Origin of the sequence: Pseudoalteromonas sp. 23_GOM-1509m (assembly GCF_000518425.1) — a bacterium.
In the GTDB taxonomy this organism is placed as follows: domain Bacteria; phylum Pseudomonadota; class Gammaproteobacteria; order Enterobacterales; family Alteromonadaceae; genus Pseudoalteromonas; species Pseudoalteromonas tetraodonis.
The window spans coordinates 1-57671 of sequence record NZ_JADO01000016.1; the positions used below are offsets into that span (position 1 = coordinate 1).

General features: G+C 41.2%; 45 protein-coding genes and 1 rRNA gene (1 of these 46 running past the window's edge). 24 read left to right on the top strand and 22 right to left on the bottom strand.

The features are described from left to right. Positions 1-88, top strand: a 5S ribosomal RNA gene (rrf, locus tag N523_RS19725); the annotation flags it as partial. Between the two features lie 824 nt (positions 89-912). Here the strand turns inward: rrf and N523_RS0107195 are convergent. Together N523_RS0107195 and N523_RS0107200 are read right to left on the bottom strand one after the other, a co-directional pair. Beyond that, entirely contained in the window at positions 913-2184 is a 1272-nt protein-coding gene (locus N523_RS0107195; RefSeq protein WP_028834744.1) for a LysM peptidoglycan-binding domain-containing protein, read from the bottom strand. A 66-nt stretch (positions 2185-2250) separates the two neighbouring features. Further along, positions 2251-3114: a LytR/AlgR family response regulator transcription factor gene (locus N523_RS0107200; protein ID WP_028834743.1), complete on the bottom strand. Its 864-nt coding sequence runs from the start codon at positions 3112-3114 to the stop codon at positions 2251-2253. A gap of 181 nt (positions 3115-3295) precedes the next feature. Between N523_RS0107200 and N523_RS0107205 the strand changes: the two genes are divergently transcribed. Continuing rightward, positions 3296-4576 carry an acyltransferase family protein gene (locus N523_RS0107205; protein ID WP_028834742.1) on the top strand — a complete coding sequence of 427 codons (1281 nt, stop codon included), beginning with the start codon at positions 3296-3298 and terminating at the stop codon, positions 4574-4576. Positions 4577-4706: 130 nt separating this feature from the next. Here the strand turns inward: N523_RS0107205 and N523_RS0107210 are convergent, their stop codons facing one another. After that, complete coding sequence (locus N523_RS0107210; protein ID WP_028834741.1) at positions 4707-6023, bottom strand: sensor histidine kinase; 1317 nt, start codon at positions 6021-6023, stop codon at positions 4707-4709. Between the two features lie 2 nt (positions 6024-6025). Further along, a complete protein-coding gene (locus tag N523_RS0107215; protein ID WP_028834740.1) occupies positions 6026-7441 on the bottom strand; it encodes a sigma-54-dependent transcriptional regulator in 1416 nt (471 codons plus the stop codon). A gap of 224 nt (positions 7442-7665) precedes the next feature. Between N523_RS0107215 and N523_RS0107220 the strand changes: the two genes are divergently transcribed. From N523_RS0107220 to N523_RS0107230, 3 genes are read left to right on the top strand one after another with little or no spacing between them, the layout of a single operon-like run. Continuing rightward, on the top strand, positions 7666-8919 hold the full coding sequence (locus N523_RS0107220) for an efflux RND transporter periplasmic adaptor subunit (protein WP_028834739.1): 1254 nt from the start codon (positions 7666-7668) through the stop codon (positions 8917-8919). A gap of 11 nt (positions 8920-8930) precedes the next feature. Further along, positions 8931-9635 carry an ABC transporter ATP-binding protein gene (locus tag N523_RS0107225; protein WP_028834738.1) on the top strand — a complete coding sequence of 235 codons (705 nt, stop codon included), beginning with the start codon at positions 8931-8933 and terminating at the stop codon, positions 9633-9635. Position 9636: 1 nt separating this feature from the next. Further along, positions 9637-12033 carry an ABC transporter permease gene (locus N523_RS0107230; protein ID WP_028834737.1) on the top strand — a complete coding sequence of 799 codons (2397 nt, stop codon included), beginning with the start codon at positions 9637-9639 and terminating at the stop codon, positions 12031-12033. A gap of 52 nt (positions 12034-12085) precedes the next feature. On the opposite strand, the gene N523_RS0107235 is transcribed toward N523_RS0107230, so the two are convergent. Then, positions 12086-12613: a sugar O-acetyltransferase gene (locus N523_RS0107235; RefSeq protein ID WP_028834736.1), complete on the bottom strand. Its 528-nt coding sequence runs from the start codon at positions 12611-12613 to the stop codon at positions 12086-12088. Positions 12614-12774: 161 nt separating this feature from the next. On the opposite strand from N523_RS0107235, the gene N523_RS0107240 reads away from it, so the two are divergent. The 4 genes from N523_RS0107240 (at position 12775) to N523_RS0107260 (ending at position 18154) form a co-directional block, all read left to right on the top strand. Further along, positions 12775-13539: a DeoR/GlpR family DNA-binding transcription regulator gene (locus tag N523_RS0107240; protein ID WP_028834735.1), complete on the top strand. Its 765-nt coding sequence runs from the start codon at positions 12775-12777 to the stop codon at positions 13537-13539. Positions 13540-13585: 46 nt separating this feature from the next. Continuing rightward, positions 13586-15406: a glutamine--fructose-6-phosphate transaminase (isomerizing) gene (gene glmS, locus N523_RS0107245; RefSeq protein ID WP_008112790.1), complete on the top strand. Its 1821-nt coding sequence runs from the start codon at positions 13586-13588 to the stop codon at positions 15404-15406. Between the two features lie 110 nt (positions 15407-15516). Continuing rightward, positions 15517-16707 carry an alpha/beta hydrolase-fold protein gene (locus tag N523_RS0107255; RefSeq protein ID WP_028834734.1) on the top strand — a complete coding sequence of 397 codons (1191 nt, stop codon included), beginning with the start codon at positions 15517-15519 and terminating at the stop codon, positions 16705-16707. Positions 16708-16855: 148 nt separating this feature from the next. Beyond that, positions 16856-18154, top strand: a complete 1299-nt coding sequence (locus N523_RS0107260) for a DEAD/DEAH box helicase (protein ID WP_028834733.1) — start codon at positions 16856-16858, stop codon at positions 18152-18154. A gap of 92 nt (positions 18155-18246) precedes the next feature. Here the strand turns inward: N523_RS0107260 and N523_RS0107265 are convergent, their stop codons facing one another. From N523_RS0107265 to N523_RS0107275, 3 genes are all read right to left on the bottom strand, one after another. Next, a complete protein-coding gene (locus N523_RS0107265) occupies positions 18247-21468 on the bottom strand; it encodes a S41 family peptidase (protein WP_028834732.1) in 3222 nt (1073 codons plus the stop codon). 145 nt (positions 21469-21613) lie between these two features. Beyond that, complete coding sequence (locus N523_RS0107270) at positions 21614-23011, bottom strand: hypothetical protein (RefSeq protein ID WP_028834731.1); 1398 nt, start codon at positions 23009-23011, stop codon at positions 21614-21616. A gap of 32 nt (positions 23012-23043) precedes the next feature. Then, positions 23044-25455, bottom strand: a complete 2412-nt coding sequence (locus N523_RS0107275; RefSeq protein ID WP_028834730.1) for a TonB-dependent receptor — start codon at positions 25453-25455, stop codon at positions 23044-23046. Positions 25456-25786: 331 nt separating this feature from the next. Between N523_RS0107275 and N523_RS0107280 the strand changes: the two genes are divergently transcribed. The 3 genes from N523_RS0107280 (at position 25787) to N523_RS0107290 (ending at position 27604) form a co-directional block, all read left to right on the top strand. After that, positions 25787-26278: a Fur family transcriptional regulator gene (locus tag N523_RS0107280; protein ID WP_028834729.1), complete on the top strand. Its 492-nt coding sequence runs from the start codon at positions 25787-25789 to the stop codon at positions 26276-26278. Then, entirely contained in the window at positions 26278-26694 is a 417-nt protein-coding gene (locus N523_RS0107285) for a MerC domain-containing protein (RefSeq protein ID WP_028834728.1), read from the top strand. The genes N523_RS0107280 and N523_RS0107285 overlap by 1 nt, the downstream gene beginning before the upstream one ends. A gap of 73 nt (positions 26695-26767) precedes the next feature. Beyond that, positions 26768-27604 carry an alpha/beta hydrolase gene (locus N523_RS0107290; protein WP_028834727.1) on the top strand — a complete coding sequence of 279 codons (837 nt, stop codon included), beginning with the start codon at positions 26768-26770 and terminating at the stop codon, positions 27602-27604. A 44-nt stretch (positions 27605-27648) separates the two neighbouring features. Here N523_RS0107290 and N523_RS0107295 read toward each other — a convergent pair whose 3' ends face one another. The 3 genes from N523_RS0107295 to cynR all read right to left on the bottom strand — a co-directional run bounded on the left by N523_RS0107295 (position 27649) and on the right by cynR (position 29969). Continuing rightward, positions 27649-28551, bottom strand: coding sequence for a homocysteine S-methyltransferase family protein (locus N523_RS0107295; protein WP_028834726.1), 903 nt, complete (start codon positions 28549-28551; stop codon positions 27649-27651). Positions 28552-28729: 178 nt separating this feature from the next. Beyond that, entirely contained in the window at positions 28730-28975 is a 246-nt protein-coding gene (locus N523_RS0107300; RefSeq protein ID WP_008112798.1) for a DUF3297 family protein, read from the bottom strand. A 100-nt stretch (positions 28976-29075) separates the two neighbouring features. Further along, complete coding sequence (cynR, locus tag N523_RS0107305; RefSeq protein ID WP_028834725.1) at positions 29076-29969, bottom strand: transcriptional regulator CynR; 894 nt, start codon at positions 29967-29969, stop codon at positions 29076-29078. 105 nt (positions 29970-30074) lie between these two features. Between cynR and N523_RS0107310 the strand changes: the two genes are divergently transcribed. The 6 genes from N523_RS0107310 to N523_RS0107335 all read left to right on the top strand — a co-directional run bounded on the left by N523_RS0107310 (position 30075) and on the right by N523_RS0107335 (position 36949). Next, positions 30075-30734, top strand: coding sequence for a carbonic anhydrase (locus tag N523_RS0107310; RefSeq protein WP_028834724.1), 660 nt, complete (start codon positions 30075-30077; stop codon positions 30732-30734). A 24-nt stretch (positions 30735-30758) separates the two neighbouring features. After that, entirely contained in the window at positions 30759-31229 is a 471-nt protein-coding gene (gene cynS / locus N523_RS0107315) for a cyanase (RefSeq protein WP_028834723.1), read from the top strand. A gap of 78 nt (positions 31230-31307) precedes the next feature. Next, a complete protein-coding gene (locus N523_RS0107320; protein ID WP_028834722.1) occupies positions 31308-32516 on the top strand; it encodes a CynX/NimT family MFS transporter in 1209 nt (402 codons plus the stop codon). A gap of 187 nt (positions 32517-32703) precedes the next feature. Further along, complete coding sequence (locus tag N523_RS0107325) at positions 32704-34293, top strand: alkaline phosphatase (RefSeq protein WP_028834721.1); 1590 nt, start codon at positions 32704-32706, stop codon at positions 34291-34293. 11 nt (positions 34294-34304) lie between these two features. Beyond that, positions 34305-36101, top strand: a complete 1797-nt coding sequence (locus N523_RS0107330) for an alkaline phosphatase (protein ID WP_016899002.1) — start codon at positions 34305-34307, stop codon at positions 36099-36101. A gap of 119 nt (positions 36102-36220) precedes the next feature. After that, positions 36221-36949, top strand: a complete 729-nt coding sequence (locus N523_RS0107335; protein ID WP_028834720.1) for a hypothetical protein — start codon at positions 36221-36223, stop codon at positions 36947-36949. Here N523_RS0107335 and N523_RS0107340 read toward each other — a convergent pair. Then, positions 36924-38819 carry a monovalent cation:proton antiporter-2 (CPA2) family protein gene (locus tag N523_RS0107340; protein WP_013466243.1) on the bottom strand — a complete coding sequence of 632 codons (1896 nt, stop codon included), beginning with the start codon at positions 38817-38819 and terminating at the stop codon, positions 36924-36926. The genes N523_RS0107335 and N523_RS0107340 overlap by 26 nt on opposite strands. A gap of 303 nt (positions 38820-39122) precedes the next feature. Between N523_RS0107340 and N523_RS0107345 the strand changes: the two genes are divergently transcribed. Beyond that, entirely contained in the window at positions 39123-39647 is a 525-nt protein-coding gene (locus N523_RS0107345; protein ID WP_016899006.1) for a hypothetical protein, read from the top strand. A 38-nt stretch (positions 39648-39685) separates the two neighbouring features. On the opposite strand, the gene N523_RS0107350 is transcribed toward N523_RS0107345, so the two are convergent. The 8 genes from N523_RS0107350 to N523_RS0107385 all read right to left on the bottom strand — a co-directional run bounded on the left by N523_RS0107350 (position 39686) and on the right by N523_RS0107385 (position 48115). Further along, a complete protein-coding gene (locus N523_RS0107350) occupies positions 39686-40576 on the bottom strand; it encodes a hypothetical protein (RefSeq protein WP_024602271.1) in 891 nt (296 codons plus the stop codon). Between the two features lie 207 nt (positions 40577-40783). Next, the gene (locus tag N523_RS0107355; RefSeq protein WP_028834719.1) at positions 40784-43318 is read right to left on the bottom strand and encodes a TonB-dependent receptor plug domain-containing protein; all 2535 of its coding nucleotides are present in this window, start codon (positions 43316-43318) and stop codon (positions 40784-40786) included. Between the two features lie 275 nt (positions 43319-43593). Then, the gene (locus tag N523_RS0107360) at positions 43594-44439 is read right to left on the bottom strand and encodes a DUF4198 domain-containing protein (protein WP_028834718.1); all 846 of its coding nucleotides are present in this window, start codon (positions 44437-44439) and stop codon (positions 43594-43596) included. A 34-nt stretch (positions 44440-44473) separates the two neighbouring features. Next, positions 44474-44983 (bottom strand): DUF2271 domain-containing protein, encoded by a 510-nt coding sequence (locus N523_RS0107365; RefSeq protein WP_013466240.1) that lies wholly within the window; start codon positions 44981-44983, stop codon positions 44474-44476. Next, positions 44983-45615, bottom strand: coding sequence for a PepSY-associated TM helix domain-containing protein (locus tag N523_RS0107370; protein WP_028834717.1), 633 nt, complete (start codon positions 45613-45615; stop codon positions 44983-44985). Before N523_RS0107370 ends, N523_RS0107365 begins: the two co-directional genes overlap by 1 nt. An 82-nt stretch (positions 45616-45697) precedes the next feature. Beyond that, on the bottom strand, positions 45698-46093 hold the full coding sequence (locus N523_RS0107375; RefSeq protein WP_028834716.1) for a YbaN family protein: 396 nt from the start codon (positions 46091-46093) through the stop codon (positions 45698-45700). A 138-nt stretch (positions 46094-46231) separates the two neighbouring features. Next, positions 46232-47518, bottom strand: a complete 1287-nt coding sequence (locus N523_RS0107380; RefSeq protein ID WP_028834715.1) for a porin — start codon at positions 47516-47518, stop codon at positions 46232-46234. Positions 47519-47629: 111 nt separating this feature from the next. Further along, complete coding sequence (locus N523_RS0107385) at positions 47630-48115, bottom strand: MarR family winged helix-turn-helix transcriptional regulator (protein WP_008466785.1); 486 nt, start codon at positions 48113-48115, stop codon at positions 47630-47632. A 671-nt stretch (positions 48116-48786) separates the two neighbouring features. Between N523_RS0107385 and N523_RS0107390 the strand changes: the two genes are divergently transcribed. The 4 genes from N523_RS0107390 (at position 48787) to N523_RS0107405 (ending at position 54700) form a co-directional block, all read left to right on the top strand. Beyond that, positions 48787-49641, top strand: a complete 855-nt coding sequence (locus N523_RS0107390; RefSeq protein WP_008466787.1) for a D-hexose-6-phosphate mutarotase — start codon at positions 48787-48789, stop codon at positions 49639-49641. Positions 49642-49657: 16 nt separating this feature from the next. Beyond that, positions 49658-50203 (top strand): PH domain-containing protein, encoded by a 546-nt coding sequence (locus N523_RS0107395; protein ID WP_036950028.1) that lies wholly within the window; start codon positions 49658-49660, stop codon positions 50201-50203. Next, positions 50193-51743 (top strand): PH domain-containing protein, encoded by a 1551-nt coding sequence (locus N523_RS0107400; protein WP_028834713.1) that lies wholly within the window; start codon positions 50193-50195, stop codon positions 51741-51743. Before N523_RS0107395 ends, N523_RS0107400 begins: the two co-directional genes overlap by 11 nt. Positions 51744-51886: 143 nt before the next feature. Then, a complete protein-coding gene (locus N523_RS0107405) occupies positions 51887-54700 on the top strand; it encodes a TolB family protein (protein WP_028834712.1) in 2814 nt (937 codons plus the stop codon). A gap of 18 nt (positions 54701-54718) precedes the next feature. Here the strand turns inward: N523_RS0107405 and N523_RS0107410 are convergent, their stop codons facing one another. Together N523_RS0107410 and N523_RS0107415 are read right to left on the bottom strand one after the other, a co-directional pair. After that, positions 54719-55882 (bottom strand): tetratricopeptide repeat protein, encoded by a 1164-nt coding sequence (locus tag N523_RS0107410; RefSeq protein ID WP_028834711.1) that lies wholly within the window; start codon positions 55880-55882, stop codon positions 54719-54721. 48 nt (positions 55883-55930) lie between these two features. Then, positions 55931-57064 (bottom strand): PepSY-associated TM helix domain-containing protein, encoded by a 1134-nt coding sequence (locus N523_RS0107415; protein WP_028834710.1) that lies wholly within the window; start codon positions 57062-57064, stop codon positions 55931-55933. A 271-nt stretch (positions 57065-57335) separates the two neighbouring features. Here N523_RS0107415 and N523_RS0107425 point away from each other — a divergent pair, with 271 nt between their 5' ends. Further along, a protein-coding gene (locus tag N523_RS0107425) for a PQ-loop domain-containing transporter (protein ID WP_016899022.1) crosses the window boundary here: on the top strand, positions 57336-57671 show its 5' portion. Its footprint extends 279 nt past the window's final position; 336 of the gene's 615 nt are visible here — the first part of the coding sequence; it begins with the start codon at positions 57336-57338; the stop codon falls past the right edge of the window.

Below are 57671 nucleotides of genomic sequence, written 5' to 3' on the forward strand. Positions count from 1 at the left end.
CCTGACCCCATGCCGAACTCAGTAGTGAAACGAAACAGCGCCGATGATAGTGTAGCATTTGCTATGTGAAAGTAGGACATTACCAGGCTCCAAATAAGAGAAACCCGTTACAGCGATGTGACGGGTTTTTTGTTGTCTGCAGGAAAGTAAAACCCCAAAACCAAGACCTCGCACCGAACTCAGTAGTGGCCGCTCTTGCACATCCTGTACTCCACGGCATTCGTATTCCTATACATCAAACAAAACAGCGCGAAGGCGAGCCCCGCACAAGGTCGCCCCGGCTCAAAGATAGTGTCGTATTTGCTATATGGCTCTCTAGCGCTGTGGGCACTACGACATTCTACTGCGTAGCGCACCGACTCTAAATACAAGCAAGCCCGACTCAAAAGAGCCGGGCTTTTTTACGTCTGCAGGAAAGTAAAAATATTAGCTACCAGCCGTCAGCTATCAGCTATCAGTTGCACAGTGTCAACCTGTACTTTGTAGCGTGGGTTGAGTATTACGAAACTCATGGGTAAAAGAACGCACCGACTACCTCAGAGTCCAATTCATCCCATTAAAAAAACATAAGTGTACCTTGCTGTGTGGCTCTAGAGCGCTGTAGGCACTACGATATTCTACTGCGTGGTCACTACGAAGGAACGCGCCGACGCCAAATATGTGCAAGCTCGAATCTAAATTTATACCAATTCGCTTAATTAAGCGGTCTATTTTGAGGTAGTAAAAACGGGTTGATAGCTAGGAAAAAAATTCGCTATTTAGTTGTTCTAAATGAGAATTTTTTAACACAGATAGCGACACGTTTAGCCCCGCAAAATGATTGAGTATTATTGCGGATTGGTATTAGGTCTTTTGAAGGGTATATGGGCTGATAAATTCATCAGTCCATATATTTAATAATCAGCGAGGTCGTTAGCGATTAGATAAGAATACAGTAAGCTTTTTACCTATTTTTAAATGGTCGCTCGAAAGGTTATTCCATTGTTTTAGTTTAGTAATACTGACTTTGTAGTGGCTGGAAATTTTCCATAAGCTATCACCCGATTTAACCTGATATTCAATTTGGGTATCGGCTAATTGAGGGAGCACAAGCTTTTGGCCAATTCTAATGGTGTTACTTTTTAGATCGTTAAACGCTTTGAGTTGGCTAATACCCACTTTGTAGCGTTTCGCTATAACACTTAAGCTATCGCCACGTTTTACTGTGTAGTGTTGCCACTGACTATAATCATTGGAATCAAGATTAGCGAGCATGTCTTTAAATTGTGTTTGTTCAGCAACTGGAACAACAATGTGGGGCGCATCAATAATTGCTGGAAAGCGGATCACACCATGGTTTAAAAATTCAAGTTGCTGCCATTGCTTTTGGTTATCTAAAATAACAGCGTCATCAATAGGCAATACTGCAATTGTTGGGCTGTTTGAAATTGTAGGAAAAGCCATTTTTTGGCTTTTTAATAATTGTGCCGCAGCTAGTAATTTTGGCACGTACTGACTGGTTTGTTTGGGCAGTTTTAAGTTGAAAAAATCAGTGGGTTTGCCTTGTTTTTTATTATTACTAATTGCTCTAAGTACACGACCTTCACCTAAATTATAAGCCGCGATAGCATGGTACCAATCGCCATCAAAACGTTTGTATAAATACTCCATAAAATCCAGCGCAGCTCGGGTACTGTCTACTACGTCTTGGCGTCCGTCATACCAAGGTGAGATTTTTACGTTAAAATATTTAGCAATTGCAGGCGTTAGTTGCCACAGCCCAGAGGCATGTTTATGTGAGTACGCACTGGCATCAAAGTCACTTTCAATTAGCGGCATTAACGCTAATTCTATGGGTAAGTTCCGCTTTTCAACCTCTGTGACTATATAATAAAGATAAGGCTCAGCACGGCGACTAATTTCATCCATGTAATTTGGGTGCGATAAATACCATGCAATACGTTGCTGTACATCTGGGTGGCTAGAATTGGCAAATGTAAGCTGCGTTCGGATGCGTTGCCACACATCATCGAGTTTCTGAGGACTTAAGGGAGCTATTTGCTCAATATTTTCGTTTTGTTCTTTAACAACAATATTCGGGTTAGCTTTAATATCAGGTTGTGAAGATGGCTGTTCGGGTGTGGTTTCACAACCGGATAAAATTAACACTAATGGCAAAATGCGGATAAATCGATTTAAAGGCACGTACTAAACTACTCCGAAAAAATGAATGTGGCTAACCTAAAGCAGGTTAGCTTAACATAGCGTGAGTTAAGAATGACTTGTAGTTGAATTTAACAGTTCCTTAAATTGATCTTTATAGCGACGCGATAAGTTAAGTATTTTTCCTGTTGTAAGTTTTACTTCACTATCTCCACTTGCTAATGGCGTGATTGATTCAACCGCGTCTAACCTAACCGCATGAGAACGGTGAATGCGGCAAAATCCTTGTGGTTCTAACTGAGTTATAAGTTGTGTCATGGTTGCACGAAAAGGGTAAATTCGAGCGCCAATATGTAGATTTACATAATTGCCATTTGATTCAAGCCAATCTACTTCTGCTACGCGAACAATAAATTCTTTTCCCAGCTTTTTTACCAGTAGCCTGTCTAAGTTTACATGTTCAGCAGTATCTTCGCCTTGACTGATCGGGGCTGCTTCACCTGTTAATTGGCTCACGACATATTGATAGGTTTTAATAACAACAATCAAAAATAAGAATCCCCACAAATCTTTGCGGTATTCATAAAGTAACTCAAACCATACTAACCCAAAGTCATATTGCATACCCTGCACGGTGTAAATGAGTTTGCGGATAGCGACCATAATACCAATATGTAATAACGAAAAAGCAATGCTCGCTACTAAGTACAGTAATATTGAATGAGAGATTTTTTGCCAATTAAAGGGCTTAGCTTTTAATAACCAAACTAAAGCCGGAAACAATAATAAAGTGCCAATAGCACTCGAGTATTCCCACACAAAGGGCTCCCAGATCATAAAAGGAAGTGCGCCATCACGTTGGGCTTCCATAATATTTGAGCTGGCATTAATCGTGTTGTTTATAAAAATATAACTAGATAAAAATAATGCCGCATACCATCTCTGGTAGCGCTGAAAGTGCGATAAAGTGATCATTATTATTGTAACTCTTAAAAGACCATCATTAGACTAGCAAGATAGTGATAGATCACCAAACTTATCATCCCTGATATCCACCGCTTATCCCTACTGACTGTTTTATCAGCCTTTTGTGATTGCTTAACGCAGAGTGTTGTTCATAGTTGTTATTAATTAGTCGTAAGCTAAATCTATCATGAAACTTAAAATAGTAATTAAAAACACAACACGTAAGCTATTGCAGCCATGGTTAAATGTATTTAATCAAGGTGAAGAGTTACCATCTCGCCGTTATGATTTAGATTGGCTGAGAGTACTTGCCTTTGGCTTATTAATTTTTTACCACACCGGCATGTTATACAGTGAAAATTGGGGCTTTCATTTTAAAAGTCAGTACTTATCCAGCGGTATTGAAAACGTCATGCTTTTATTGTCGCCATGGCGGATGGGATTAATTTGGTTTATTTCAGGTGTGGCGCTGCGCTTTATTGTTGCGCGCTTTAGTCTAGGTATGTTTTTAACTACGCGAAGTGTAAAAATATTACTGCCTTTATTGTTTGGCATTTGGTTTATAGTGCCTATTCAGCTTTATGCGCAAATGAGCCAAGAGGTTGGTTTAGCTATGAGCTTTTGGCAGTTCTACCAGCAGTTCTTTAATTTAACTAACCCTTTATTTAATCACTATCAAGCAGGGATTTGGCCTCATGTCGATGTAAACCATCTTTGGTACTTGCGTTCGTTATGGCAATTTACTTTATTGCTAGTGCTAGCGATGCCGCTGCTTCATCACGCTACTGTGCATACAATAATCACGCGTTTATGTGGGCGCTCGTTATTTACTATTTTTATTGTATTGCTATTGCCGCTGTGTATTTTAAAACTGAGCTGGCCGAGCGACACATTTAGATACCCCATGGGCGCGCTGTTCTTACTTTATGGTTACTTATTTGCTTGGCAGCCTACATTTTATAGCCAGCTACTTCGCCATTGGCGAGTGCTATTCGTGGTATTTATTTTAGGTTATTTAGTTGTCGTACTGGGTTATCACACGATTTGGCAAAACCCTGCTGCTAGCCAATGGCAAATTACCAGCATGGATATGCTGTATACTGCGCAACGGTTAATGGGCGTGTTGTTAATGCTGGCACTAGCACAACGTTTTTTGAATCACGATCACCCTAAACTGGCTTTATTAAACTGTGCAGTATTCCCTTTTTATCTATTACATCAAAGTGTGATTATTGGCCTTGCCTTTTATTTGTCGAAGCTGCAATTAGGTGGTTTTGTGGAGCCATTACTTATACTCAGCCTCACTTTCATTATTTGTTGGCTGGTGTTTCTTGCTGCGCGCCGTATCGACTTATTAAGCCCGATGTTAGGGATTAAAGTCACAGGTAAATATAAAGCATGGCAAGTTAAAGTGGGCTTTGGTTGCGGACTAATATTGGTAAGCCCGCTGATATTTAGGTTGACTTAATTACCTGTATTGCAAATTAACTATCGCCGTAAACGAAGACCTACGAGATATGCTGTGCAATTTAGTAGGTCGTGCTTTAGCTCGAAAGGGCTAATGCTAATGAGTCGTCACCTTAAATGGTGTTCTACACTCAACCAAATACACACCTAAAACAGGCGCCTTGTGGTTTTTGCACGTAAATTAAATCACCACCGTGGTTGAGCATTATTTGCCGAGAGAGGCTAAGGCCAATGCCGGAGCCTTGTTGCTTGGTGGTAAAAAATGGTACGAAGATCATATCTATCACATGCTCACTGATTCCTGGGCCGTTGTCGTTGATTTCTATATAAAGTTGCTGGCTAGTGTTTTGTGCCAAGCTGATTTCGATCTTTGCTTGAACGACATTCTCAGCGCTGTACTTTTGGCTACTCTTTAGTACTTCAAGAGCATTTTTTATTAAGTTTACTAATACCTGCTCTATTTGGCTGCTATCAAGCATTACTAACTGCTGATTTTTAATCGACAGTTCAATATGGGTGTGTTGAACGCGTGCTTGTTGTTGATGTAAAGCGACAATACGCGTTAGCATATCGGCTAAATTTTCAGGCGCTAAATTGGGTTTAGGTAAGCTGCTAACTTGGCGGAAACGAGCAATAAAGTCGCCTAAATGTGCCGTTCTTGATGCTAAGGTGCTTAGGGCAAGCTGTAAGTCTTGTTTATCTTCAATATCAATAAAACACAGTTCTTGTGGTAGTAAGTTAGTACATGTATTCGCTAACGATGAAAGTGGGGTAATGGAGTTGGCAATTTCGTGCGTAAGTACTTTAGTTAAGCGTTTATAAGCTTGTTGTTCTTTGAGTTGTAACTGGTCGTGAATTGATTGCAAGCTCACTACTCGGCGTACTTTACCTTGTATTTCGGCAATACTCAGTTGAATAGAGAGGGTGTCGTGCTGCTCGCCGTTTTGCCAATAGGTGGTGCTGCGAATATTATTACTGGCGTTCAAAATTAGCTCGCCAACAGCGCCTAACTCTTGCAAATGCTGAAAGCTTTTACCCAGTAATTTGCTAACTGCAGGGTTTGATTCGATCACCTTTCCATTGTCATCACATACCAATACGGCTAAATCAACATGGATGAGCAAAGCTTGTAAAAACTGCGCTTGTTGCTCGGCATTAAAGCGCGCGGTTTGCATTTGTGTTTTTACTTGCTCAAATTGTTTAAGCATTGGGTGTTGTTGACCAAGCCCTAAGGTGCTGTCGCCATTGGCTAAAGCACGTATCACCATTTCAGCTTGTTTTTGTTGGCGTTTAAACAGAGAAAAAATATGCACTATTAACGCCGTCGCCACTAGTATCAGCAATAGTGAGGTTGCTGAAAAGCTGCTATTTTGGAATAAGTAGCTCAGCAATGCACTCGTACTAACAAGCGCTATTATATTAATCATTAATAATAAATTAGCACGCATGTTTATAACCCATACTTTTCAAGACGGCGATACATAGCGCCACGGGTTAAACCAAGCGCTTTGGCGGAATGGCTTACATTTCCCTGATGATGCTTAAGCGCGGCTCTTACAGTGCGTTGTTCGAGTATTTCTAAATCAAAAGTGTCGTACTGTACCTGATTGTTAAAAGTTTCCGTGTTTTGATTATTGCCAGTACTAACTGATGCTGAGTTACCAACCACTGAGCTTATATCGAGTTTATCCCCTTCAGTTAATATAACCGCACGCTCTATAGCGTGAGCCAATTCACGTACATTACCTGGCCACGCGTATTGGCAAAGTGCACTCATATCATCATCGCTAATGGTTAAGCTGCGTTTATATTTTTGCGCAAAGTGTTTTAGGTAGTAATTAGCTAATAATGGAATGTCATCATTGCGCTCCCGTAATGCCGGAAGGCGAATTTCAACGGTGTTTATCCGGTATAGCAAATCTTGGCGAAAGCGCCCGTCAATAACTGCTTGCTCAAGGTTATCGTTAGTGGCGCAAATCAGGCGAATATCTATATCAACGGCTTTGCTGCCGCCAACTGGTGTTATTTGCCTATTTTGTAATGCCGCCAGTAACTTAGCTTGGTGTTCAAGTGGTAAATTACCGAGTTCATCTAAAAATAAGCTGCCGCCTTGGGCAAGTTCAAATTTACCAATGCGATCGCTTTTTGCATCAGTAAACGCGCCCTTTTTATGGCCGAATAATTCACTTTCAAAGAGGCTCTGCGCTACTGCACCCATATCTAAACTCATAAAGGTTTGATTGTGGCGCATACTTGCTTGATGAATGGCATGCGCGGTCAACTCCTTCCCTGTGCCACTTTCACCGGTTATTAATATGTTGGCATCAGTTTGAGCTGCTTTTTCTATGGTGCTAAACACCTGCTGCATCGCATTGCTTTGACCTAAAAACTCAAAGTTAGGCGTGTTTAAGGCTTGGTTTAACCCTTGTCTTTGCCGCGTTAATTTGCTCACTTGCTGTTTGTCTTTGGCGTGTGAAAATGCGGCAGCAACTGCGCCAAGTAATTGCTCGTTTTGCCAAGGCTTAGCAATAAAATCAGAGGCGCCCGCTTTAATTGCATCTACTGCAAGTTGAATATCGCCGTAGGCAGTCATTAGTAATACAACAATATTTGCATCTTGCTCGATGATTTTTTTCAGCCAATAAAAGCCTTCTTTGCCACTGATGGAGTCCTGGGTAAAGTTCATATCGAGTAAGATCACATCAATTGGCTGATCAACTTTGCGTTGCTCGTTAATGATGTCAGCAATATCAAATGGGTTGTCAGTGGTTTTAACGCTTTGGTAATGCTGTTTTAGCAAGAGCCGTGCGGCGATGAGAATATCTGGGTTGTCATCAACAATTAAAAGTGAGCCTGTGTGTTTCATGATTGTTATTTTTATAGAGTTTTATTTAGCCTAAAACAAAAAGGGAACAGTGTCCATAAATGGACGTTTATAAAATAGCAAAGTGTTCTATTAGCGGACACTATAAATATGTTAACAGCTAAATAAACATCTAACTTTTTGAATTTTAAGTTAAATTAAAGTTGGCATAGTGATTGTAATAACTATCGGTAATTAGTTATTAAACCTGTATCAAGGTAGCCGACATGGACAAAAAAATAGAACGCTCATTTACTCAAAAATATTTAAAAAAATTCACTTTAGCTGCGCTTGCTTTAGGTGTTGCAGCGGCTGCATATGGTTTTACACAAAGCAGCGATACAGGCCGTAGCCAGCATATTGATCGTAGCAGCCTGACGGTTAGCACGGTTAAACAAGGTGCATTTAAAGATGCCTTAAGCTTACGTGGTCAAGTAGTGCCAAAAACCAGCATTTACCTTGATACCATCGCCGGTGGTCAAGTAGAAGAGCGATTAGTTGAGCAAGGCGAATATGTTGAGAAAGGCCAACCGCTAGTGCGCTTAAGCAACACTAACTTACAACTTGATGTAATGAGTCGAGAAGCTCAAGTTACCGAGCAGCTTAACTTTTTACGTAATACGCAAATGACGATGGAAACCAGTCGTTTGAATTTACGCCGCGACTTATTAGAAATCGAATTAAAAATTACCCACTTAACTCGTCGATTAAAACAAACTAAACCTTTGGTTAAAAGTGGCGTATTAGCGCAGGAGCAACTTGCTGAGCTGGAAGAAGATTTAAATTATTACCAAGCCCGTAAAGAGCTTACCCTTGAGCGCCAAAAGCAAGAAAACTCAATCCGTGAGGTGCAAGTGGCACAGCTTTCTGATAGCGCTAAAATGCTTGAAAAGAACCTGCAGTTTGCGCGTAGAAACCTCGATAACTTATTAATCAAAGCACCGGTATCGGGTTATTTAAGCGAGCTTGATGTAGAAATTGGTGAATCTAAAAACAGTGGTGCGCGATTAGGCCAAATAGATATTCCCAATGAATATAAATTGGTGGTCCGCCTTGATGAATTTTATTTAAACCAAGTGCAGCGTGACATGGCGGTAATGATTGAGCTTGAAAGCGGCACGGTGAATGCAAAAGTGAGCAAAATCGATAGCCGCGTACAGCAGTCACAATTTCAAGTAGAAGTGGACCTACCCAGTAACACTAAAAGCATTAAGCGCGGCCAAAGCATTGATATTGAGTTAATGCTAGGGGATGACAATAACAATGCCTTACTGCTTAAACGCGGGGCTTTTTTTACTAACTCGGGCGGTAACTGGGTTTATGTAATCGAGCAAGGCGGTGATAAAGCAGTGCGCCGTGATATTCGCCTAGGCAAAAAGAATCAACACTATTTTGAAGTGCTTGAAGGGCTAAACGCTGGGGATAAAGTGATTACCTCTAGCTACAGTAACTTTGACAAAGCACAGCAACTACAATTTTAAGGATAATAACAATGATCAAACTAACTAATTTAAGCCGCGTATTTCGTACTCAAGATGTTGAAACAACAGCGCTGAGTAATATTAACTTAACTGTAAACGAAGGCGATTTCTTAGCGATAATGGGGCCATCTGGCTGTGGTAAGTCAACGCTGCTTTCTATTTTGGGTATGCTTGATTCACCGACCTCAGGCAACTTTGATTTTGCGGGAACTGACATTGCAGGCTATAGCGAAAAGCAACTAGCAGAGCTACGTAAAGAATCAATTGGCTTTGTATTTCAAAGCTTTAACCTGATTGATGAGCTAACAGTTTATGAAAACGTAGAGTTGCCGTTACAGTATCAAAAAATATCAAAAAATGAGCGTAAAGAGCGTGTAGAAGCTATTTTAAAACGCGTAGGTATTGATCACCGCGGTGAGCATTTACCTCAGCAGTTATCAGGTGGTCAGCAACAGCGGGTAGCCGTTGCGCGTGCATTAGTGATTAATCCCAAACTAATTTTAGCCGATGAGCCAACCGGTAACCTCGATTCTAAAAACGGTGATGAAGTGATGGCGATGCTACGCGAATTAAACCGTGAAGGCACCACGGTAATTATGGTGACTCACTCAGAAAAAGAGGGGGCCTATGCTGATCGCTTAGTGCGCCTATTGGATGGCCAAGTGATGCTTGATAAAGCAAATGTTGCGCAGCAAGCCGTTGTTGAGGTTGCTTAATATGTTTATTAATTATTTAGTCACTGCTTTAAGATCATTCAAGCAACAAAAACAGCACTTTATCCTAAACCTTTTAGGATTAAGTATTGGCTTAGCTGCGGCTATTTTAGTGGCACTATTTGCACAAAACGAGCTATCGTACGATAGTCAGCAGCCTCACGCTGAACGTGTTTACCGTGTAGGCCAAGATTTCTCAAAGTTGGGCTTATCAGTCATTCCTATTTTTAATTATTCTCAAGCGGCAAAAGCCACTGAATATAGTCAAGTTGAAGAAGTGTTTGGTTTGACGATGGTATCGCTGACTCGAGAAGCTATGGTTGACGTGCAGTATCGGGATCAGGGTTTTAAACTTAATGACTTGTATGGGGCAACGCCAAATATTGAGAACTTTATCAATATAAACACATTGGCTGGTGATTTAAAAAATGCAATGAGTACACCTGAGAGCTTGGCTCTTAGTGAATCTGAAGCACTGCGTATTTTCGGTACAATAAATGTTATTGGTAACACGCTACAGCACGAACAAGGGCAATATACTGTACGGGCGGTGTTTGCAGATTTACCAAGCAATACTCACTTTGCATTTAAAAACCTCGTTTATGTAAAACATGATCCAAATAACCTGATGATTAATAGTAGCTATGTTTATATGCGCTTGGCGCCACAGGCCGATCCAAAAGCACTCGCTGATACACTGTCTAAACAGTACTTCAATGGGCAAATGGCGGGTCAAATTGCCATTGAGTTACACCCATTACTAGACTTACATTTAACAGCAAAATCGCCATTTGAAATGAAAGCAGGCGGCGCAAAGCAAGTTGTAACGATTTGTGCAGGGTTGAGCGTGTTACTTATTTTGATTGCTGGCTTTAACTTTATCAATATGACAGTAGCACAGTCTGCAAAGCGCGCTAAAGAAGTGGGTGTGCGCAAGGCACTTGGTGCAAGTAAGCTGCAGTTAGTAACACAGTTTTTGGCTGAATCTACTTTGGTTGCTCTATTGTCGATGATTATTGCCTGTGTGTTAGTGGAATTGTTATTGCCAAGCTTTAACCAGCTGGTCGATCGTGAACTGATAGTGAATTATTTTTCAGCCTTTGGTTTGAGCATTATGGCTGTCGTTATTGCTGTAGGCATACTTGCAGGTTTGTACCCGGCATTGTTTATCTCATCATTTAGTGCAAAACGAGTGTTAAGTGGCGATTTACAGCGCGGTAATACGGCCATTTGGGTACGTAAATGTTTATTGACCTTGCAAGCTTCATTGGCAATCGGTTTGATCATTGCATCGGTTACGTTGTTAAAACAATTATCTCACTTACAAAATCTTCCTTTAGGCTATCAAACGCAGCAACGCTTAGTGGTTTCAGAGTTGCCTGTGCAGTCGGTATTTACGCAGCAGCCTAGCGCACTAATTAATCGCTTGACGGCTATAGATGGTGTAGAGCAAGCAACGATTATTGATACTCGTTTAACCGTTTCAATTAATAATACATTACAGCCTACTTGGCCTAATGGTGAATTTTCAGGTGGAATAACCCCTGTGATAGGTTCTGGTTTTGATGTAGTAAAAGGGCTAGGCCTTACGCTCATTGCTGGCAGAGACTTTAGCCGTGAGTTTTCCTCAGACTGGGCGACGCGAGCAAATGGGGTTACAACAGTAGGTACAATTATTACAGAAACCGTTGCCAAGCAGGCTGGTTATAGCAATGTGGCTGATATTGTTGGACAAACAATTAAAGACACGGGGCGTAATGTGGATATGCGAGTTGTTGGTGTTGTAAAAGATGTAAAGGTTGGTAATGCAGAAGATGCGAATTCTAACATTATGTTTTTATGTGGCTTTAACTATTTAGCACCAGTATCTGAAGTGATTTTAACCGTGAACGTACAAAATCTCCCTGCTATAAAGCAAGCAGTGATCACAGCTTTAGCTGAAGTGTCTAATATTTATGAGCCAAAAATAAACCTGCTAGCTGAAAACTATAAAGCGGTATTAAAAGGTGATGAGCGTGTTTCTCTTGTCGTACTTATATTTACTGGCCTTGCAGTGTTCTTAACTTGCTTAGGTACTTTTGGTTTAGCTTCATTTGCCACGATTCGTCGTCAAAAAGAAGTGGCAGTACGCAAAGTCCTTGGTGCATCACGCATCAGCATTATGAACCTTTTGGCCAAAGAGTTTTTGATTTTAGTGCTGGGCAGTGTAGCTATTGCATACCCGCTTACTTATTGGCTGGTGGGTGATTGGCTTGCAAACTTTAATGAGCGGGTTGATCAAGCTCTTTGGGTTTATTTGGTTGCTGCTTTGAGCGTTGCTGCAATCACTTGGCTCACCGTTGCCAGCCTTGCCTTTAAAGCCGCCAGTACTAGGCCATCGTTAACATTAAGATATGAGTAATAACGAGTAAAGAACCCTACTAAAGGTCTATCAGAATACCGATAGACCTTTTTCAAATATCTTTAATTCTTACAGCAGGATTACCGGCAACAACAGTGTTCGCAGCCACGTCTTTGGTTACTACCGACCCTGCGCCCACAACAGCGTTTTCGCCAATGGTAACGCCAGCTAACACAATAACTCCCGCGCCAATCCACACGTTATTACCAATAGTAATCGGTGCTGCAAAGTTCTCTTTATTGAGCCGCTCTGTGGGGTTAACCGCATGAGATACTGCCAAAAGTTGAACGTTCGGGCCAATTAAACAATCGTCGCCAATGCTTATAGCTCCTTCATTTATTGGCGCATCCAACACAGTGCAGTTAATGTTTATAAAAGTACGATCACCAATTTGTATTTGACTACCATAGTCACAATGAAAGCCCGCTTCAATAATTACTCCATCACCACAGTGTGAGCATAATTCTTTTATTCGCTTTAAATTACCTTTACTGGGGCTTTTATTAAATAAGCGGCAAATTTCGTGCACAGCTTTACGCTGCGCTAGATTCTCTTTACTAATACTATTAAATGACTGCATATCAATTTTGTTTAACTTAAATAATGGTGTCTAGCTTAACCTACTTTAAGCATGATGATAATTTGAATAAAACTGTGCTTTTTTTGCGCATTCACTTGCCATTTATTATGTTTCGTTTAAAATTCACTAACTTTCGAAACGAAACTTAATTGTAATCACTTATGACCAAACGAAACACTCAGCAACGCCGCCATCTGATCCTCACTCAAGTTAATGAATTAGGTGAAGTGGCTGTCGATATTTTAGCTGAACAGTTTCAAACATCAGAAGTAACTATTCGAAAAGACTTAACCGCGCTTGAAAAAAGTGGCTTATTGCTGCGCCGTTACGGCGGTGCTATTGCTCTGCCTAAAGAGATTGTTAGCGATGAGATTGATTCTAAGCGCAAAGTGGCCATTGCCAAAGCGGCAGCATCGCTTATAAAAGATCATAATCGCATTATTATAGACAGTGGGCGCACCACTGCAGCAATGATCCCTGAGTTGGCTACAAAGCAGGGGTTAGTTGTTATGACTAACGCCATTAAAGTAGCAACGCGTTTATTAGCACTTGAAAATGAGCCAACACTTTTGATGACAGGTGGCACGTGGGATCCGCATTCAGAATCGTTTCAAGGGCAAGTAGCCGAAAATGTTCTATGCTCATATGATTTTGATCAACTATTTATTGGTGCTGATGGCATTGATGTAGCGCGTGGAACAACCACGTTTAATGAACTTGTTGGATTAAGCCAAGTGATGGCTAAAGCGGCGCGCGAAGTTATTGTGCTGGTTGAGTCAGAAAAGATTGGCCGAAAAATACCAAATTTAGAATTACCGTGGCAAACAGTAACCACATTAATAACCGACAGTGGCTTAGCGCATGATAAACGCGCAGCCATAGAGGCGTGTGGTGTAAAACTAATTTGCGCAGAGATTATGGAATAGCAACTACATCGTGAGTTGCTAGAATTAAAAAATTAATGGAGACACTATGTGTGGAATCGTTGGGGCTGTTGCAGAACGTCCAGTAAATAAAATCTTAGTTGAAGGCCTTAAGCGTCTTGAGTACCGTGGTTATGACTCAGCAGGTGTAGCTTTACTTGAAGGCAATACTCTTAATACAGTTAAAGCAGTAGGTAAGGTTGTAAACTTAGAGTCAGCACTTGAACAAGCTGGTGTTAGCGGTCACACAGGTATTGCACACACTCGTTGGGCAACTCATGGCGGTGTAACTGAAGCCAATGCTCACCCACATGTTTCAAGCAATCAATTAGCGCTTGTACATAATGGTATCATTGAAAACCACGCAAGCTTGCGTGCAGCACTTAAAGGCGACGGTTACGAGTTTTTATCAGACACCGACACTGAAGTCATGGTGCATTTAATTCATCAGTTACGTCAGCAGCACACGACTTTATTAGCGTCAGTTCAAGCAGCTGTTAAACAGTTTGAAGGCGCATTTGGTACCGTTGTGTTTGATAAAGCGAATGATAACGAAATTATTGTAGCGCGCTCAGGCAGCCCGTTAGTTATTGGTTTAGGCCTTGGTGAAAACTTTATTGCCTCTGATCAACTTGCATTATTACCGGTAACTCGCAGCTTTATCTTCTTAGAAGAAGGTGATGTAGCGCGCATTACTCGCGACACAGTAGAAATTTTTGATGCCGATGGCAACGCGGTTGAACGTGAGGTTGTTGAATCAAACATCACACAAGATGCATCAGGCAAAGGTGATTACCGTCACTATATGCTAAAAGAAATTTATGAGCAGCCACTTGCAGTACGTAACACCCTTGAAGGACGTTTAAACGATGACCGCGTCGCGATTGATGCCTTTGGCGACAGCGCACAGCAAATATTTAAAGACGTAAAACACGTACAAATTATTGCCTGTGGAACGTCATACCACTCAGGTATGGTTGCTCGTTACTGGCTTGAGCAATTTGCAGGTGTTAGCTGTAACGTAGAAATTGCTTCTGAGTTCCGTTACCGCCAATCGTTTGTACACGAAAATAGTCTGCTAGTAACGATTTCACAGTCAGGTGAAACGGCTGATACTTTAGCTGCACTGCGTTTAGCCAAAGAGCAAGGCTACATGGGGTCAATGACTATTTGTAACGTACCAGGTTCATCGCTTGTACGCGAATCAGACCTTGCCTTTATGACCAAAGCTGGTGCTGAAATTGGTGTAGCCTCTACTAAAGCATTTACTACGCAGCTTGTTGGTTTGTTAATGCTTACTGCGTCTATTGCGCAAGAAAAAGGCTTAGATCAAAGCACGATTGTTAACGCTATTAAACTGCTACCAGCTAAATTAGAGGAAACGCTATTGTTGGCTGATGGTATTGCAGACCTTGCAGAAGAGTTTGCTGATAAACACCACTCACTGTTTTTAGGTCGCGGGTCGCAATACCCAATCGCGATGGAAGGCGCACTTAAGCTTAAAGAGATTTCATACATTCACGCTGAAGCATACGCAGCAGGTGAGCTTAAACACGGCCCATTAGCACTCATTGATGCCGACATGCCAATTATTGTTGTAGCACCAAACAACGAATTGCTTGAAAAGCTTAAATCAAACGTAGAAGAAGTACGTGCACGTGGTGGCATCATCTATGTATTCGCTGATAAAGATTCACACTTTGAGTCAGACGACACCATGCGTGTGATCAACGTAAACCACGTAGATGACGTAATTGCCCCTGTTGTATATACAATTCCACTACAGTTACTATCGTACTATGTAGCGGTCATTAAAGGCACTGACGTTGACCAACCACGTAACTTAGCAAAATCGGTTACAGTTGAGTAAAATCAACAGGTTATAGGTTTTGATTAATGTTAAAAAAGCGCTTAAGGCGCTTTTTTTGTGCCTGGAAGTCTGTTAGCTTAAGTAACTTATTATTCTCTAAGGGATTAGTCATGCGTTTATTTACTGCCATTTGTTTTATTAGCTTTAGTATTTTTAGTTCACAAAGTGCCTTTGCACAATCTGACACTAAACAGCAAAGTGCTGATGACTCTCAATTCATGCACACTATTAAATCTACTGTTTTAAATGAAGAACGCACAGTTGTTGTACAGTTACCAAAGAGCTACCAAGCTGAGTCAAATAAGGTATATCCTGTTATATATCGCTTAGATGGCGCGGGTAATATACCGCTTGCAAGTGCTGTTATTGAGCGTTTACAAAATGATAATCGTGCGCCTGAGGTTATTATTGTCGCTATCGAAAACACTAATCGACTTAGAGATATGTATCCTACAGTGAACAAGGAACCTCAGGGCCCAGTTGGTGAAGGGGGCGGTGCTACAACGTTTTTAGCGTTCTTTGAACAAGAGCTCATTCCTTTAGTTAATAAAAACTATCGCACGCATGACTATAAGGTTATTGCTGGCGCATCTGCTGGTGGTGTATTTGCGTTGTATGCTTTGCAGGCAAAGCCCGAACTATTTCAAGCGCATATTGCTTATAGCCCTGCGGTTTGGTGGAACTATGGCGCAATGGTAAAAAGTACAAAATCGTTTATAGCTAAAACGAAAGACCTTAACAGTTACGTTTACACCAATATTGGCGAAGAAGCCGGTATAATGCGTGAAAGGTACGATGAATTGCAGCAATCACTGCAATCGCATAAAGTGCGAGGGTTACGCTTCTCTAGTGATGCGTTTGATGGTATCTCGCATAACTTAACCGCTGCTGCTGGCGTATTTAATGCCTATTACAATCTATTTCTGCCTAAACAAATGCCTATAAGTGCTTTAACTGACGATGTAGCCTCTATTGATACTTATTATCAAAACTTATCTCAACAATGGGGCGAACAGGTATCGCCACCGGATCGCGCTGTTAGGCTACTTGGTTATAACCTAACGGATAACCAGCAATTTGAACGGGCTATTGAGGTGTTTAAATACAATATAAAAAATCACCCAAAATCAGTTAGTGCGATCTCTGCTTTATCTTATGGCTATGAGATGCAAGGTAATATTAGTCAAGCGCTGGCTCATATGGAATCTGCTTTAGCCATTGCAGATGACTCATACCCTTATATAAATTACTTAAAAGAAACAAAAGCTAGGTTACAGGTAGAGCTAGATAAGCGTAACTAGGGTTTTTAGTTACTGTTAAATAAAAATGACGCGCAAGCGTCTTTTTATTACCTGTAGCTAAATATTATTTAAATCACTAACCTCTACTTAATAGTTGCTAAATACGCTAAAATTACAGGCTATTTTTAGCAATGAGCCCGCACCTTTTATGACCTCAGCCGCAAATCCTAGTAATTTCAACGAACTTGGCCTTATTCCAGAGCTAATTGCTCGTTTGTCTGATCTTGAATACTCGCAACCTACGCCGATTCAGGCAAAAGCAATTCCAAGTATCTTGGCGGGGAGTGACTTAATTGCGGGGGCAAATACCGGCTCAGGTAAAACAGCAACCTTTGCTTTGCCTATGCTACAAACGCTATTTTTAGCAAAAGGCGCGAATAAAACGCCGAGCAAAGGTAATTTTGTTTCAGGGCTAATTTTAGTGCCTACTCGTGAGCTGGCAACGCAGGTGGCTGATAGTGTTAAATCATACTCTGCAAACTTTAATGGCGCCATTAAAACGGTAGCGGTGTTTGGCGGTGTATCGGTTAATACCCAAATGCAGGCACTACGTGGTGGTGCCGATATTATCGTGGCAACCCCAGGGCGTTTACTCGACTTAATATCAAGCAATGCCATTAAGCTGGATAAAGTAAAAACTTTAGTGCTTGATGAAGCTGACCGCATGTTAAGCCTTGGCTTTACTGAAGAGCTTGCTGAGCTATTGGCATTAATGCCGGCTAAAAAGCAAACCATGTTGTTTTCAGCTACTTTCCCAGAGCAAGTAACGCTTTTAACGCAAGAGCTGTTAAATAATCCGGTTGAAATACAAGTACAAAGTAAAGAAGAGAGCACGCTTGTACAGCGCGTATTTACAGTTAATAAAGGTGAAAAAACCACGGTTTTAGCGCATTTAATTAAGCAGCACAAATGGCGCCAAGCGCTGATTTTTGTCAACGCTAAAAAAGACTGTGAGCACTTAGCCAGCAAGCTTGAAAAACGTGGCGTGAATGCGCAAGTATTCCATGGCGATAAAGGCCAAAGCGAACGTACTCGCGTAATTGAAAAATTTAAAGCGGGCGAAATTGAAGTACTGATTGCCACCGATATTGCAGCCCGTGGTTTAGACATTGCCAAACTGCCAGTAGTGATTAACTTTAACTTACCGCGTAGCCCTGCTGATTACATGCACCGTATTGGCCGAAGCGGCCGTGCTGGTGACGTAGGCCTAGCGTTATCGTTAATTGATTATGAAGACTTCCATCACTTTAGAATTATCGAAAAGAAAAACAAACTACGCTTAGAGCGCGAAGAGGTAGCCGGCTTTGCAGTAAATCAAGCCAACCTTGGTGCGGCTGAGGCACTTAAAAACGATAAGCCAATGGCAAAGCCTGAAGGCACAGGTAAGAAAAAGAAGAAAAAATCCAACCAAGAAGATGACGTATGGAGCGGCTGGAGAAAAAGATAAGCCTTAATACATATAAGTCATTAAACTCGAATTATTAAAAACCCTGCAAATTTGCAGGGTTTTTTTATTAGCTAATATTGCTATGCAGCAAATTAAAAATCAGTAGGTGCTGGTGGCACCACTAAAGGTTGCTTAGGGTTTTCTTTAAGCTCCTTTAATAACTCTTGTACTGCACGCTCTATTGATGGATCTTGGCCTTTATAAATAAGCTCTGGGCGGTCAACCACTTTAATATCAGGTGCAACACCTTCGTTTTCTATGATCCAGTTACCTTGTGTATCTAAAATACGGAATGTAGCAGCAATTACTTGTCCGCCGTCTACAAGGCTTGGGTTACCAGAAATACCAATTAAACCACCCCATGTACGGGTACCAATTAGCTTACCTAGACCAGCTTGGCGGAAGTAGTAAGGAATTGCGTCACCACCAGAACTTGAATAGCCATTTATTAGCATGGCTTTAGGACCATTGTGTGCAAACTGCGGTGTTTTAGTTGGCTCTACACCACGGCGTTTCCAATAGTTAAGCGGTTTACGCGCAAGCCAGGTGATCATATGCTCAGGAATAAAACCGCCGCCATTGTAACGGTCATCAATAATCATGGCATCTTTGGTTGTTTGCGGCATGTAGTTTTTAAACATGGCGCGATTGCCCTCATAGGCTGTATTTGGCAGGTGCACATAGCCAATACGCCCATTTGATAGCTTATCAACGTAAGCTGCACGCGAATTAACCCAGTCTAAATAACGTAGGCCTTGCTCACTTGCTATCGGTTTTACAGTTATTTGCCATGCGCCTTTGCTACGCGGCTTGTTGTTTAGCACTAGCTCTACTTGCTCGCCTTGGGTGTTTTCAAGGAGTTCGTAAAAGTTAGCAACGTCTTTTACCGAGCGGCCATTTACCGCAATAATGTAATCGCCGTTATGTGCTTTTACACCTGTGGTGCCAAGCGGTGAACGGAAATCGTCATGCCAGTTTTCACCTTTAAAGATTTGTTCTATTTTTACATAACCAGATGGGTCGCTTGCAAGCTTAGCGCCTAATAAACCATGGTTTTTACGCTCTGCTTTAGGCATATCACCCGACTGCACATAAATATGGCCAGAGTTAATTTCACCGGCAATTTCGCTAAGAACATAATCAAGGTCGCTACGATGGCTAATGGCATCAGCCATAGGTTGGTATTTAGCTAAAATAGCATCCCAATCTTGTCCGTGATGGTTTTCGTCGTAGAACCAATCGCGCAGTGTGCGCCAACCTTCTACATACATTTGTTGCCACTCTGCTTGCGGATTAATTTTAAGCGTCATTTTGCTTAAATCGAGCTTATTTGCGTCTAAATCTTGTTTTGGCTTAGGTTCAATTAAGCTGTAACCGCCATCTGTATGTACAAGTAGGTGTTCGCTATTGCTTGAAATGGTGTAATTACTAACGCCTTTGGCGATTGTTTCTAGCTCACTGTTGTGATCGGTGCCTATTAGCTGTAAACCGCCATTAGCAAGAGTCAGTACGCCGTCTTTTACTGCGGTTAAGCCACGGTAATCGCCCGCAGGGGCATTAAGTGCGGTAACACGTTGCATAAAGTCATTGCTTTGCAGTGCATTTTTAACTTTTTTGTCGTCTTCTTTTTCATCTTCTTTATCTTGGACAATCGTGGCTTCGTCACTTTGTAAGGCAATAAGCGGTTTAACACTATCGTTTACTGCAGCTGCATAAATACGAGTTGCACGATTAAACATGTAATCAAACTCGTAGCTACTAAATGCCAGGTTAAAGTCGCGCTCTGAGCTAAAGTAAAGGTATTGACCATCAGGCGAAAAAGTAGGGTTTTGCTCATTACTCATTTCGTCTGTTAAGCGCGTTACCTTTTTCTTTTTAAGGTTGTAGTGCCATAGCGAGGCATAACGGTTTTCGTTATTTTTAACAAATACAATGTCTTGGCTGTTAGGCGACCAAGTATATTGAGTAATGCCGTCTTCGTCGTAAATACCGGTATCAATTTTGTGTTGCTTGCCCGATTTTGCATCTAACCACCAAAGTGTGTTGTTTTTATCTGAAAACAACAACTTAGAGCTATCTGGTGACCAAATGGGCGTAAAGCGCCAAATAGTGCCATTGCTAGTGAGTTGCTTAATAGCATTATTTTTACTGCGATCTTTTAAGTAAATTTCGTACTCGCCGCTTTCATCGCTCATGTAGGCTATGTAGCGCCCATTTGGTGACCAGCTTGCATCTATTTCGCGGCTTTTTTCTGTGTAAGATAAGTTGCGTGTAGGCCCTTGTTTAATTGGTACACTAAACAGCTCACCACGGGCAGTAAATACAGCGCGTTTACCATCGTGAGAGAGCGACATAGAATCAATAAAATCGCTAACATTTTTGCTATACGGCATTGCGTATTGGCGCACGCCAGCAATGTTAATGCTTAGCTTAGCGCTTTTTTGTGTTTTTGCGTCAAAGCGATATAAATAACCGCCGTTTTCATAAACAATCGCATTTGGGCCAGCTGAAGGCCAAAGTACGTCAAAGTTTTTATAGTTGGTAAGTTTTTTTGGTTCGCTGCCTTTACGGTACTGGTAAAGGTTTAGCGTGTAATCACGGTCAGACACAAAGTAAATATCGTCACCGACCCAAGTTGGTTGCTGGTCGGTTGCACGGTTTGTAGTTAGTTGTTCTGAGGTGTTTTTTTCTAAATCATAAATCCATACATCTTGCGCACGACCACCACGAGTACGTTTCCACGTACGAAACTCTCGGTCAATTGGCGTATAAACATACTTGCTGCCATCTGGAGATAGCATGCCGCCACCAGTTTCTGGAATCGCTAATGGCTGTTCAAGTCCGCCATCTGCAGGAACCATGTAAGGGCGGCCCATACGTTTTCCCCATGGTGTGCGGTTAGCTCTAAATACCACATTTTTACCATCGGCGGTCCAATCTAAAACGCGGTAATCAAAACCTCCACGCGGTGGCATTGGGCCAACGTCATTATAATAAGTAAGTTGCTTTAGGTTTGAACCGTCACTGTTGATCACATAAATTTGTCGGCTACCGTTATACTCGGCTGAAAATGCAATGCGCTTACCATCAGGGGAAAACTTAGGAAATGTTTCAAAGCCAATATGGTCGGTTAAGCGTTTGCTTTCGCCTGTTTGCGTATTCGCAATATAAATATCGCCACTGTAGACAAAGGTAACGGTTTGGTTATGGATATCTGGAAAGCGGAGTAAACGAGTGTCTTTAGTCTCATAGGCCGATACACCCGGCGCGATTGCTGCAGCCAAGGCAAGAGCCAATGTTGTTAGTTTTTTCATGGAATTACATCCTATATTAATAGCTATCCCATCATAACAATAAGGTGAAAAATAGCGATGCACTTACGATAAAAGGTCTGTTACAAAATGTGAATAAAAAAGGTTGGCAAAAAGCGCCAACCTTTAAGTAAATACAGATATAAAATTAATGTTCGTGTGCGTGTTCTTCCTCTTGTGCAATACCTAACCAAGTGATTGCAGCTGGTGGGAATGTAAGTTCTAGTTCGCCTTTAATTTCTAAGTCTTCTAGGTGTACTTGCACAACATGTTGGGCTATTGGGTCGGCTACGTAAGCAAACTGACCGTTTTGCGCCACTGTCATACTAAACTTCATGCCTTCAGGCATAGTTGTTACGTCTTCTTGCGTAATATCAACTTGACCTGCTAGCTCCCAGTGCATTTCGCCGTCGTGCGCATGTGCCTCAAGTACGTTTAAAAAGCCTAGGCTGTCTAAAACTAAAAAGTGCTCGCCATTCGCTGAGAAAGAGTAAGAAACAGCGCTTGCGCCATCGGCTAGTTGCCATTCTAGTTCTTCCATTTCAGCTTCCGCAGGGTTAATGCTTAAGAGCACTGCAGGGCCGCCGCCGTGACCAGACGCTACGCCAATAAAGGCCTCGCTATCTTCGTGGCCATAAATACTACCAATGCGTAAATCACCAACGGCTGCAATGTTCGCTATTTTTTCAGCTTCGTACTCGTCATCATGCTGGTTGGCTAATAGCACACCGTCACTACAGCCGAACGCTACGTAATCATGGTTTTGTGCTGCGCCGTGCAAATCAGGGCATGTTAACTCTAACGTTTGTTCAAGTTCGTATTCGCCATCATGAAAGTGATAAACACCCACTTGATCCGGCAAAATTTTAGCGTTTGATGTACTTTCGGCATCATCGCGACGAATGGTCGCTAATAAATGCTCTCCACGAGGTTCTGCTACACCATGCATATTAATGTCGTAACTAATACCAGGTAAGGTCGCTGTTGCGTTTGTTATGTCGTTATCTGTTAATACTTTAACAGACGCAGTTGTGCCTGATGCTGCATCACCATCGTAAAATACCGCTAATTTACCATCGTGCTTTACCAAGTGAGTAGGGCGACTGCCGCTAGTTAGCTCATAACTGCTAAACTCAGGGCTTTGTTCGTAATCATGAAGGTGTGCGCCGTGATCTTCACGCCATAAGCCACCGTCTATAAAGCCGAGGTAATCTTGAGCGCGGCTAGCAATCACGGCATAACGAAAATCAGGTGACGACGATAGCGTGTTTGAATCATTAGTAAGAGTGAATGTATCAAGAAGCTCATTGTCGTCTAAGTCGAAAAAGTTCGCTTCGTTGCTATCGCCAGCAAGTATCGCAAGCCTACCTAATGAATCAATAGTGTATTCATCACCGTGGTCGCCACCATCGCCATGATCGTGGCCGTCATCAGGTACTTCTATTGGGTCTTTTTCAACAATGTTTGTTTCTGCATCACCACAAGCGGTGATTAATGTGCTGCTTATTGCCAGTGCAATTAATTTTAATTTGAATAGTTTAGTCATGTTAATTTCCTTTATTTATAATTTTTTAGCGCTTAAAAGTAACCGCGAATACCTAGTGCAAAGCTACGACCTGGACGTGGTGCTATATTCTTTAAAAATGAGCTATGCACGCGCGCTTCTGTGTCTGTTAAGTTAGTGCCACGTAGATACACAGACACATCTTGATTTAGCACTGATAAGTCATATGAAACGCTGGCATCAAGTATGGTGTAGCCGTTTGTGGTTGTTTCTTCTGGCGCGGTACGGTCTTGCTCTTGATAACGAGTTACGTGAAGGTGCGCACTCAGCTTATTTGTTTGGTAGCTAAACTCAGTACCAAAACGTAGCGGTGGTGTGCGCGGTAAATCGCCACCGTCTTTAAGGCGTGCACGAACGTAATCTGAGAATAAATCAACTTTAAACTCATCGGTTAACTGCCATGCAAATTGGGCTTCAAAGCCATGTAAAATTACGTCATCTGTTTTAAATAAATAAACTGGGAGTTCAGATGAGTGATCATGCTCGTCACCGTGGTCATGATTATGCTCATCACCATGGTCGTGGCCGCTTTCGGCGTATAGGCCTGTGTCGATTTGGTAATAATAATTGTCGACTTGGTTGTAGAAAGCATTAAGAATGAAACCGATATCACCTTGGGTTTTACGAAACGTTAAATCAATATTGTTTGCTGTTTCTAGGTCAAGCGCTTGCTCAGATAAACCAAAATGTCCGTCTTCATGAATATCAAATAGTGCGCCTACTTCATAAGTACCAGTTCCAATGTGAGGGCCGAATGATAATAGCTCCGACACCGAAGGAGCACGCTCAGAACGAGATACCGACAAGCCTAAGTTGTAGCTAGGTGCAAAATCCCACACGACACCTGTTGATAAACTGACAGGAGTGAATTCTTGTTCTACGTCAAATACGCGAGTATTGCCGGCATGTTCTTCATGAGCATGATCGTCATGAACATCGGTGTCATTGTGTGCGTGTGCATCAATGTTAGGTAGTAACACGTTATCAGCATCGATGATTACCCGTTCAACTCGGCCACCTAATTGCACTAAAAAGTCACCAAAGTGTTTTTCTTCCATTAGTGCTATAGCAAAGCTTTGTGTTTGTGACGGTGGTGTGAATGCCTCTGAGCCTTGCGCTTCAACATCACTGTGTTTGTAATGAAAGCTCAAACCACCATTCCACTGCGCAAACGGGTTATGCATTAAGTCTACGCGTAACTCATTGGTTTCATTTTCAAACGTGGTACCCACTGCGCCATGTTCAATTTCAGCATGTTCGTAATCTGTAAAACCTGCGCGCAGGTTTACTCTATTAAGCCATTTGTTATCAAGGTTATATTCACCTAGCAACTGCACTTTAGTTTGCTCTAAGTCGGCATATACGCTTTCCTCAGCGCTATTAACATCTTCGCCACCATGGGTGTGGCCTGGAATGCCGTATTGACGATTAAATTGCTCAACAGCTATACCTACAAAACCTTGGTCAAATAGATAGCTAGTACCTAAGGTAAAGCCGTCAGACTCTTCATTACTATTTGCAACGGTGTAATCGCCACTATGTTCTTCATGGTTATGGTCATCATGGGCTAATTCAGCGGCCACGGGTATTTGATAGTCATCGGCTTCACGCCAAAAGGCGTCGGCATAAAATGCAAAAGAATCAGTTCCTGTAGTGGCGTTAAACGAGGCTACTTTTTGATTATCAACAGAGTTGTGCTCAAGGTTCCATTCGCCGCGAGTTGTGCTGTCGGTAGGCACCCGATTATCAACTACATTAACCACACCACCAATGGCGCCGCTGCCATAAAATAATGTGGCAGGGCCACGTAATACTTCGATTTGTTTTGCGGTTGATGCCTCTGATGCGACTGAGTGATCAGGGCCAACGCGCGAAACATCACTGACATCAAGACCATTTTGAGTAATTAGAACACGCGGCCCACTTAAGCCACGAATAATAGGTGTACTGGCTACTTTTGCATGAAAGTTAGTATTAACCCCCGGGAGTTTTTCAAGGCTATCGCCAAGGGTTGCAGCTTGCTGCCGTCTTAATTGTTCGCCAGATAACACGCTAACGGGAGACGAGGATTCCATTGCCGACATGTGAATAGGCGTCGCTTCAATATCAATTACTTCAATGGGTGAACGTTCTAAGTTAAAGGTAATTGATTGGCTTTTATCATCACTAAATGTGATATCTCGATGCAGATGGGCATAACCAGGGGCGGTAATATGAAGTTCTTTTAAACCACTTTTTAAATCAGTTATTACGAACTTACCGCTTGCATCTGTTACTGCTGTTATATCTGAGCCTTCAACTTCTACAGTTGCGTTGGTCACAACTTTACCTTGGTTGTTTAGAACAACACCTTCGATGGTATTTGCAAGCGCATTTGTTGGTAGTAGGGCTGCTATAAACAAAGCTAATTGAGATTTTCGTGTCATTTGAATTCCTTTGCGAATGTTATATTGTATCAATTGTGCTTGAAATGTTATATTGTATCAATAGTTAATTAACTAAAAATCACTCAGGATATATAATTTGGCTGCTTCATCTACATAATTTAAATTAAATTTATTTAAATTCAGTGGCTTAAGTCTTTTTTGTCATTGTTTAGGTGTTGTTCGTGGGGGATCTGTTTGCTGTAAAGCAAAAGTTAGTTGTTACATTTATTTAGCTCTAGTTAATAAATTTTTAGGTAAAACCACAGCGGAGGCATTGGGCAACAAGGATGGCAAAGTTAAAACATCAGCCCACTACATTAGAGTGGGTAATATGAATAAGCAGCAATTTAAAGAGATGATGGGTTTTGCGATAAAAAGATGTGAAGCCTTTGAAAAAAAATTAACGCCAAAACGTCAGCAGGTATTTGAAATTCTATTGAAAGCACATAAACCTTTGTCTGCTTATGAGTTAACAGATCAATTTAATAAGCAAATAAATACACCGATTTTGGCAATGTCCGTTTATCGGATATTAGGTTTTTTAGAGTCGGTAGGTCTGGTACATAGATTAAAGTTAGAAAATAAGTTTATACCGTGCAGTCACTTTAATGATGATAGAGAGCATCAACTATCGATGTTTTTAATTTGTAGCTCTTGTAATAAAGCAAGTGAGGTGAATGACCTTAACAATTCGGTTAAATCTTTGTTTAGGGAACTGAAAATGAAAGGGTTTACGCCAGCAACTTCGCAATTAGAAATCTCAGGTGTTTGTTTTGGGTGCCAGCAAAGTACCGCTAACACAATTAAAAAGAAGGATAAATAATGAAGCTGACTCAAATAACAGCAGACAAGTTTGCCATTGGGCTTTCGTTAATGTGCACGGTACATTGTTTTGCAACACCGGTTATTTTAGCGCTGTTGCCAAGCTTTGCTGTACTACAAATAAATGGTGAACAGTTTCACTTATGGGTTCTTGCTGCAGTATTACCAACAAGCTTATTAGCTTTAAGCTTAGGCTGTAAAAAGCACAAACGTACACGTTATATGGCGTGTGGAGTTGTTGGTCTAGCTTTTTTGATAATTGCAGTATTGCTAGGTCAAGAAGAGGCCGAAAAAGCACTCACTTTAATTGGCTCCGCTTTTATCGCATTAGCCCATTGGTTTAACTACCAACAGTGTTTTAAAAAAAATAACGAAAAATGCCGCTGTTCAGGTGATAAATCAGATCAGCTTGTTTAACACTGCCAGTGTTAAAAGTAGCGACTATGTGGCATTGTAATTATAAATATCGTTTTTTAGGTAAACTAATTTAGTGAATACTGCTTTAAAGCTTTTGCTGTTACTTTGTGTTTTCATCTGTTTTAAATTAAGCGCAAATACCCCTTACGAAATCCCTAGAAGCAGTGTTATTGAACTCACCGATCCTGCTACCAAGCGGGTGTACCCTACTTTTATTCAGCTACCTAAGTCATATGCAAAGGAGCCTAATAAAACATATCCAGTTATTTACTTAACCGATGCGCCGTACACGTTTCCTATAGTGGCAGGGGCTACACGGTTTCCTATGAATAGCGGCAAAATGCAACAGGCTATTATTGTGGCGATTGGCTATGAAAAAGACTCGAGAGGATCTAATAGTCGAATTAGGGATTACACACCGACTCAGGCTCAAAATTGGAAGAAGCAAACGGGTAATGCCAAAGGGCACGTTACGTTTTTGCAAAGCACAGTATTTACTTTTATCGAAAAAAATTACCGAGCAAGCAATACGCAAAGAACGTATATAGGTAACTCGCTAGGCGGCTTATTTGGCGCGACTATTTTATTTATAGCACCTGATTTATTTAGCAATTATATTATTGGCAGCCCGTCAGTTTGGTTTGATAACAATGCACTGCTAGCGTTAAAAGTGAATAAGCCCCAAATGCCAATAAAGGTTTATGTATCTGTTGGGGCAAAGGAAACTCGAGCCTTTGGTGAAGGGCAAAATATGGTTGAAGGCGCAGCGCAACTTGTGCAAAAAATTAATGCGCTTAATAGTGATAATATAAAATTAAAAAGTGTTGTTATTGAGGGAGCACAGCATGCAACCGCATTCCCAACCACCGCAATACAAGGGCTCGATTGGGTATTGGGAAGCAGTCAATAAGCTCAAAAGGGGTTCTCGATACTTTTGTAGTTAAATAAGCGATATTAAAGCGCTTTAATATCGCTTTTCCACTTTACCAGCGCTGCTATGAATTCGGGGCCAATACCACAGCAGCCGCCAATAATTGTTGCGCCAAGGTTGTGCCATTGTTTAGCAAAGTCTACATACTCAGCGGGTGATAAGTCGCGGTAACCTTGCGAGCCTTCATTGGCTTTATAATCGCTGGCGATTGGTGTAAAACCATTTGCAAAGACCCCTAAATCAACATTTTTATTCTGCTGTTTTAGTACGCGATTAGTGTCGCGTAGCGCTTGTTCAATAACCTCAGGGATAGAGCAGTTAAAGAATATGCCCGCTATATTATGTTCGAGTAATGCTAAGATAGCGTCGGATACTAATTCACCAGAGCGCAATGTCGCTTGTTCGCTTACTTCATCATTTAAGGTAAATGCGTAATAACATGGTTTGTTTGAATTCTTAAGCACCCTTGCCATAACCCGCGCTTCTTCAATGTTTGATATGGTTTCACCAATCCAAACATCGACATATTCGTCTTGTGCTTTATACAGGGTATTTAAAATAGTAAATGCGCGTTCACTTTGGAAAAAATCAGCACGGTACGATCCAAATGCGGGTGGCAATGAACCCGCAACTAGCACGTTTTGATTAGTGTTTTGAGCTGCTTTTTTTGCAATTACAGCAGCTTGCTGTGCAAGTGCTGCACCTTGTGCTTGGTAAAGCGTTTCACCTAAATGAAAGGGGACACACGCATAGCTATTTACCGTAATAATTTCTGCCCCCGCATTTATAAAAGCTTGATGCGCTTGAGTTACGCATTGTGGTGCTTCTATTAAAGCTTGTGCACTCCAAAGTGGCTGTGAAAATGGCGCGCCCATGCGTTTAAGTTCACGACCCATGCCGCCATCTAATATTGTTAACCTACTCATAATGGACTTCTATACGTCTAAATAGTTAAGGCTATTCAAACATACTTTTTGAAAATTCATAATGAAACTTCATCAGGTTGAGTATGAAAAAAGTTCAACATGTTAAAGCTGTTTTTAAAAGGCACAAAAAAAAGCGACTACCCAGTAAGGTGTCGCTTTTCTTTTTACAAGTAAGCAATTACTTGTAAAACGCTTCTACAGTGCCTTTTACTTTCATAAGTAATGGCTGGCCGCGACGGTCTAGCGCTTTAGGTGCCGCTACTTTTATCCAACCTTCGCTGATGCAGTATTCTTCAACGTCAAAACGCTCTTTACCGTTAAGTGTAATACCGATTTCATGCTCAAATACTTCTTCTACATAAAATTTGCTACGTGGGTTGATAGACAGTTGATTTGGTAATTCTGGTTTGTTTGTATCAGTCATATTGGTGATCTGCGTTGAATTAATTATGCGCTATTGTAGGCAATAGCTGGCTTATGCTCAAGCACGACATTCATAAACTGAGCGGCTTTTAGTTTTATCGTTATATGTTTGAGCTTATTGCCTCAGCGGTGCTGTGAGCAAGCTCTATAAAAGCGGCTGTTGCGGCACTTTGGTAAGCACCTTGTCGCTGTAGTAACACCGCGGTACGTTTTAATAATGAAGGTGCAAGAGTAATGGCAACTAACTCTTCGTGCTTACTCGCTATGTTAGAGGGAAGCAAAGTAGCTAGTTGTGTATGGCGCACTATTTCAATAACGGCACTGAGTGAATTGGCTTCCATAAGTACATTAGGCTGCACCTTGTGTTGGCGACAATGACGTTCAATTTGTTCGCGAGTAGCAAACTCATTACTGAGCAGCACCAGTGATTGTTCATTTAAAGTGCTCAGGTCAATACGGTGTTTGCTAGCTAAAGCATGATGTTTATTTACTACTAAAGCGAGTGTCTCTTGTAATAAAGTTTGGGCGTGTATGTCTGCACTATGGTTGCCTTCAAAGGCTATACCTACATCAAACTCATCATCTAACAAACGATTTTCCATGCGTTCTTGCGACATCTCTTCCATGCTTAAGGTGATGTTGGGGTAGTGCTGATGAAATGCGTTGACTAATGGCCCAATAAAATAAGTAGTAAACGTCGGCGTAATAGCCACTCGCAATGACCCCCGGCTGAGGTTTTGTACATCATGAATCGCCCGCTTACCTTCTTCTAAATCCTGCAAGGCTCTGTGTGCATAACGAGCATATACCTCTCCTGCATCAGTTAATTTTACGCTGCGCCCTGAGCGGTCAAATAAAGGTGCACCGAGGGTTTCTTCAAGCTGTTTAATTTGTTGAGACAATGCAGGTTGAGACACATATAAGGATGCTGCTGCTTTGGTAAAGTTTTTGTGCTTGGCAACGGCCAAAAAGTAATTGATATGGCGAAGTATCATAGCTAACTATAAGTATTTCTTATCGGTATCATAATATACCAGTCTTTTACCTTATTAAAAAGCGGGCGTAATATTCATCTCATCGACAATATAGAGACACCCGTTATGAAAGATATCATTGAAGGTTTTTTAAAGTTTCAAAGTGATGCATACCCAGAGCGTGCCGATTTATTTAAAAATTTGGCTACTAAGCAAAATCCACGGACTTTGTTTATTTCATGTTCTGATAGTCGTTTAGTGCCTGAGCTCGTAACACAACGTGAACCTGGTGGATTATTTGTTATTCGCAATGCCGGAAACATCGTCCCATCTTATGGGCCTGAGCCTGGCGGGGTTTCTGCATCAGTTGAATATGCAGTTACTGCACTGCAAGTAACCGATGTGGTTATTTGCGGCCATTCTGATTGCGGAGCAATGACGGCAATAGCAACCTGTAAGTGCATGGATCACATGCCTGCTGTTGGCAGTTGGCTGCGCTATGCCGACTCAGCTCGTATTGTTAATGAAGCGCGCAATCACGCAAATGAACGTGAGCGCATTGAAGCTATGGTACGCGAAAATGTGATTGCACAACTAGAAAACATTAAAACTCACCCATCGGTGCGTCTTGCGCTTGGCGAAGGTCGCTTGGCATTACATGGCTGGGTTTATGATATCGAATCTGGCGGCATTGAAGCTTTAAATGGCGCAACGAATACGTTTGTTTCCCTTGTCGAACATACCGATGTTCGTGCATATCCAATTCAGCTTCCTGTAGCTGTATAACCAACCATTGTAAGAGGTACTATTATGATCCAATCTCAAGTGAGCAACACGGCGCGCCTAGCATTAACCGATATAATTATTGCTGCAAAAGCAGAAAAAAATCTGTCGTTTGAACAAATTGCAGAGGGCACAGGTTTAAGCGACGTTTACGTGACGGCGGCTTTATTAGGCCAGCACCCATTGCCTGCAGAAGCCGCTGAAAAAGTGGCACAAACGCTGGGCCTTGATGCAAGTGCGGTTGAATTACTTAAAGCTATTCCACTACGCGGTAGTGTCGAAAACAATATGCCAACCGATCCGACTATTTACCGTTTTTATGAAATGATGCAAGTATACGGTACAACGTTTAAGGCATTAGTTCATGAGCAGTTTGGCGACGGTATTATTAGTGCAATTAACTTTAAAGTAGATATGAAAAAAGTTGAAGATCCTGAAGGTGGCTCACGTGCTGTAATTACGCTTGATGGTAAGTTCTTACCTTACAAGCCTTTCTAAACGCTTTATAATATTTTGTAAATAAACAGTCGGCGCTAAGCGCCGGCTTTTTTTGGTTATTAAGGATGGTTTTTATTGATGAGTAATCACAGCACTTCTACTTCTTCTTATGCATCGGCACTTTCGCTTTTTTGGCCAATGTTAATTATTGCTGTGCTCGCAATGACCTTACGACCCACGCTTACCTCTACCGGCCCATTACTTGAAGAAATTCGTTTAAGCACTGGGCTTGGTTTACAAGGGGCGTCTTTGTTAACTGTACTCCCTATGTTTTGTATGGGTGTGTTTCCATTATTACTTCCTTGGCTTGGGCGTTATTTAAGTGAAAATGCGTGGATTGCTGGTGGATTGTTTGCAATTGCATTAGCTGGTTTTTGGCGTTTGTGGCTTGGCAGTGGTTGGGCGTTAATAATCAGTGCGCTATTAGGCGGTACAGGCATTGCAATAGTGCAAGCGATGGCTCCAGGAGTGGTTAAACGTTGGTATCCACAGCGAGTTCCTTTAGCTATGGGGGTATATTCTGCCTCACTTATGGCAGGCGGTGGTATAGCTGCAATATTAACGCCGCGGGTGGCGGTGCACTATGGCAGTTGGCAAGCAGGGCTTGGAGTGTGGCTTATTATTCCTGTTATTGCTCTGTTGCTTTGGTGGTTAAGGCCGCAGGAGCCGATGGACGCAAAGCATAACAGTATTAAGCTTAATTTATTTTTTAACCAGCGAGCATGGTTACTTGCTGCCTATTTTGGACTCGCTAATGGCGGTTACGCGTGCATGATTGCTTGGTTACCTAGTTACGCTCAGGATTTAGGATGGAGTGCACAAAATAGTGGGGAGCTTATTGGCGTTATGACTGTTTTTCAGGTAATTGGTGCATTGGGTGCACCGGTACTTTCAGCAAACCGCTTAGACAGGCGACCTTGGTTATTTTTTGCTGTTGCGATTCAGCTAATAGGTTTTATAGGATTAATATTGATGCCCGATTCTATGATGAACGTTTGGGTGGGGATGATAGGGTGTGGTTTAGGTGCTTGTTTTTCGCTAACACTCACCGTGGCGCTCGATCACTTGTCTAATCCAAAATTGGCAGGCGTGCTCACTGCGTTTGTCCAAGGTGTTGGCTTTATTATTACCGCTATCGTGCCTTATATAGCAGGTGTTTTACTCGATGTTACTGCACGCTATCAAGCATCTTGGTTTATGTTGGTAATAACGCTAATTGCAATGCTGTTTATGACCACCCGCTTTGCTCCTACTACGTATGCAAAGGCTATAAATATTACCCATTAACTTTTTAATGGGATTTAAGCTTTTTTAAATCCCATCCCCTTTCACTTTATTCTGCGTTTTATTGCCACCGTCATTTTTTCTTCATCAAAATTACCTTTATTAGTCATAACTCTTTTTTAGAGTACAGCGGTTGATGTTTTTTGTGTTCACACTTTTAAAAATAACCACTACATAATGGGAATTACGGATGAAAATTAAAAAAGTTGCTGCGGCAATCGCACTAACCTGTGCGTTTAGTGCCGTTAGTCATGCCAATGTTTTACCGCAAAGTCAAAAAGACAGCAGCTGGTACAGCGCTGCCCAAGCAAAACTAACAACAAAAACAACGCAAGCGCAGGCAATTAAAAACACTAAAGCTAAAAATGTTATTTTATTTGTAGGCGATGGCATGGGTATTTCTACCTTAACGGCAGCGCGTATTTTACAAGGTCAACGCAATAATCAGCTTGGCGAAGAAGGCTATTTAAGCTTTGAGCAGTTCCCTTACTCTGCGCAAGTTAAAACCTATAATGTGGATGCACAAACGCCAGACTCTGCAGGCACCATGACGGCCATGATCTCAGGTGTAAAAACCGATGTGGGTGTTATTGGTGTTGATGAAGATATTGAGCGCGGTGAGTGCTCAACGGTGGCTGGTAATGAGTTACTTACAGCCACTGAGCTTGCTGAAATTAAAGGCCTAGCAACAGGAATTATCTCTACTGCCCGCATTACCCATGCAACGCCTGCGGCAACCTATGCTAAATCGGCTGATCGCAACTGGGAAGATATCTCAGACATGCCCGAAGCGGCTGTTAATGCTGGCTGTGAAGATATTGCCTCACAGCTGGTTAATTTTGAAAAAAACCTAGAAGCACGCTTTGTCGGAACCGATGTTGATGGCTTAGATTTTGTGATGGGTGGCGGCCGTCGTCACTTTTTACCAAAAGAGGCCGCGGCTAATTCTACTGACGCTATGAGCGCCGTAGAAGGCGATCGTACCGATGAGCGTAACCTTGTTACTGAGTGGCAAACACAGTATCCAAATGGCACTTATGTGATGGATGAAGCCGGTTTTAATAGCATTGCCGATGACGCCACTAAAGTATTTGGTTTATTTAACGAATCGCACATGCAATACGAAGCTGACCGTGCCAACGATATAGCAGGCGAGCCTTCACTTACCGATATGACCACCAAAGCCATTGATGTACTGGGTAAAAACGAAAAAGGGTTTTTCTTAACGGTTGAGTCGGGGCGCATTGACCATGCTCACCATGCGGGTAACGCATATAATGCACTTAATGACACCATTGAATTTGCAAAAGCAGTACAAGCTGCCGTTGATAACACCAATCCAGAAGAAACCCTTATTTTAGTTACTGCCGACCATAGCCATGTATTTACTATTGCAGGTTACCCTAAACGTGGTAACCCAATTTTAGGTAAGGTGGTTGCTGTAGGGCAAACTACACCAACGCTAGCTGCTGATAACATGCCATACACCACAGTAGGTTATGCAAATGGCCTCGGTTTTAGAAACTTAATCGATGAAACGGATGCGGACGCAAGCTATGAAACAGCTGCGGTTGCAGGACGTGTTGAGCTAAATGGTGTTGATACAACAACGCCAGGTTTTCACCAAGAAACCACGGTACCACTGAGCTCTGAAACACACGCAGGTGAAGATATTTCACTGCATGCAACCGGACCGGGTGCTCACCTAGCTCAAGGTGTTATTGAGCAAAACGTTGTATTTCATTTAATTAATCAAGCTCTTGAACTAACTCAGCAATAATGGCGGCTCACATGAATAAATTAACAGTACTTTCTTTAGCAGTAATGGTCGCATTAACGGGGTGTTCGAGTGATGACGACAAAAATAGCAATAATATTTTAGCGGTCGATCTCCCAATTGCAGTGGGATCTGCGCAATGTATCAATGGCGGCGTAGAAACACAAAGCGGTGTTGATACCAATACAAACGGGCAATTAGAGAGCAACGAAGTAACGCACACTAACTTAGTCTGTAACGACCCAGCCACCTCATTAACGAGTGAGCAGCTGGCGTCTCTTAGCAATAACGTATGGTTTAGTGATGCACAAACTAAGCTCGCCGGCGCGCAAGATGCTGCAAGTAAAGTGGTAACTGAATCGGGTAAAGCTAAAAATGTGATCTTGTTTGTTGGCGATGGAATGGGTATTTCTACTGTGACAGCTGCCCGTATTTTAGCGGGGCAATTACAGGGTGAAATGGGTGAAGATCACCAATTAAGCTTTGAAACCATGCCGTACTCTGGGTTTGTAAAAACCTATAACGTGGATGCACAAACGCCAGATTCTGCCGGTACAATGACGGCAATGGCCTCAGGTGTAAAAACCGATGTGGGTGTAATTGGTATAGACGAAGCGGTTGAACGTGGTAGTTGTGCATCAGGCAAAGGACATGAGCTTGTTACATCATTAGAGCTGGCTGAGATTGCCGGTAAGTCTACGGGTATTGTTTCTACTGCACGTATTACCCATGCAACACCTGCGGCAACCTACGCTAAATCGGCAGACCGTAACTGGGAAGATATTTCAGATATGCCTGCTTCTGAGTCAGCTAATTGTGAAGATATTGCCTCACAGCTGGTTAACTTTGAAAAGAACCTAGAAGCACGTTTTAGTGGTATTGATGTAGACGGAATTGAAGTGGTTATGGGTGGCGGGCGTCGTCACTTTTTACCAAAAGATGCCGCGTTTAACTCAGCTGATGCTGTTAGTGCTGTAGAGGGCGATCGTACAGATAATCGCGACTTAACCGCCGAGTGGAAAACGCAATATCCAAATGGTGCTTATGTGATGGATCAAGCGGGTTTTGCTGCGATTGATGCAACCACAACTGAGCGTGTATTTGGTTTATTTAATGAATCTCACATGCAGTACGAAGCCGACCGTGGCAATGATATTGCAGGCGAGCCTTCATTATCACAAATGACCGAAAAAGCGATTGATGTGCTTGATAACAACGATAAAGGCTTTTTCTTAACGGTTGAGTCGGGACGTATTGACCACGCGCATCATGCGGGTAATGCATACAACGCACTGAACGATACTGTAGAGCTGGCTAAAGCAGTAAAAGTAGCGATGGAAAACACCAACCCAGAAGAGACGCTAATTGTAGTAACAGCCGATCACAGTCACGTATTTACCATTGCGGGCTACCCTAAACGCGGTAACCCAATCTTAGGTAAAGTGGTTGGTGTAGGGCAAACAGAGCCCAGCCTTGCTGCCGACGATATGCCTTATACTACAGTTGGTTACACTAATGGTTTAGGCTACAGAGATCTAGGTGCAGAAACCGATGCTGATGCATCTTACTTAGCAGCACCCGTTACAGGGCGTGTTGATTTAAGTAATGTTGATACTACAACGCCAGGTTTTCACCAAGAGGCACTTGTGCCACTATCATCAGAAACTCACGCAGGCGAAGATGTAGGTGTTTATGCAATGGGCCCTGGGGCGCATTTAGTAACAGGTACTAATGAGCAAAGCTTTTTATTCCATGTTATGGACTTTGCCGCTGACTTTGTAAAAGCCGCGGATGAAAAAGTAGCGCAATAAACCTTGCGATATAAAACAACCCGCATACTGTGCGGGTTTTTTATGTCATTAAACTGCCATTATTTTTGGTTAAGTTAAAGGCAATTAAGCTAAAAGCGATTAACTAAAGAGATAGCCCAATGAAAAAAGTATTTTTAATAATGAGCGCATTATTTAGCGCAAGCAGCTTTGCTGAGCAGTGCGATATAAATCCACAGGTATTAAAAGCCACTTACACTATTATTAATAAGGCTCCACAAGCGCTTAAAAATAATAAGGAAAACAGCCAAACTCTCACCCTTTGGCGAAATGAGCAACAAGTGGCGCACCAAAGCCAAGTTATAACAGAGCTTTGGCAGCATACGAGCAACAATCAAATACGGCCTATTCGTTATTTTAATGCGCAGCAGCGCGGTATTGAATATCAGCCCTCAGAGGTGCAAGGAGTGCAAAAGTGGAGTGCAAAAGTACAGCTGGTAGATAATCATCTTATTGAAAAAATGACATTAGTGAGCACCGAAGGCGAAGGCTGCAACGAAATAAAAAATTACAGCTTAGAAGAAAATAACTCTCAGTATAACTTGGCATTTTTTACCCATTCAAAACTGGTAAAAACATTTAGTATTAGTAACCTAGCGAATAAAGCAAACACGTCACTTAGCTTAGACGCGGTGCAAAATGACACACCAGCGATTAAGGCTCAGTTTGCAAAATGGGATAACTTTCAAACCACCGACTATGCCGACATTGGCGATAACGAAAGCGACCCATTTTTAGCAAAAATGATTAACCTAGGTTTTATAGAGCACGGCGCCACCGGTTTTTATAATCCTCAAGGTGAGGCTATTCAAGGTGGACATCATCATTAGGTCGTTTTTTAGGCTTAGCAGAGTCTTCTGTTAAGCCATTTTCATAATCGTTTGCATCACAGGTATTTAAATTTTGCTGTGCTTGCTTATCTTGCTGTAATACCTGTTTTAAATCTTCCATACGTTGGCGTACTGCAACGCCGTAGCTGGCATCATCTCCCCAAAGCTCAGAAAGTTGTAACACAGATGCACGGTCATGATCCCTAAATAATTTACCAGCACGCTCAGCGTCTTCTTTGCTATTGCCAAGTAGCTGCAGTGACTCTATGGCTAAGTTAATGGCTGAGTCGACGGTTTCGCGGTTAAACGCATCCACTTTTAGATTCAGTAATTGATACGCATGGCGACGATCGATTGCGCGCGCCACTATTTTTAATTGTGGGTAGTTTTTATGTGCCAGCTTAATAATTTCAATGGTTTTATCTGGGTTATCAATCGCAACAACCAGCATTTGTGCAGTATGTGCACCAGCAGCTTCAAGCAGTTCTTGGCGAGCAGCATCACCGTAAAATACGGTGTTACCAAAGCGGCGCAGCAGTTCTATTTGGCTTGGGCTGTGATCAAGTACGGTAATTTCGTAGCCTTGTGCATGTAATAAACGCCCCATTATTTGCCCAAAGCGGCCATAGCCCGCAATAATTACGTGTTTAGCGGTATTTATTTGTTCTGGTTTATCAAACTCAGGCTTAGTGCTACTACTGCGTTTTTGTATTTGCTCATACAACATCAGTAATAAAGGGGCTATCAACATAGATACCGCAACCACTAAGGTCACTAGACTGGTTTGTTCTGGGGTTAAAATACTTAATGTGGTGGTCACGCTTAAAAGTACAAAAGCAAATTCACCACCTTGTGCTAGTGCCAATGTAAACAATAGTTTTTGCTTTGAGCTAATTTTAAATGTGACAGCAAGGGCAAACAAAATGCAGGCTTTAATGACAATTAATAAGGCAACTAAAGCAACCACGGTACTAAATTGATTAAATAATAGCTCAAAATTAATTGAAGCCCCCACAGTGATAAAAAATAGTCCTAGCAATAGGCCTTTAAAGGGCTCTATGTCGGCTTCTAATTCGTGTCTAAATTCACTTTCGGCCAATACTACACCGGCTAAAAAAGTACCTAAAGCAGGTGATAGGCCAATACTGTGCATTACAAGCGAAATAGCCACGACTAAAAACAATGCAAAAATAGTGAATATTTCACGCATGTGAGTTTGTGCTATGTATCTAAACAGTGGTGCCGACACATATTTACCGCCAGCAATGATAGCGGCAATAACGCCAACAGAGACGCCTACTTGTTGCCAAACAGGCCAGCCTGCAATGATTGAATCGCTAATTTGTTTTGAGCTACTTGGTGCAGCAAACGCGAGTAAGGGGAGTAGCGCTAAAATAGGAATAATGGCAATATCTTGAAATAATAAAACCGAAAATGCATTTTGCCCAGCTTCTTGCTTTAACCAGCCTTTTTCTTCGAGGCTTTGCAATACAATCGCGGTAGAAGAAAGTGCCAGCATTAAACCAATGGCCAATGCGGTTTGCCAATGCATGGTAAAAAACCAATAACAAAAGGCAAAAATAACCGCCGCAGTTAGCACCACCTGTAAGCCACCAAGCCCTAAAATAGAGTGCCGAAGCTTCCATAGTCGTGAGGGTTGTAGTTCAAGTCCGACCAAAAATAGCATCATCACTACGCCAAATTCGGCAAAATGCATTACATCGGTTTGATCCCCTACGACTCCCAATGCATAGGGACCAATCAGTATGCCAGCAATTAAATAACCCAGTACTGATCCTAAGCCAAGTCGTTTGGCAATAGGAACAGCCACAATGGCGGCGGCTAAATAAATTAAAGCAATTTCTAGCATGGGGTGCTCTCTTGAGGTTAGGAGTTATTTATATTTTGATACTACTATAAATTAAGTTTGAGTTAATTGTGAAAGAAACATTATTAACGCATACTAATCCGCAATACTATTTAATCATTTTGAAGGGGTAAACCAGATGTTAGTTGCGTTAAAAACTTCTCTTTTAGAACAACTAAATAACAAAGTTTTACCTTGCTATCGACACGATTGCCTTCCCTCAAAATAGCTCACTTAATTAAGCGAATTGGTATTACTTTATTGTGTACCATTAAATTTAATAATATGTTTTTTATAGGAACTAAAATGAGTATTAAGCTGCTTTTAAAAATTATGCTGACCACTGTGTTTGCTGCGGTATTTACACAAACGGTGCAAGCTCAACAGTACAAGGTTGAGTTTGAACCACAGCGAGCTGAGCTTGAACAGCAAATTACTGGTGATGAATTTAATGACTATTTAGTTAGTGCAAAAGCAGGTGATATCCTGAATGTGACTCTGACTCCTTCAAATTTAAGTAACTACTTTAATATTTTGCCCTTAGACAGTAATGAAGCCGTATTTATTGGCTCAATAGAAGGGCATGAAGCTAAATATCAACTCAGCACAGATGGAGATTATATTGTGCGAGTTTATTTAATGCGTAATGCAGCGAGACGTGGTGAAACAAGTGATTATAAGTTAACCATCATTAAACATGCAGGTGTAGCCGTGCCTGTAAAAACTATGCACCCAAGCTGGGATAGCGATGGCGATGGAATAAATGATTGTGAAAACGATGGCAGTTGTGACCACACCATTGATTATACAAAACCAAAAACGGTCAATTAATTGACCGTTTTATATGATTTAAAAGTAAGATTAGATTATTAGTCTAGCTTTACTGAACCAGAGATATTATCGATACTAACATCGCCAGAGCCTGCTTCTGTAATTGTTAGCCCTTTAGCGTAATTAACGCGAATATCGCCAGAGCCATCTTCAATCGTCACGCTTGAGCCAATATGTTCAATCAACATATCTCCTGAGTTATCGTCTACGGTGACTGCGCCTTTAATATGTTTAATAGTTATGCCGCCCGAGCCATCTTCAACATTTAATACGCCTGTTACGTTAGTCACTTGCATTTCGCCCGAGCCATCTTCAATAGCGACATTACCACTGACATTATCAATATCAATGCTGCCTGAGCCGTCATTTAATACTAAGTCGCCGACCACATTTTTTACGTAAATACTGCCCGAGCCATCATCAATATTTAGGTTTTTAGCACTATTGATAGATAAGCTGCCAGAACCATCTTTTACATCAATATTGCTTTGCATCTCGTTAATAACAATATCGCCTGAGCCGTCGTTAATATCTAAATTTAGGGTGTTAGGTACGGTAACAACTAAATTGATACTTGGTGATTGCCCGCTGTAAAAGCTAATCCCATTATTACTTTTATTTTGTGCAACAAGTTTTGCTTGTGTACCGCTTTTCTCAAGGGTGAGTTCGTATTCATCGTCAATGTCGGCGGTGTAAATGATGGCATCAACGCTAATATTGGTTGCAGTATTAGAGCCCTGAATATCGAGCGAACCGGCACCACTTAATATCGTTAAGTACTCAAGGTTATTGCTTGGTAGTGAAAGCTGCTGGGTTTGTTTAACTGATGCGACACTGGGCGATATGTGAAATACACAACCGCTGAGTAATAAAATGCCACTAATTAATGAAACGGGCTTAGTGAAGTTGAATAGAGTTGATGCGCTCATGTTTAGTCCTTTGATATTGATTATTTTAGTTAATATACAAAGTATAGAGCAAAATTGAGGCCGAAATGTAAGTTGTTGTTTTATATGAGGTGGCAGCAGTAATTAAAAAGTTAAAATGCCAAAATATGGTTAAAAATACTAAATGTTAATAAAAAGGATGCACACTGCATCCTTTTGTAATTACTCGATTGTTAATGGGCGTTTTACTTAAAAATTGTAAGTAATGTTACCGTATAAAAAGCGCCCATCTAAACTGTAGGGTGTGTAAGGCGTGTACGGAAATATTTGGCCAAAGTTAGAGTAGCCAATATTATCTACCGTTGCTTGAGGGTACTGATCGAACAAGTTATTTGCACCCACTGCAAATTTCCACGCTTCGTTAGGACGATAAGCGACTTCTAAATCAGCAATCCATTTAGCATCTAAATATTCATCACCCTCGCTGGTGGTTGAAATATCTGCCACTTCCCCATAGCGAGTTGCACGCAAGGTTGTTTGCCATTGGTTAAAGCTCCAAACAGCCGATAGGTTTAGTTTGTTATCGGGTGTGCCTTGCTCAAAACGGCCTACTTCACGACGGGCAAATACCACGTAGTCATCGCCTAAAGAATTTAGCTCGCTCGGGTTTGCATCTACATGAGTCACTTCGGTATCGTTAATGTTTGCCGCCGCATTTAAGCGCACATCACCCAATGTATTTAAATCAAGTGTGTACGTTGCCACAATATCAACACCTTGCGTGCGCGAATTGATGGCGTTGGTAAAGTAACGAACACTTTCGGTATTTAGCTCGCCAGCATTCGCTAGAATTTGCTGCACAGCGTTACCGCTTAAGTTTTCAGAGAGTACAATCCGGTCATCAATATCAATGCGATACGCATCAACTGTTAAGCTAAAGCCACCTTGAGTGTAAACAAATCCAGCGGTAACGTTAACTGAGTCTTCTGCATCGAGCTGTTTTGCACCTAACGCTTGCGCTGCAGGAGCAGAGCTTGGGAATAGACCAACTTCAAAAGGCTGGTTATTTTCGAGAATAGTCGATATTTGACGGTACGAGCTTTGTGCAAGTGACGGCGCACGAAAGCCAGTACTTGCCGCACCACGTAACGATAGGTTGTCGTTAATACTGTAACGCGTGGCTAATTTTGAAGTAAATGTGTTACCAAAATCGCTGTAATCTTCATAGCGACTGGCTAAAACAACATTCCATTTATCAGTTAAGTAAGTATCAAATTCAGCAAATACAGCAACATTATGACGACTTTCATTGGTTGCGCTTTGCGGCCCAAACCCAGGAAGCACTTGCGCACCGCCAGCAGCAATTGGGTTGCCGTTGTTATCAAGCGCAGTAATATAAGAGGCTTCTTCGCCTTGCTCTATTTTATAGCTTTCACGGCGGTATTCAGCACCAATAGTGAAAAACACATCATCGGGTAGACCAAAATCAACGCTGGTATTGGCATCAAAGTTAACTAAAAACTGATCGTAAACCATGGCGCCGTTATCAAACTCAGTTTGGCTGTTAGTACCTAAAGAAGTATTTAGGCTATTTACAACCCCTAAACCAAAGTCATTTCGTCCGTAGTTGGTGCTTACATCCCAAGTCCAGTCGCCACTATCGCCTTGTAAACCAAGTGCCAGCGAGTAATCTTTTACGTCGGTAGCAATTTGTGGCAAAAAGCCATTAGGGTATAGCTCTAAAACATTGCGGCTGTCTTTTGCACGACGGTAAAATCCGCCCGAGTTACCTTCACGCTCTGAGTAGCTACCAAACGAATAAACATTAAAGCCATTCTCTAAATCGTATCCCATATTGTAAAACAAAGCGTAGTCTTCCAACGCTGCTTTACCAAAACGGTGATTGTAGCGATCAATTGTAAATTCGCGTGGGTCTAAGCTGCCATCATCTAGGCGGCTGTATTGTTCGCGCGGATCAAAACCAGAGCGTTGAGTTGAGTCGTTATCACGGTATTCAATTGATACATTTACAAAACCATTGTCTGTTAATGAAAAACCTGAGTTTGCGCTAATTGTGCGGGTATTACCGTCGTTAACGTGACGATCGTCGCCTAAATTAAATGCAAGGTTGCCGTTATCATCCGCATAAGTGCTATTTAGTTGCGGTACACCTGCCATTTGGCTGTCGTATTGGCCATAAGTTACACTAACACTGCCGCCTTCGGTGGCATCTTTTAAAACAATATTGATTACTCCCGCAATGGCGTCAGAGCCATATTGTGCTGCAGCCCCATCGCGCAGTACTTCAACACGCTTAATTGCAGAGGTTGGGATCATGTTTAAATCAACCGCGGTAGAGCCGCGACCAACCGTACCCCCTAAGTTTAATAACGCACCAGAGTGGCGACGCTTACCGTTAATAAGGACTAAGGTGTGATCGGGTGCAAGGCCTCTTAAAACCGCTGGGCGAGCATGATCGGTGCCATCAGAGAGTGTGGCACTTGGGTAGTTAAAGCTCGGGACTTGGTTAGCGAGCACTTGGCTAATTTCAAGTTGCCCCGTACTTGCCATATCGTCACTGCTAATAATATCTACAGGCACAGTACTTTGCGCAATACTACGCAAACTGCGACGCGTGCCTGTTACTGAAATTACTTCGATATTTTCTTCGACTTGGTTAGTTTGCTCAGCCGCATTAGCAGCTGAAAAAGAGGCGCTAAGTGCGGTGGAAATAGCCAAGCTAAGTGCTAATTTTTTATTAGCTGATAAATGCTGAAAAGTCATTAAGCGTGCCTTGAAGATTTTGAAAAGGGCGCATCATATATAAGCGGCTAGTGCATCGCAAAGATCTAAATTGACTAAGTTATTCAACTATTTTCATAAAAATAAGTGATCGGAATAATAGATTGAAACAGGAACAGACAAGGAGGCTAAAATATAGGATTATGCTTATTTAGGCAGCGAAAATGATTAACTTGGTTTAAAGCTTTGCTAAAGGGTTTAAATTATAAAGAAGCTACAGGCCAAACGATTAATGTGGCCTGTAGGGAATTAAAAAGTTATTCAGGTGCTACTTCAAGGGTGGTAAATAATACATAGCGGCTGGCGTCTACACCTTTTTCGTTTACTGTCACTTTTTGAGAGGTTTCGATTAGGTATAGGCCTGGCTCTTTCCACGTTGTGCTAAACATGCCGTTTTTGTCGGTCGTTACTTTTATTTCGCCACGTTCGTTACGGTAGCGTGTATCACCTTTTAAAATGCTGACTTCAATGCCTTCGCCAACCGGCTTTCCATCGCTTATTAGCTGAAAGCGCGCTTGCTCGCCAACAAATAAATCGTTTGGATGCGTTGGGCCGCTAAGCTCTAAGCCTTGACCTAATTGTGCTGGTTTAGAGGTACCATTATGACTAACAAAGGTATCAACAGTAGAGATGGTTTTAATTGTAGTGATGTCGCTGGCGTCTTTAGGTAGATTGGCATCTGCTTTTTTGGCGAATACACGGCTTCGCTCACCTGCTGCATTTTTGTAGAAGGTCATGTACATAGGTTTTTGCGTCATCGCAATATGATAGGTGCCTTGTTGCTGAAGTTTTACTGCAGCAGAGCTTTTGCGTTGTAGGTAGTAGGCACGAATGGTATCGGTAACTTGCTCGCCATTTGGGGCAAGTGCCATAAGCAGAGTATCGTCGTACTCTGCGCCTTTTGTGCTTGGACGAAATGCTTTATCAGGTGCAAAAATTTCGTTAGAAATACTCGCATCAATCATTACATAATGGGCTTTATCCCCTGATAGCGAAGTATGCGAAGGTAGTAACCAGCGGCCATGTGCACTTGCAGCTGTTGATACCAGCGCTGATAAACTCATTACGCCAATGAGTGCTGTTTTTAATAAATTAACGTTCATTATTTTTCCTTTAAATTTGAATGATAAGTAGGGACTACCTAGCGGATACAGTGACAAAGCTGGTTGAAAATTCGTTTTTGCCATCAATGGTTATTTTTCCTGATTGGGTTAAATCAAGTTCAATACGGCTGTAATCACGCCCGCCTTCTTCACGAACAACTTCAATATTTAACAGGTATTTTCCTGCGATAACTGATTTGCCATTAAGATCGTTTCCGTCCCAATTAATGGTATAAGTGCCTGCGCGTTTGGTTGCGCTACTAACCCCATCGAAGTTTGCATCACTTTTACCTGCTTTACGCCACCATTGGCGTAGGTCTTTAAACCATTCCGCTTTTTGTACCCAAAGCGCTAAAGTTGTGACATGTTTTCGCTCTGGTGTTTCGAGCCAAACTGCAACATAAGGGCGATGATAGGGCTGCACATCTAACTCAGGTAGAGTTAATTCGATTTCTAATTGGGGCGATTGCGCTGCCACCGAAGTGTGAAAACACACGGCAATTAACAACAATACGGTGCTAATTAAAGATTTAAACTTGAACATTAAAATACTCCTTTAATTTGTGGAACCCAGCATAAATAAATAACCAATGGTGTTGCGATTCCTAATACGGTTATCCATATTCCTGCTAAGCGTTTTTTTCTGTTTTGAAATAAAATAATCATGCCGGTGATGGCAAATAGAATCATCAGCACCGCTGATATATCAATAACCCAGCTCCATACTTCTCCTGAATGACGACCTTTGTGCAAATCACTGATAACACTTAAAAAACCACCGGTTTGATAATCGAGTAACAATTCGCCACTGATAAAATCAAACTCTGCATAGGCATAGCCTGCTGGTAATGGGTAGTCGAGCATAACCAGTGAATCTTGCTTTTCCCATTCAATGCTTTTTACTTTATTAAGCCCATAGTGTTTGGCTAAGTAAGCTTCAATTTGGGGGTAAATAGCAGGCAGGCTAGTTAATTGTGTATTTGCTTGAGTAAGCAGATCTTGGGGGATTTGGACCGTAATTTGGCCATTGTTTTTATCGTTTTTTAACCAGTCAACATGGTTTAGCACTATACCGCTTACACAAAATAGAATAAGTAAAAAAAACAAAGCGGTGGAAATATAGATATGTAGAGTACGACTTGTACTATATAAAGTGCGTTTATTAACAAAGGGCATAAAAGGTACAAGCTTATTTAATTTATACGGATGATAATGATTTGCATTAGCTGTTACAAATTTATTTACCAAACTTTACACTTTATTTTTTAGGAGGAGCTGAGGGCTTAGAGATTAAGTAAGCCATAACCAGCACTTCAACAACAGTCACTAGGGCAATAATCCAAGCTGGAGGGCTGTTGTATAATAAAAATATAAAGCCTATTAGCATACCTATACCCGCAGCATACTTTGCCTTTACAGGAACCACTTGATGGGCGCGCCAATGTTGTAATGTTTTGCCAAAGCGAGGGTGGTTTAATAGCCAAGACTCAAGCGCCGCGGATGAGCGAGCAAAACAGGCTAAGGCTAAAATTAAAAACGGCGTGGTTGGCATAACCGGTAGGGCAACACCAATAATGCCCAGTAATACACACAGTAGCCCCAGCAATTTAAAGCCGAAATTTTTATAATAAATAAAAACGTTTTTTATGCTCACTTTAGCTCTTTTTTAATTAAACGGTAAAAGGGTAAGCTAATTAAAAGGTAAAATGAAGAGAAAATGGCTTAGTTGCATGTTATTAACTAAGCCATTTAGGGTTAGCAAAGGAAAAGAATTTCCTGATTGCACTACCTATTAAAAGTAATAGCCTAAATTAATATTAAAACGGCGCTCGGTATCGCCATCACCAATAATGGTACCGCCAATAAAGGGTTGATTGCGGGCTTGTACGAAATCAACATAACTAAAGAATCCGCCAGCAGTAATGCTCATACCGGTTACATTCATCCAAGTATTGGCGCTATTATCTGACTTGTTGTAGATGATCCCATAGTCGTTATAAAACTGCAGGTTGGTAACTGGGCCCCATTCTAGTGCGTAGTCATAGGCAATATTAAAGTTGGTCATTGTGGCTTGGCTCGATACACTGTCATAATAGTCAAAAGCACCCACCGCAAAGCGGTTATTACCATCGTCTAAGTCGTAGTCATATTCACCGTGTTGCAATTGAATATTCCAGTTATTAATGTTGCTGTTTAAGTGAACAGCCCAAGCACTGTAATTACCAGCGCGGTCTTCACCGTCGTGAAGTCCGCCACTGAGTAACGATACCCCGATGTCAGTGGTGATATTTTTACTATGCTCAAGCTGATAAGTAGCGCGACCAGCAAAGGTGTTGTATTCACCAAGCTGCTTTGCTGGTTCAGCATAGATGCCTTCATCTGCAGGACGACTACCAACAATATCATAAGAGTAACGATGATTTTTGTCTGATGCTGAGCCATCAACTCCACCCAGTTCATCATTTTTGAAAAAGCCTAAATCAAGTGTCCAGTTGTCTTTAAGTTTGCGCTTAGCAACCACACCTAAATCAAAATCATCTTCTAGGCCAACATAGTAGTTAGTGCTAAAAAAGTAGCTGTGAGAATTATAAGGACCGTTACCAAACGGCACGGCTGTTATGCCTGCCTGAGCTTCCCAGCCATCAATAAATTCGTACCCTAAGTAAGCGTACTTTACGACAGTCATATAATCGTAAAAGCGTATTTCACCATTGACTGAAATATCATTAATTTCGCCAGAGACATTTAACCGGAAAATATCAAAATCAAAGTCACCACCGCGATCTTCATTGTCTTCATCGTAAGAGTTTATACCGTAGTTAGCGCGAATAGCACCTCCTACCTTTATTCCAGATGATTGCTTTTCTTGCTGTGCAGTGTCTGTAGAAGTAGCTTGCAACTGTTTACTAACTTGGTCTACTTGCTGAGACTTTTTTTCAGCGAGTTTGCTTTCAAGTTTATCTACTTGTTGCTTTAACTGCGTTAATTGGCTTTGGAGAGGTTGAAGGTTTGATGCATAAGAATTGCTAGCAACACCACTTAAAATTAATGCGAGTGTTAGTTTTGAGAGTTTAGTCATAATAGCCGTTTTGATTGTGATTAAAAAAATAAAGGCGCAACGATGCGCCTCTTAGTGTGGAAAAAGGAGAAAATGGCAGACTAATTTAGTTTATTGTTTTTATACTGCGTTTTATTCTTTAGTAGAAGTTTGAAACAGTGCGCCTACTTCTAAAAGAGGAGAGGCATCTAGCTTATCTGCATCCATCATTGCGGCAATACGTTGCATTGATGAAAGTAGTAGGCTCTGTTCCCATTCAGCAAGCGCTGAAAATTTTTCGATAAAATGTTCTTGCAAGGGCTGAGGCGCTTTTTCGAGTAATTCTTTACCTTGTTCAGTAAGGTATAAGCTGACCCGGCGTTTGTCCATTTGACTACGAACGCGTGTTACCAAATTCTTGCTTTCTATTCGGTCAAGAATATTTGTGACCGTTGCCGGACTTAAATTGACGTTTTGCGCAATACGACTGGCGGTAATACCATCAGTTTGAGACACTTCTTGCATAATAAGCAGTTGTGGTCCAGTTAAACCCGCTGTTTTATTAAGTTGTTTTGAATGTAAGTCAATCGCACGGATCACCTTGCGTAAAGAAACTAGTAACTCGTCATATTTTTGCATTTGTTTGTCTCATGAAAGGCGAATCAGTTGCCGTAATCACGAAATGTTACACATCAAATAAATTGAATTCAAATGATATATATCATTTAACGCCGCTATTAGGGTCTGTTGACCTTTGTGGGTTAAAATTTGTTCAAACTAGGGGCGGTTTAATCGCGGCGCGAGGTTTGTAACCTAGCGGGCTAAGTCAAAACCGAGTAACAAAGAGTAAATCGCCCCTGGGCAGAACCCTTTGGGCAGCGCCTGTTTGGAATTGATGCTGCGTTATCGCCTATTTATGGGGAATAACCACACCACATAGGCTCCGCCTTGCCTAAATACCAAACAGACTGCTGCAAATTTAACCTTAAAAGGTCAACAGACCCTAATGGTTCTTATTAATTTGAGCAGTAATTAAAATGGCATTTATTATCTTTATTTTATTAAAAGTTAATAACACTCTGTTTGCTAAGGCTGCGCACCTTACGTAAGTTAAAAGCGATACGCAAGCCACAGGTTTAAAACTTTAGTCGTAATTGAGCCGTTGATGTGGCATAAAAATATAGTAACTAACTCAATTTAAATAACTATTCTATGTAGCTTATGCTTTAAGCATGCATTATTGTTTGTGTACAGTAACCTGAACTCAGGTTAAGTACTAAAAAATTAGTCTCAGTGTTAAAGGAAATAAAATGCAATTATCACCCTCAGTATGTATTGAGCGTACACATAGCGGTTTGGAATTTATTAGTATTAATAGTCGCCAATGTAAGGCGAAGATATTTTTACAAGGTGGGCAAATAACTGAGTTTACACCCAAAGGTAAATTGCCACTATTGTGGGTGTCTGGGGATGAAACCTTTAGTGAAGGGAAGGGCATTCGTGGCGGTATTCCTATTTGCTGGCCTTGGTTTGGTCAACATGAAAATAAAGACTTTCCAGCACATGGTTTTGCGCGCACGCACGTATGGCAAGCCGATGAAGTGCATGAAACCGAGAACGAGATTACTGTTAGTCTTAAATTACCAATGAAGCAGATAGATTCTACCTTTTGGCCTCATCAATCTTCTTTAAGGGTTGAGTTTATTTTATCTGAGCAGTTAGAGGTGCGTTTAACCACCTGTAATTTAGGTAACACCCCATTTAGTTATACACAGGCGCTGCATACTTACTTTCCAACTGATGATATTAATAATACTCGCGTAACAGGGCTGCAAGGAGCGCAATACATAGAATTTGGCCAAGGGCCTTATCAGCAAAGTGATGTGGTTGGTTTTACCCGTGAAACCGATATGGTTTATACCCAAGCCGCGGCTGTGCAAACCATTGAAACTCCTCAAGGGATGATCAGCGTTAGCAGAGAAAACTCGCGCTCGTGCGTGTTATGGAATCCATGGATTGAAAAATCAAAGCGACTATCAAATTTTGCCGATGATGATTATAAAAGCATGTTATGCCTAGAGGCTGCGAATGTACTTGAAGATGCGGTTACGCTTGAGCCAAAACAAAGTCATACCCTAGTAACAACAATTAAGTGGCTTGGTTAAGCCTACCATACGTGTAATGGAGCAAAGTGTGTTTACTAATCAACAAATAACCGACCTACCGCAACATAAAAGCATAGTGTTTGAGCCGCTTGCGGACAAAGCATTGTTGCATGCACAATTGAATTGGTTGTTATTTTTCATTCCTTTTTGCTTAGTACTAGCGGCTGTTTGCTATTTTAATACAGACTTTGCTGCTATGGCGCAAGGTTACTTATTGGTTGCTGTTCCGCTATTAATTTTACTGTGTATGTTATATAGCGTGTTCAGCATAAAATTACAGGGCAGCGCGTTGCGTACCCACGATATTGCTTTTAAAAAAGGCATTATTTGGCAGCAGGTGACAATTTTACCGTTAGCGCGTGTGCAGCATATTGAAATACACCGTGGGCCCATAGAGCGAAAGCTTGGTTTAGCCAGTTTAAGACTTTATAGCGCCGGCGGTATGAGTGCCGATTTACAAATTAGCGGCCTGACCCACGAAAAATGCAAAAATATTCGTCAGTTTGTACAAAGCTATCGCCACGATGAAACCGCAAGCGAGGTAGCTGCCAGTGAGTGTTGATGCTGCGCAAATAACGTCACCTTCACTTAATTGGCAAAAAGTGTCGCCTTGGGCGCTGGCTTATTTTGTAATGCATTTTAGTGTGCGCTTCATAAAAGACGGCTTATTTAATTTACTGCCCGTGTTGGTGGTATTTGTTACCCAAGTAGAAAATAAACTATTTTGGGGGCAAGTTGGGCTCGCGGTTGCTTTGACTTCATTGCTTGCCTATTGTTTTTTGTATTACCGTAGTTTTCGTTTTTGTATTACTGACGATCATGAAATTTTACTTAATAAAGGCGTATTTAAAAAAGAGCGACTTACCTTAAAATTTTCTCGAGTGCAAAACGTAAATATAGCGGAGCCATTTTACTTCACCCCCATAGGGTTAGTTAATTGTATTTTTGATGCGGCAGGCAGTGTGGCTCAAGAAGCTGTTTTGCCAGGGGTAACTAAAGATTACGCGCAACAAATGCGTAAACGAGTGTTTGACTATAAAGCGCAGCAACAACCATCAGCTGAGGTGGCTGATACAGCGCAATCTCATATTGAAGAGCAGAGCGAAAATAGCTTACTCATCTCAAATAAAGAAATAGCTAAGTTTGGTTTAATGTCGAATATGGCTATTTTAGCACTTGCGGCAATTGCCCCTTTTATGAATGTGGCCATCGACTTTTTAGAGCAGCAATTTATAACAAAAATAGAGAGTTATTATCAACAAGAGCTGGGTTTGATGGCTAATGCAGCTGTGTTTGCAATAATTACTCTGATCATTATTTTGGTATTTATAGCGGTACTTTTATCGGTAACTATGTCGCTCATTCGTTTTTATAACTATCAGCTTTACTTTAAAAATAATAAATTCAAACGTATTGCAGGGCTGTTAGAACGCCATCAACTATCAATTAGTTTAGACAAAGTACAGTCAATCGTTATTAAGCAAAACCTAGTTGCTAGGCTATTAAAACGCTTTACTGTGGAGTGTTTGCAAGCCAGTAGCGGCGGTGCTGCAAGCATGGCGAAAAAGAATAAACAAACCTTAGTGCTGCCTGTGCTCACGCAGGAGCAAGTTGATAATGTGTGTCAGTGGATTTATCCGTGGTTTGACAGTAAAAAGCTGGCATTCAATGCGGTAGAAAGGGCGTTGTTATATAAAAACACGGTGTTTTATGCTTTGCTACCGAGCGTTGCTTCTGGTTTTTTTATTAGCTTTATGCAACTTAATATATTAATTGCATTAGCATTATTCTTGGTACTAGCCGCGTTAGTGTTTTTATCTTATAAACGTTATGGATATTACCTTCATCAACAAGATGGGCGTTTTTATTTGGTGGTACGCAAAGGTATGATTGGTGTGCATTACCGGGTATTTGAGCTGTACAAAGCACAAAGCGCTCGCAGTGTGAGCACCTTTCTTATGCGTCGTTCTGGCTTAAAAAGCCTGTATATACAACTTGCTGCAGGCGGTGCGTATGTCCCTTATTTAAAACAGCAAGATGCTGACTTCATTATAGATTTTACACTTATGCAGGCTGAGTCAGACCCTCGCAGTTGGATGTAACTTCCTTTGTTCAAAACTCAGATTAAATAATAAAGCGGGTGTAAATACACATTTGCACATGCTTTATTACACTTTTTTACTGCCCGTTTTTTCCATTTGATAATACTCTAAGCATTATCAAATGTACTATTTAAGGGATTATTGTGAAAAAGTCACTCATTGCATCAGGCTTATTATTGGCTGCACCTAGCTTTGCTGCTAATTGGCAAACCATTCATACCGAGCATTTTAATGTTCACTTTAGTAGTGAGCATACTGATTTTGCTAAATCGACTGCTGTGGAGCTGGAAGTTGTTCGCACTAAAGTGCTTGAGCAACAAAACCGTGCGCTTGATAAAATCGTCGATGTGGTGGTGTTTGACCCTCTAAATGCAGCGAATGGCTTTGCCTTACCAACCTCTAATAATCCTGTTATGGCGCTTTTTACTACGCCACCGCAGTCGGATACCGTGATATCAAATTCATCGGGTTGGCAGCAATTGTTGGTGCTGCACGAATACATTCATTTAGTCCATTTAGCGCAACCAACCCGTAACGACTGGCAGCAAAAGATTCGCGGTGTATGGGATATATACGATTTAACCTATGGTGATACACCGCGCTGGGTAGCCGAAGGGTACGCTACTTTAATCGAATCAAAAATGACAGGTCGAGGGCGCTTATTTGATAACTATGCTGAGGCAATACTTAGAGAGTTTGCTCAGCAAGGAGCGCTTCCCACCTATGGGCAACTAAATAGCGATGAGGGCTTTATGGCGGGCTCTATGGCATATTTAATGGGAAGTCGTTTTTTATATTGGTTAGAGCAAAAATACTCAGAGCAGCTACTCGATAATGTATGGGTTCGTATGCGAGCAGTGAAATCACGAGATTTTGAAGCCGCATTTTCTGGTGTATTTGGGCAAAGCGCTGCCAAGCTATATCGTCGATTTATTGCTGAATACACTTATAAAGCAATGCAACAAGAGCAAACCGAGTCATCACTTAATAGCAAGCTTTGGTTAAAGCTAGATTTATACGCTAGCAATCCTGTCCTTTCAAATGATGGCAGCAAAATTGCGATAGTTGAACGTGATGAAAAAAGTAAAACAAAACTAATAATTTACAGTACAGAAGACAACATCAAAGCACGAGATAAGTTTACTAAGGTGCAAAAGGAGCTCCTAGAGAACGATAAGCAAGATGTTCCTGATACCCCACCAATCGTGTTTAAGCGCGAACAAAAACAAGTACTAAATCAAATTAATCGCGCAGGTATTGCTAACCCGCAATGGGTAAATAACAACACACTTTATTTTAATGCCTACAGTAGTGAAGAATCGGGTATTTATAACAAAGTGTCTGACATTTTTAGCTACAACACCGACACTGGCAACATAGAGCAACTTACAGAGCTGGCCGGTATTCGCCGTTTTACTGTTACCCGTGATGGTGAAACACTTTACGGTGAGCAAATAAGAGCTGGGTATTCTGAATTAGTAAAAGTCGATCTTAATACGCAAACAATCACGCCATTTTTTACTAAGAGCTTAAAAACAAGTTATGATTACCCGACTCTGAACCCCGATGAAACAAAATTAGCTTACTTATCAGCATCATTAAACGAAAATTGGCAGTTGTATATACAAGACTTAAACGGTGATGCCAGGCGGTCAATCCCAATGCCTAACGGGTATCAGTATTTAAGTCAGCCGAGTTTCAGTCAAGATGGGGAATCTATCTATTTTGTTGCTGGCCTAAATAATAAGACTGATATTTATAATTATCATATAAAAAACAACACCCTCACCCGCTTAACTAACGGGCAAGAAGCGCTCGCATACCCGATTGAGGCTGAAGATGGCTCACTACTTTATTTCTCCATTAATGCCGATGGCCCTGATGTAAAAACGCTAACAATAAAAAACCGTACAGTCGTAACGGATCTCGCTGTAAACAGTGAAGCTCCATTGTTGATGGTAAATAAGCATACCTTGCCACCGGCAAAAATATATACCGATGAGATAGCAGAACAAAGCGATTACGCAGTACTTGATCAGCAAGCGACGTTTGCCTTGGGATCACAGTATTATTCAGCGTCAACCAGTTTGCTAAGTGTAGGTATAAAAAGTAGCGACTTATTAAAACAACTTGATTTACAAGCGGGTTATAACATTGATTTGCATGACGGTGCATTACATGGCGGCTTTATACAAGCAAAATACAATGCGTTAAATACAAAGTTTAAGCTTGCGCTATTTGATTATAATTTGGATACATCACATCAATATCAACCTAGCTTAAACGCTGATATTGAAGCCCGAGGTGGTTATGCTGCAGTAAGCCACCCATTGAAGTTTGGCCAGTTACATTTAACCCCAGAATTGGCCTATAACTATACAGATTATAAAAATAGCCATAAAAATTGGACACGGTTGAGTATTGCTCAAAGCTGGCAACATGACCGCCAAGCATTTGCTATTGGGCAGAGTATTTATGCCAGCATTTATGATGGGCAGAATCACAGTAGTCATTGGCAAGGTTATGACTTGGCAGCAAAAATATTTGGTAAAGCATTTAATATTCCCATGTTTGTGAGTTTTGAACAAAAACAGCGAGACGATAGTGATTTAGCTTTAGGTGGGTTTAGCTCTAACCTGATTAATCAGCAACAAAGTAGCGAGTTTGTGCTTGCTGCTGAACTGCCTTTTTATAGTGCAACCACTGAGCGCTACCAAGGGTATGGTGGTGGCATCAGCTTTAAAGAGGGGATGCCTTGGCTTTATTACAAGCAACATCAATTAGACAGCAACGTTTATGCACAAAGTTACGGCTTAAAATACCAAGGTGACTTTAGCTTCGGGATGGGGCCTGCGGGCGTTAATGACTTAACCTTTGATATGGGGTTGTCGCGAGTAGAAGGTGACAGCTTTGAAGATGAAATGCGCGCGTGGTTAAGCTTTTACTATTCATTGTAAATAGCACATTGAGCTAAGTTACTTACTCGCTTTTAAGGACAGTAACTTAGCTTGATACACATTTAACTTTTGCTTGTCTTTTTCGAGCTCTATCGCTTTCTCAAGTAATTTTTGTGTTTGGTGATTTTTTCCTTGTTGATAGCGAATTTTAGCAAGCTCTAAATAAAGTTCTGCAATATACGGCGCTTTTGTTATGGCTTGTTCAATATGCTCTGTAGCGGTATTAATTCGTCCTGTTTCTAGGTCATTTTTTGCAATAACTAAAAGTTCATAAGGATCTTTTTCTACTTCAGCAAGTCGGCTTGCTAATTGTTCAACAAGTTGCTGATCACCAATTTGTTTGGCTAAAACTTGATAATTACTAAGTAAATTTATATTTATCAGCTTATTATCTAAAGCAGTTTGGTAAATAAGCTGTGCACTTTTTAAATCGCCAGCTCGTCGATGTAAAATTCCAGCCATATTAAATAGCTCAGGATCATAAGGGGTGTATTTATTTGCTTGTAAAATAAGAGAGTACGCTTGATCAAGTTGCTTATCTAAAAGCGCGTCAGCAGCTAAGTTACTATAAAAGTTAGAGATTAAATCATTATAATTAGCACTATCAGAATACACACTACCTCTGGTTGGGAAGTAGTCTATTAAGGTTCCTGGGCGAAAAAAAGTGATCACATTTTCTTCTTTTTCAGGCAGTTCCTCTTCTGGGGCATAAACTTTAGTTCTAAAATGGTTTGCTACATAAACCAAGTTATCTTCCTGTGCGTAAACTGGCTCGCTAGTCATTTCTTGAAAGCTGGTTTTAAGCCCTAATGTTTGTGCATAACTTTGGGTAAGAACAGCAAGGCTGATACAGTTACCTTGTGCAAGGTTGAGAGATTGAGATGATGTAAGCGTATCGCCATGATACTTAAAATTAGAGAGCTGATTTTCAAGGTAGTTATAAATAATACGGTCACTACGAATATTAGCTGTTTGTTGTTTTGTTACGAAGGCTAAAAAGCGTGCTTTTTCTGCCTCGGGAAGTTCAAATATAACCTTTTCAGAAGGTGTGGTTTGTTGTACAAATAATGTGTGATTAATTAATGAACTTAATTGTACGCGCTGAGTTTGCGTATTGATTTTGCTGCTGCACCCCACAACAAATAAAAAAGTTAAACTTATTATTACCTTGAACATATTCATTAACTCACTCCCTCGTTGGTTTCACTTTACAAGGGAGTGATTGTTTTATCAAGCATTCGCGCTTCGTCGTTGAGTTAAGCGATTTTTGTGTGATTGCTTTTTACGTTTACGGCGTGTGAGCCATAAATAAAAGCCTGTACCAGCGAGCCATACAGGGCTAAGGCCAACAATACACCATAGTATTTTACTGATAAGCCCAGCAAAATAACCAAAGTGTAGTTTTCTAAAACTGTCTATTACTTGCCAACCAGCACCAGCCTCTCGAATATCCCAGTTAGCCATATGTTCACCTGTTTGCTTATTATAGGTTATGGTATTGGCATATTCACTGGTAAGTGGGTTACTGGTATTTACTTCGCCATAAAGAGTGATATTTTCATCGGGCTCTCGTGGAAAAACTAAAAAAGTTGTATTAAAAGTGGGTATTTGCAGCTTGCTATCATTAAGAATCCGCTCAAAAGAGATGTCGTCACTATATAATTTATTTGTAATAGTGTGGTGCTCTTCTTCTGCGTGTTCTATTACTTCGTGATACCACACTGCACCATTAAAATAACCACCTGTAATCGCTAAAACGATAAGAATAGGTGAGCCTAAAACACCGGTCATCTTATGAATGTCACTGAGTACTATTTGTAACGTTGCGCGCCAGCGTACGCTAAATAGTCGCTGCCAAAATTTGCGGTAAATAATTAAGCCAGTAATACCTAAAGTTAATAAAAATAAAGCAAAAAAGAACCCTAATACGGTGCCTGTTTGCCCTGGTAAACTTTTTAAGTCGTTAAGTAAAAAGGTGTAATGGAGCTCTAAAAACCAGTCGGTAAAATAATGAGTTGTGCTTACGGGTTCTGATAAAACTTCTCCCGTGTATTGGTCTAAATGCAACTTATACCAATCGTCAGTGCCACGCTTAACCAAATAAAGCCGGTCGGCGGTGGTGTTATTAAAAAGCTCCCAGCTTCCTACTACATACTCAGGAAAGGCTGCTTCGGCTTTATCTATTAATGAGTCCATAGGTAAGCGAGCAGCTTGCTGCTGTACCACAAAGTGTTTGTCAGGCATCAGTAAGCCGTCTATTTCACTTTTAAACACTAAAACACTGCCAGTAATGCTAATAACAATTAACGGAATAATGGCAATTAGCGCCAACCAACTATGAATTTTAAACAGTGTTTTTCTCATTATTTTGCTTGTATATTAAATTACACGTATGCGCATGATAACAGTTATCATTTGTATTGCAATTAGTTGAAGTGGCGTGCTGTGAAGTTTTAGTAACGGTTTTTGTATACTCAAGTTGCCATCACTAAAAACTAAAGTAAGCGTTAAGCTTGTATAAAACCTAGCCAGCCCTACAATGCGCGCACACAAATAAAGCCTTTAAAAACAGATGTTTAAAAAATGTTTTATTTCTTCCTTTTTATTAACAACAATGTAACGAGCGAGGTTTGCTTTGGCGTATTATTTGCCTATTTTGTCAGTGTTTATTTTGGTTTTTAGTTTTTTACCGCTACTTAATAAAATTATTAAAAACCGCAGTGTATCGGGTGTATCACTGCTAATGATGACATTTGGTTTAGCGCAAAGTGTGTACTTTATTAGCTACAATCTTTATTTTGCTCGCTTTTATATTGCCTTGCCGTTTTTTGCGACAGGATTGTTGAGTGGTTTAATTTTATACTTTTTTGCCCGTTATAATGCCGCTAAACGTCAGAAGCTGCAGTTACTTGGCATGCTTAGCTTTTCGTTATTACCTTTTTTGTTGCTGTTAAACCCTAACCTAGATACT

Excerpts from the sequence above, each read along its gene's own strand:
- N523_RS0107355 (WP_028834719.1), bottom strand. The coding sequence starts at position 43,318 with ATGACTTTTCAGCATTTATCAGCTAATAAAAAATTAGCACTTAGCTTG.
- cynR (WP_028834725.1), bottom strand. The coding sequence starts at position 29,969 with ATGATACTTCGCCATATCAATTACTTTTTGGCCGTTGCCAAGCACAAA.
- N523_RS0107335 (WP_028834720.1), top strand. The coding sequence starts at position 36,221 with ATGAAAAAAGTATTTTTAATAATGAGCGCATTATTTAGCGCAAGCAGC.
- N523_RS0107270 (WP_028834731.1), bottom strand. The coding sequence starts at position 23,011 with ATGACTAAACTATTCAAATTAAAATTAATTGCACTGGCAATAAGCAGC.
- N523_RS0107235 (WP_028834736.1), bottom strand. The coding sequence starts at position 12,613 with ATGCAGTCATTTAATAGTATTAGTAAAGAGAATCTAGCGCAGCGTAAA.
- N523_RS0107285 (WP_028834728.1), top strand. The coding sequence starts at position 26,278 with ATGAAGCTGACTCAAATAACAGCAGACAAGTTTGCCATTGGGCTTTCG.
- N523_RS0107385 (WP_008466785.1), bottom strand. The coding sequence starts at position 48,115 with ATGCAAAAATATGACGAGTTACTAGTTTCTTTACGCAAGGTGATCCGT.
- N523_RS0107230 (WP_028834737.1), top strand. The coding sequence starts at position 9,637 with ATGTTTATTAATTATTTAGTCACTGCTTTAAGATCATTCAAGCAACAA.
- N523_RS0107215 (WP_028834740.1), bottom strand. The coding sequence starts at position 7,441 with ATGAAACACACAGGCTCACTTTTAATTGTTGATGACAACCCAGATATT.
- N523_RS0107220 (WP_028834739.1), top strand. The coding sequence starts at position 7,666 with ATGGACAAAAAAATAGAACGCTCATTTACTCAAAAATATTTAAAAAAA.
- N523_RS0107225 (WP_028834738.1), top strand. The coding sequence starts at position 8,931 with ATGATCAAACTAACTAATTTAAGCCGCGTATTTCGTACTCAAGATGTT.
- cynS (WP_028834723.1), top strand. The coding sequence starts at position 30,759 with ATGATCCAATCTCAAGTGAGCAACACGGCGCGCCTAGCATTAACCGAT.
- N523_RS0107205 (WP_028834742.1), top strand. The coding sequence starts at position 3,296 with ATGAAACTTAAAATAGTAATTAAAAACACAACACGTAAGCTATTGCAG.
- N523_RS0107265 (WP_028834732.1), bottom strand. The coding sequence starts at position 21,468 with ATGAAAAAACTAACAACATTGGCTCTTGCCTTGGCTGCAGCAATCGCG.
- N523_RS0107310 (WP_028834724.1), top strand. The coding sequence starts at position 30,075 with ATGAAAGATATCATTGAAGGTTTTTTAAAGTTTCAAAGTGATGCATAC.
- N523_RS0107360 (WP_028834718.1), bottom strand. The coding sequence starts at position 44,439 with ATGAACGTTAATTTATTAAAAACAGCACTCATTGGCGTAATGAGTTTA.
- glmS (WP_008112790.1), top strand. The coding sequence starts at position 13,586 with ATGTGTGGAATCGTTGGGGCTGTTGCAGAACGTCCAGTAAATAAAATC.
- N523_RS0107380 (WP_028834715.1), bottom strand. The coding sequence starts at position 47,518 with ATGACTAAACTCTCAAAACTAACACTCGCATTAATTTTAAGTGGTGTT.
- N523_RS0107255 (WP_028834734.1), top strand. The coding sequence starts at position 15,517 with ATGCGTTTATTTACTGCCATTTGTTTTATTAGCTTTAGTATTTTTAGT.
- N523_RS0107320 (WP_028834722.1), top strand. The coding sequence starts at position 31,308 with ATGAGTAATCACAGCACTTCTACTTCTTCTTATGCATCGGCACTTTCG.
- N523_RS0107300 (WP_008112798.1), bottom strand. The coding sequence starts at position 28,975 with ATGACTGATACAAACAAACCAGAATTACCAAATCAACTGTCTATCAAC.
- N523_RS0107370 (WP_028834717.1), bottom strand. The coding sequence starts at position 45,615 with ATGCCCTTTGTTAATAAACGCACTTTATATAGTACAAGTCGTACTCTA.
- N523_RS0107295 (WP_028834726.1), bottom strand. The coding sequence starts at position 28,551 with ATGAGTAGGTTAACAATATTAGATGGCGGCATGGGTCGTGAACTTAAA.
- N523_RS0107345 (WP_016899006.1), top strand. The coding sequence starts at position 39,123 with ATGAGTATTAAGCTGCTTTTAAAAATTATGCTGACCACTGTGTTTGCT.
- N523_RS0107340 (WP_013466243.1), bottom strand. The coding sequence starts at position 38,819 with ATGCTAGAAATTGCTTTAATTTATTTAGCCGCCGCCATTGTGGCTGTT.
- N523_RS0107390 (WP_008466787.1), top strand. The coding sequence starts at position 48,787 with ATGCAATTATCACCCTCAGTATGTATTGAGCGTACACATAGCGGTTTG.
- N523_RS0107280 (WP_028834729.1), top strand. The coding sequence starts at position 25,787 with ATGAATAAGCAGCAATTTAAAGAGATGATGGGTTTTGCGATAAAAAGA.
- N523_RS0107410 (WP_028834711.1), bottom strand. The coding sequence starts at position 55,882 with ATGAATATGTTCAAGGTAATAATAAGTTTAACTTTTTTATTTGTTGTG.
- N523_RS0107210 (WP_028834741.1), bottom strand. The coding sequence starts at position 6,023 with ATGCGTGCTAATTTATTATTAATGATTAATATAATAGCGCTTGTTAGT.
- N523_RS0107395 (WP_036950028.1), top strand. The coding sequence starts at position 49,658 with ATGGAGCAAAGTGTGTTTACTAATCAACAAATAACCGACCTACCGCAA.
- N523_RS0107325 (WP_028834721.1), top strand. The coding sequence starts at position 32,704 with ATGAAAATTAAAAAAGTTGCTGCGGCAATCGCACTAACCTGTGCGTTT.
- N523_RS0107275 (WP_028834730.1), bottom strand. The coding sequence starts at position 25,455 with ATGACACGAAAATCTCAATTAGCTTTGTTTATAGCAGCCCTACTACCA.
- N523_RS0107415 (WP_028834710.1), bottom strand. The coding sequence starts at position 57,064 with ATGAGAAAAACACTGTTTAAAATTCATAGTTGGTTGGCGCTAATTGCC.
- N523_RS0107240 (WP_028834735.1), top strand. The coding sequence starts at position 12,775 with ATGACCAAACGAAACACTCAGCAACGCCGCCATCTGATCCTCACTCAA.
- N523_RS0107260 (WP_028834733.1), top strand. The coding sequence starts at position 16,856 with ATGACCTCAGCCGCAAATCCTAGTAATTTCAACGAACTTGGCCTTATT.
- N523_RS0107365 (WP_013466240.1), bottom strand. The coding sequence starts at position 44,983 with ATGTTCAAGTTTAAATCTTTAATTAGCACCGTATTGTTGTTAATTGCC.
- N523_RS0107330 (WP_016899002.1), top strand. The coding sequence starts at position 34,305 with ATGAATAAATTAACAGTACTTTCTTTAGCAGTAATGGTCGCATTAACG.
- N523_RS0107350 (WP_024602271.1), bottom strand. The coding sequence starts at position 40,576 with ATGAGCGCATCAACTCTATTCAACTTCACTAAGCCCGTTTCATTAATT.